Below are 54,663 nucleotides of genomic sequence, written 5' to 3'. Positions count from 1 at the left end.
GCCACGCAGGTGGCTGGCGATGGCGTCGTCGTGCTCGCACAAGGCATCGGTGGCCGCGCGCGGGAAGCGGCAAAACCATGTCTTGCCCACTGCGACGACGGAGGAGGTGTGCTGCCCTTGCCGTGCGACATCCAGGGCGAACAGTTCGCCTGGCATGTGGAAAGCGAGAACGCGCCCGCCACCCACGGTCATGGCCAGGCCCGAGAGCACGGCGTAAGCCGCAAGGTGTGGTGCATCGGGCTGCACGAGGCGGTCGCCATCGGTGAAGGGGCCCACGCGCTCGACCACATCACGCATGGCCAGCAGTTCCGCGGCACCACCGCGTGTTGCCTGACATACCTGAGCGTGCCGGCACGAGGCGTTGCAACAGGCTGCGCCACGGCGCAGGGCTGGCGGGGGCATGGCGACGTCGGGGGCGTAGTGCACGGGTAAACCTCCCGCACGCGTGGAGCGTGCAGGCCCATTTTAGGCCGCAGGAACCTGCGGGGCGGCTGCCGTCAGTGGCATGCGCCCAAATGCCGCAGGGGGTGCTGGTATTGACGGCGCCGCGCCTTTCCGCTAACTAGGCGGTTGGGGGAATACCAGAAAGGGGGCCGCAAAGGCCATGGCAAGTCGTTCGTCGCTGTCCGATTACCTTGATACCACCACCGCACAGGCACTGCCCGATGGCTGCGTGCCGGGCACGGTCGCGCCATTCGTCATGCGCTACGGCGTCGATTTCCTGGTGGCTATGCAACGCGCCGCCGCGCAGGAACGGCGCGGCGCGGAAGAGGTCGAGCCCGCCTAATGACCTGATGGCTGTGTGGCCGGGGCCTGCCCATCATCCGGGACATCGCCCGCCGGACCGCCCTTGCGGATAGCACCCACCACGAATATCGCGAGCATGGCAACGATCAACGCGATCAGTGCGTAGTAGCGCGTGCGGTTCATGGGGGCTCCGGGTTTCATAAGGCGCAGTGTCCGCGTCGGCCGGTCAAGGAAATGGAATGCGCACGTTACGCCGGCGTGCCGTCGATCAGGTCTGCTACGGCATCCACCAGGGCGTGCACAGAGAAGGGTTTGCTCAGGATGGCGCAGCCCTCCGGTAGCACCGGGCTATCGGTGAAGGCTTCCCACGCATAGCCGGTGATGAAGAGCACCGGAAGGTTGGGTTGCCGCTCGCGGGCTGCCTGGGCCAGTCTACGGCCGTCCATGCCGGGCAGGCCGACATCCGTCACGAGCACATCGGGGGTGTCGTCGGCGGCCAGCAACAGCAGTGCTTCGTTCCCCTCGGCGCAATCACTGACCGTGTAGCCCGCTTCCTCGAGCACCTCGCGGGTCAGCGACCGCAGCATGTCTTCGTCTTCCACCAGCAGCACATGCTTTCCGCCGCCCTGGCGCGATGGGTTTTCGATGTGCGAATGCTTCGCCGCGGGCGCGCCCACGTGGCGCGGCAGCCACAAGCTCACCGTGGTGCCGCGGCCGGGGGCCGAGGTGATGATCGCGCGGCCGCCCGTCTGTCGCGCAAACCCATCGACCATCGATAAGCCAAGGCCCGTACCCTGGCCGATGGCCTTGGTCGTGAAGAAGGGATCGAACGCCTTTTCGACCACGGTCGCCGACATGCCGGTGCCGGTGTCGGTGACATCCACGACGACGTAATCCGAGGGACCGCGACCCATGTCGATACCTTCGGCGTTGCGTGTCGCGATCGTCAGGGTGCCCCCGTGCGGCATGGCATCGCGGCCGTTGATGGCCAGGTTGAGAATGGCGCTTTCGAGCTGGCTCGCATCCGAGAGCGTGCGCCACAGGCTATCGGCCATGGTGACTTGCAGGTGCACCTGTTCGCCCAGCAGCGGCCGCAGAAGCAGGTCCAGTCCGTGGACGATGGCGTTGGCGTCGACATCCGATAGCGATAGGGCCTGCTGGCGCGAGTAGGCCAGCAAACGGTGGGTGAGGCCGGCCGCGCGTTGGACGGCGCCTCGTGCCGCATCGAGTAGCCGGCGCGAGCCTTCCACGCGGCCCTGCTCCATGCGTTCGGTAACCACTTCGATCGCGCCGCCTATGCCGCCCAGGATGTTGTTGAAGTCATGGGCGATACCGCCGGTCAGCCGGCCCAGGGCTTCGAGCTTCTGGGCGTGGCGCATCTGGTCATCCATGGCGCGGCGCCGCTGCGTATCGCGGCCCATGCCGTAGATCACGTCGCCATCGGGCACACCGGTCCAGGCGAACCAGCGGAATTGACCATCCTTGCTGCGGATGCGCAGTTCCAGGTCCTCCACTACTTCGCCTTCGATCATCTGGCTGACGGCATCGCGCGCGCGGTCAAGGTCGTCGGGGTGGATCAGCTCTTCGAATCCCACGCCCATCAGGTCGTCCGGTGCATAGCCCAGTTCGGTTCGCCACGCCGGGTTCACGTCGCGATAGTGGCCATCGCGGGTCATCACGACATAAAGGTCACGGGCGATGGCCCAGACCTGGTCGCGTTCGCGGGTTCGCTGGTCAATCTCGACCTCGAGCGAGGCGTTGAGTTCGCGCAAGGTTTGCGTGGTGCGTACGGCGCGCGTTGTCTCGTTGGTGATCGCGTACATGCCGAATACCTTGCCGTGCTCGTCGCGCATGGGTGCGAACGAGAACGTCCACCAGGTTTCTTCCTCGAACCCGTGCCGGGTCATCCGCAGCGGCAAGTCCAGGTGCATGCTGCCTTCGCCGGCCAGCGCGAGTTCAACGTGGCGCCCCAGTTCATCCCATACGTCGTGCCACAGGTCGTGGAATGACTTGCCGATGGCGCCTTGCAGGCGTCGCCCCAGCATGGGGCGGTAGGGGTCGTTGAAGAAGAACTGCTGCCCGGGCGCCACGGAAAGAAACATCGGCCGTGGCGTATCGAACATGGTGGCAAGCATGGCCTTCAGTGCCACCGGCCATGCTTCGACGGGACCCAGGGGCGTCGTTGACCAGTCGAACGCGCGTATCTCCGCGGCCGTGGGCGATTCCGCCGGCAGGAACGCGAAGAGATCGGGCGAGCGGTGGGTCATGAGGGGCTCATGGGTTGAAATCTGTGACCTTGCCCGACACCTGGATGCCCCGTTGCCATACGGCCTGGATGTGTGTGCTGGCTTCAATATCCTTGCTGGGGTCGCCGTCGAGTACAACGAAATCGGCTCGCTTGCCGTTCGCGATGACGCCGCGATCATCCAGTCCAAGCAGGGCGGCGGCACGCTGCGTCGCCACGTTGATCGCCTGCACCGGGGTAAGGCCGGCGTCCACCATCAAGGCCAGCTCGCGGTGTTCCGCAAAGCCCGGGATGCGCAGGGGGGTGGCGCCGGAATCCGTACCGAAGCCCACCCTGATGCCGGCATCGTAGAGGCGTTTGAAGTTTTGCTCGTTCGTTTTCAGGGCCGCTTCGTTCACGGGCGTGGAACCATCGTTCTGCACCTTGTCGCGCCACGCGCCGTCGGCGAACTGGGTGGCAAGTGCCGGCTGCACGGCATGGGCGAAGAAGGGCTGATCCATCCACGCCGGGTGCCGGGCGTAGATGTAGGCGGCCTCATTGAGGTCGAGCGTGGCGACGTACCAGGTGCCGTGCTGCTTCATGGTATCGATGAAGCCCTGGTCGACGGGTTTGTCGCGAACCCCGTGGGCCAGGATGTCCACGCCGTCGTCGACAAGCTTGCGCGCGTCATCCAGGTAGTAGACGTGGGCAGCCACGCGCAGGTGCTTCGCATGGGCCTCTTCGATCACCGCCCGCCATATCTCGGGCTTCATCTTCACCGGCAGCGAGCCGTTGAAATCGTCGAGCCAGATCTTTACCAGGTCGGTACCGCGCGCGGCGGCGGCATCCACTGCGGCGCGCGCCTCGTCGGGCGTGGTCGGGCGATCGAGCTGGCTGGTTCCCGCCTGCATCATCTTCGCGGGCGGCGCGCCGCCAGGTACGCCAATGCCGTGGTCGGCGCCGAACAGGTCGGCGGCATCGGCCTTGCCCGCGTGCAAATCGGCGCGTAGCGGGTAGAACACATCGGGGTTATTCAGCCCCAGGCTGGTTACCGTGGTGACGCCGTAGGCGCGCCACTGGCGGAGCTGGCGAAGTGCGTTTTCACGCGAGTAGAGCGTGGGCTGGCCGCCCTTCGTTCCATCCACGAGTCCGATGTGCGAGTGATCGGAGATGAGGCCTGGGATGATGGTCTTACCGGTGTAATCCACGACCTTCGTGCCGTCGGGCATCTTCACCCGGAGGCCCGGCCCCACGATCGAGAAGTGATCCCCATCCACGACCAGGGTCACATCGTCCCTGGCCGGCGCGCCGGTCCCATCGATAACACGTGCCCCGCGAATAACCGTGGCGGCGTGGGCGCCTGTGGCGGTAAACAAGGCGGTGGCGAGGAGCAGGGGGCGGGGCAGGGTCATCGATGGATCCTTCAATAAACGTCTGGTTGCCCGTCACGGATAATGCACCACCTGCGAAGGGCATGTCGTTGCGAATGCGTTAGTGGCGCCATTGTCACGCCTGCTGCACACCCTTCGCCGGACGCTCGTCACACCCACACGCTTCAAAGGTGAGCACGATGGACGAGCAGAAGACCCCGGTTGCGGAAAAGCAGAAAGGCGGCATCGGCTACGTGCTGCTGTGGATCCTGGGTGTGCCCATCCCGGTCCTCATCCTTATCTTCCTGGTTCGCGGTTGCACCTGAGCACGCTAAGCTGGCGGCTTCCCCTCTGGAAGCCGCCACGTGTCCCAGCAAGTCCTCCCGCGTAGCCCCGGTATCGACCTGCTGCGCGGCTTCAGCATCCTGCTGGTCGTGGTTCACCACCTTGGCCTGAGGCTGCCCCTGCACAAGACCGATGCGGCGCTGGTGCTGCCGATCCCCTTGCTCAAGGGCCTCATCTATAACGGCTACGAAGCCGTCTTCCTGTTCTTTGTGGTCTCCGGCTTCCTGATCACCCGGCATGTCCTTGAGCGCGATGGCGCGCTCGCCACGGTGGACTGGCGGGGTTTTTATGCCCGCCGGGTGGCGCGAATCGCACCGTGCCTGCTGGCGCTGATCGTCGTGCTGCTCGCCTGCCACGGGCTTGGCGTGCCCAACTACGTGTTCGACAAACCGGGGCAGACGCCGCTGGGCGCCACACTCTCGGCGCTTACCTTCACCCTGAATGTGTATGAGGGGAGCCATGGCTGGCTGCCGGGTGGGTGGGATGTCCTCTGGTCGCTCTCGGTGGAGGAGGTGTTCTACCTGGCCTTCCCGCTGGTGTGCCTCACCCTGGGCCGTACGCGCTGGCTGGTGCCGACGCTAGCCGCACTCGTGCTGTCCGTGCCGTTTACCCGCGCCGCCATCGTCGATAACGAGATCTGGAGCGAAAAAGCCTATCTGCCTGGCATGGGAGCAATCGCGGCGGGCGTCCTGGCCGCGCTCGTCCGCTTTCGTATGGGTGTGCCGGGCGCGGGGCCACGCCGTGCCATGGCCGCCGTCGGCGCGGTGAGCCTGGGCTCGATCATGTTTTCCGGCGGCTGGGTTTGGCACGCGGTCCACGAGGGCTATCTGCTCTTGCTCATCGGTGCCGGTGTGCTGCTCGTGCTGGCATCGCCGGAGGGTGGCGCCGCGGTACGTGGAACGGGCTGGCTACGCGCCATGGGCCGCTCCAGCTACGAGGTGTACCTCACCCATATGTTCGTCGTGTACTCGCTGGTGGGCGTTGCACGGCTTACCGGTACGGACGGGGCGTGGGGCTGGCTGTGGTACGCACCGGCGGTGCTGATCGCCTGGGCGCTGGGCCACGGGGTGGCACGGTACCTGTCCGAGCCGGCCAACCGTTGGCTACGCCGCCGCCTGCTCAGGCCTGCTTCCGTGGTGGCGCGGGCGTGACCTGCGTGGCGGCGTCGAAGCTTTCGGCATGCTCGGCAGGCCGGATCTTCGCCCCGCGCGCCACAGCCAGGCCGTGGGTGAGCTCCGCGCCCAGCAAGACAATGATCGAGGCGTAGTACACCCAGGTAAGCAGCACGACGATCGCGCCGGCCGGGCCATACGCGCCGCCAACGCTCGCCCGATCGATGTACAGGCTGATGACGAATTTGCCGCCCACGAAAAGCAGGGCAGTAAGGATGCCTCCGCGTGCGGCATCGCGCCAGGCGATCTGTGCATCGGGGAGGATCCGGTACATCGCGCCAAAGGCGATGACGAAGACACCAAACGAGATGACCGCTTCAACGACCTGCCATGCCACCGTATCGCCGGGGATGACCGCCTGGATCAGGCTGCTGACCACGAACGAAATGATGAGCAGGAATGCGATGCCGATGAGCAGGCCGAAGGCGCGTGCCCGCGTGCTCAGCCAGCCGACGACGGCTTCGCCGGGCTTGGCGCGGATCTTCCACACCCGGTTGATCGTGGACTGCAGTTGGGCGAACACCGCCGATGCGCTGAACACGGTGACGCACAGGCCGATGATGCCAACGATGTTCCCCAGGCGCGGCCGCTGTTGGGCGTTATCGATCACCAGCTTGACCGCGGTGGCGCCTTGTTGCCCGATCACATTGGTCAGGCCCTCGACCAGTTGCGCCTGCCATTGGGCGTTGAGCGCAGAGAGCACCCAAAGCAGGAGGACGAGCAATGGCGCGAAGGACAGTGCCGAGTAAAACGAAAGTGCCGCCGCGCGGGTCATCAGCTCGTCATCGCTGAAGCCGTCGGCCGCCGTGCGGATGGATTTGCTGGTGAGGTCGTACCAGTGGCGCACGCTCATCGGGACAAGCTCATCGGGAAAGGGGCGGGGGCCTCACAGCCCCCGCCGGGTCCGGTTAGTGGTGACGATCGCGGTCGCGTGCATGGTCGGCGGCCTTGCCGACTTCCTTCTGCACCTTGCCCGCGTTCTTCTCGATATTGCCGGCCGCTTGCTTTGCGTGGTCGCCCGTAACCTTGCCAACGGCTTCCTTCATGGCGCCCTTTACCTCGTGCTTCATACCCTCGGTGCGGTTCTTGTCCATGATGATTCCTCGGTTGCTCTGCGCGGTTCGCAGCGTGAACGGTGTACCCGTTCACGCCATTACAGGCGCGTGAAGCGCGCGTGCGGCGGCGTTCACCGGGTGGGCGTGAGACGGTACGATGGGGCATGTTCTTTCCGTTGCCCAAGACGGCCACCGCGCCGTTCTGCCCCTCTGAAGTCGCTGGCTCCATCGTCGTATCGCCCGATCTCCCATGGTGGAAGAAAGCGCTGCGCTTTGCCGGTCCGGGCCTGCTTGTCTCCGTGGGCTATATGGACCCGGGGAATTGGGCCACCGATATCGAAGCGGGTTCGCGATTTGGTTATCGCCTGTTATTCGTGGTGCTGCTCTCAAGCCTGGCGGCCATGCTCCTGCAATGCCTTGCCGCACGGCTTGGCATCGCTACCCGCAAGGACCTGGCCCAACTTTCCAGCCAGCGTTACCCCAAGGCGCTTGGTCGCGCCCAGTGGGTGCTGGCCGAGCTTTCCATTATTTCCTGCGATCTGGCGGAGGTGCTGGGCAGCGCGCTCGCGTTCAAGTTGTTGTTCGGCGTGTCGCTACCGGTGGGCGTGGCCTTGACGGCGCTCGATACGTTTATCGTGCTTGGCTTGCAGGGCCAGGGGTTCCGCCGCGTCGAGTCGATCATCCTGGGGTTGGTTGGCACCATCGGCATCTGCTTCGTGGTTCAGCTGTTCCTGGTCGGGCCGGATTGGCACGCGGTCGCCGCCGGCTTCGTGCCATCACTCCACGCATTGGATAGCCGTGAGCCGCTTTACCTGGCGATCGGCATCCTCGGCGCGACGATCATGCCGCACAACCTGTACCTGCATTCGTCGATCGTGCAGACCCGTGCGGTGTCGGGCGAGGCGGGTAAATGGGCGGCGATCAGGCTGACGCGTGTGGATACGATCGGCTCGCTAAGCCTGGCGCTGCTGATCAACGCGGCCATACTCATCGTGGCTGCCGGGGCGTTTCACGCCACCGGGCGGCGGGATGTCGCGGACATTGGCGATGCCTACCAGCTACTCGCACCGATCGCCGGCACGACGGTGGCTTCCATCGCATTCGCCGTCGGCCTGTTCGCATCGGGCCAGAGTTCCACGTTCACCGGCACCATCGCCGGGCAGGTGATCATGGATGGTTTCCTGCAAATGAAACTGCCGTGTTGGCAACGGCGGCTGATCACCCGCGGGCTTGCCATCATTCCCGCGTTCATCGGTGTGGTGGTGATGGGCGACCGTGCGATCGGCGCGCTGCTGGTGGCCAGCCAGGTGGTGTTGAGTATCCAGCTGCCGTTCGCCATGTATCCGCTGATCCGGTTCACGGATAACCGGGAGCTGATGGGGGCGTTTGCCAACACCCGGCTTGTCTCGGTATCTGCCTGGGCGCTTTTCGTGGTCATCTCGGCGGCCAACATCTGGCTCGTGGCCCAGTTCTTTGGCCTGGCGTGACCTGGGCCCGGAAACGCAGAAGGCCCACCAATGGTGGGCCTTCTTGATAGCGACGCGGTTCTCGTAGGAGCGGGCAGGGCCGCGGCCTTGGGAAGCGCGGACTGGGATGTGCCGCCAAAGGCGGTCGCGCCCAGATGCGCCCCTACGGCGAGCGCGGCTTACGCTTCGTTGCTGAGGCGGCTGGCGACTTCGCCGAGCCAGTCGTAGCCATCCATCTCGCCACCGAACAGGTCGAGGCCATTGGAGGCATCGCTGGCGTGGAAGCCGGCGGAGTATTCGAAGGTGGTGATGCCGTAATCGTTGCGAAGTTCGTTCATGGTCGTCTCCCAGTCTCTTGTATGACCGGTTGTTTCAAGTCAGCCCACGCCGCCGGTCTCTGGCGTGGAGCGGACCTTACGCTGGCCCGGGGTGACCCGGTAGATGGCCAAAAAGCGCTGGTCCGTTTCGTGTGGTGAACAATCGGTTCGTTAGGCTTTCGTCATGCGGTTTTTGCACCGAATTACTGAACCAACGAGTTTTCTCTTTGACCTTAGTAAGGGTCCCCTTAGCGGATTCAAGGGTTCCAATCATTAAAATCTTCGACAGCGGGCGTAAGGAAATAGTTCAATCATTTTTCCAATCGGCCCGATGGACGGTGCCTATGGGATGCCTTGCCGCGGCCTTTCGTTCGCAGGAACGAACGTATCCGTTAACTAGAGTTTAACTCATTCGCCTGGCAGCTGCCACGGGGGCGTTTGCAACCGTTCACATAAGAAGTCCGCGAGCTGGCGCACCTTGGGCGAAAGGTGCCGGCTGCGGGGGTAAACCAGCCACACGGCGCCGTTCTCGTCGCGCCAGGCATCAAGCAGCGAAACCAGCCTGCCTTCGGCCAGGGGCGCCTCGACATAGAAGTCGGGCAGCTGGGCGATGCCCAGGCCGTGCAGGCTGGCATCCAGCAGGGCCTGGCCCGAGCTGGCCCGGTAGCGGCCGCGGACGGGGCGCTGCCGGGGTTGGCCATCTTCCAGGAAAATCCAGTGGCTGGCCGAGCCGAGGAGGAGCTGGTGATCGACCAGGTCGTCGGGCGTGCGGGGAGCGCTGCGGGCCGCAAGGTAAGCAGGCGACGCCACGACGAACAGGCGCCGCTCGCCCAGCCGGCGGGCCACCAGGTTGGAGTCGGCGAGCAGGCCGGTGCGGATGGTGAGGTCGTACCCCTCTTCAATCAGGTCGACATTCCGGTTCGAGAAATCCATGTCCACGCCGAGCTGGGGGTGCATGGCCAGGAATTCATTGACCAGCGGAGCCACGTAGCGCTCCCCGTACGTGGTGGCCAGGCTGATCCGCAGGCTTCCGCGCAGGCCCTCCTGGTAGTCGACGATGGCCTGTTCGGCGGCGTCGAACCCTTCCAGCAAGTGGCGGGCGTGTTCGTAATAGAGCCGGCCGGCATCCGTCAGGCGCAATTTGCGGGTCGTCCGGTGCAGCAGTTGCGTGCCCAGGCGTTGCTCAAGCGCGCTCACCGCGCGGCTGACAAAGGCCGTGGAGAGGCCCAGGTGGCGGGCGGCGGCCGAGAAGCTGCCCAGGCGGACCACCTCGACAAAGGCGTCCATTCCGTCCCATGCGCGCATCGATTATTGCTCCCGGTAAAAGATGCTTGTCGGTACGAACGACTAATCGACGACGGCAAGGCTGGCTAGAATCCATGATCCACCCGGCCCGTGCCGGTTTCACATGCCATTGTAAGAGGAATGACCGACCATGAAGTCGCGCGCCGCTGTTGCCTGGGAAGCAGGAAAGCCCCTCTCCATTGAGGAGATCGACGTCCAGGGCCCCAAGGCCGGCGAGGTGCTGGTACGCATCGTGGCCACGGGCGTATGCCATACCGATGCCTTCACCTTGTCGGGCGCCGACCCGGAAGGTGCCTTCCCGGTCATCCTGGGGCATGAGGGCGGTGGCATTGTCGAGGAAGTGGGTGAGGGCGTGTCCACCCTGAAGCCGGGTGACCATGTCATCCCGCTGTACACGCCTGAATGTGGTGAGTGTTCGTTCTGCCGCTCGGGCAAGACCAATCTTTGCCAGAAGATCCGCGTTACCCAGGGCAAGGGCGTTATGCCTGATGGCACCTCGCGATTCTCCATGGGCGGCAAGTCGCTTCTCCACTACATGGGTACCAGCACCTTCAGCGAATACACGGTGCTACCGGAAATTTCGCTGGCGAAGATCAACAAGGACGCGCCGCTGGATAAGGTTTGCCTGCTGGGTTGCGGTGTGACCACCGGCATTGGCGCTGTTCTTAATACGGCGAAGGTGGAGCCGGGCGCGACCGTGGCTGTGTTCGGCATGGGCGGCATTGGCCTTTCGGTGGTGCAGGGCGCGGTCATGGCCAAGGCCAGCCGGATCATCTGCGTCGATACCAACCCGTCCAAGTTCGAGATGGCGAAGATGCTGGGCGCCACGGATTTCGTGAACCCGCGCGATTACCCGGATACGCCCATCCAGCAGGTCATCGTCGACCTGACCGATGGCGGTGTCGATTATTCCTTCGAATGCATCGGTAACGTCGATGTGATGCGCTCGGCCCTGGAGTGTTGCCACAAGGGCTGGGGCGAGTCGATCATCATTGGCGTGGCTGGCGCGGGCCAGGAGATCCGCACGCGTCCGTTCCAGCTCGTTACCGGCCGTGTGTGGCGTGGCTCCGCCTTTGGCGGTGTGAAGGGCCGTACGGAATTGCCGGGTTATGTCGAGCGCTACATGGGTGGTGAGATCAAGATCGATCCCATGATCACGTATACGATGGGGCTGGATGACATCAATCGCGCCTTCGACCTGATGCACGAAGGCAAGGCCATCCGCTCCGTCATTCTTTACTGAGTGCCCCGATGAACGAGACGATCGACCTTATCCGCCGCTACTACGACGCGTTCAACCGCGGCGACTGGAACGGCATGCTCGATGTGCTGGATGAGCACGTGGCCCACGATGTGAACCAGGGTGGCCGTGAAACCGGCCGCGCCCGGTTCGCTGCGTTTCTCGAACGGATGAACGTCAGCTACTCCGAGCAGCTGAAGAACATCGTGGTGATGGCAAACGAGAAGGGTGACCGTGCCGCCGCGGAATACGTGGTGCACGGCGAATACAAAGCCACCGACGACGGCCTGCCGCTGGCCCAGGGCCAGAGCTACGTCTTGCCGGGCGGTGCGTTCTTCGACGTGGTCGGCGGCAAGATCACCCGGGTCAGCAACTACTACAACCTGGAAGACTGGCTGGCCCAGGTGCGTCGCGTCGACGTGGATTGACCTTGAAGCCGGGGTGGTGGGGCCGCAGGTCATGCCCTGACCCCACCACCAAGGCAAGGCATGGCCTGGACGAACCCGTACTTCGACGCTGCCAGGGAACACCACACACCTGACGGCTTTCGTAACCTCGAGCCGGAAACTCGCGAGCCGGGCGGCCTGAAGCGCTGGCGCCGCGAACGCAAGGAACAGCAGCTACCCCGCCCGCCGGATGAAGGCTATGCCGCGTTCACCCGCCGCTGGTGGCAGCCGGCCGATTTCACAGGTGCTGGCGATGCGGCCTGGTGGCTTGGCCACGCCACAGTGCTGGTGCGCAGGAAAGGTCTCACGGTCATCACGGATCCCGTGCTCGGCAAGCGTGCCTCCCCGCTGTCGTTCGCTGGCCCGTTGCGGCGGACCCCCGCGCCCGTGGAAGTCGCCGCGTTGCCGCAGATCGACGTCGTGGCGATCTCACACAACCACTACGACCACCTGGACCGCGAGAGCGTGCATGCCATTGCCCGGCGCTTTCCCAAGGCGGTGTTCCTCGTGCCGCTGGGGCTGAAGCGCTGGTTCGATCGCGAACGCATTGGCAACGTGCGTGAACTCGACTGGTGGGCGTCCACGGATATCGCGGGCACCGTGTTTACGTTCGTCCCGGCCCGCCACTGGAGCGCGCGCACGCTTTGGGATCGCAACCGCTCGCTATGGGGTGGTTGGGTCATGGCCCAGGATGGCTACCGGTTCTGGTTTGCCGGCGATACGGGCTATTCGGAGAAGCTGGCCGATATCGGGCGCCGTGCAGGGCCCATCGACCTGGCAGCGATTCCCATTGGCGCGTACGCGCCACGCTGGTTCATGCATGGCCAGCACGTGGACCCGGCCCAGGCGGTACGGTTGCATAAGGAGATCGGCGTCCGCCGCTCCATCGCCATCCATTGGGGTGTATTCGAGCTGGCGGATGACCAGCTGGACGAGCCGCCGCGGCTACTTACCGAGGCGCTTGCCGCGGAGGGCATGACGGGAGACGATTTCATGCTTTTAAACATTGGGGGGCGGATTGCGCTCTAATGTGCACCCCTTGATCCCGAAGTGCCCAGCCATGCCCTCGCAAACCTTCCAGCTAGAAGGCGAATACGTCGAACTCAACCAGTTGCTGAAGCTCGCCGGCATCGCCGCGAGCGGTGGCGAAGGCAAGCACCTGGTAGCCGATGGCCTCGTTACCGTCGATGGCGTGGTGGAGCTGCGCAAGACCTGCAAGATTCGCGCGGGCCAGGTCGTGGAAATCGACGACGAAACCATTCGCGTCATTTGATGACGCCCCCGCTGTTGTAGGAGCGTGCTTGCACGCGATAAGCCAACAGAGCGGTTTATCTGCCGACCCAAATAGAAAAAGCCGGCGTCTCGCGACGCCGGCTTTTTTCGTTCATGCGCTGGCTATTACATGCCGCCGGCGGTCGACGACTTGGCCGGTTCCGCGGTGGTGCTCTTCTTGTGCTTCTTGTGGGTCGACTTCATGGAGCCATTCTCGCTACCTGCCGCACTGCTGGCCGCGCCGTCCTTCTTCATGGAATCAGAGCTCGAGTGCATGGCCGAGCCGGCGGTGGAGGCGGGCGTCGGGTCGGTCTTCGAAGCGGCATCCTGCGCGAAGGCGGCGCCGCTCACGAGGGTACAGCCGGCGAGCATGGCGAGGATCAGTTTCGTGTTGCGCATGACGAATCTCTCCTGGAACTGTGGTGAGCGCCTTGGATTCAAAAGCGGCTGCGCCGGGCGCGGCGGCGTGGCTCGCTACAGACCGGAATGTGTGCGGTCGGTGCAGACGCTATCGCTTTTTGGATGAACAAAGTGGGTCTCGCTCTGCAGTTCCTAGGCATCCGTTCAGGTGGAAATTACAAACCGTTAAGCGATGGCGAAAAACGTTTTGCAGTGCACTACGAATGTCTTACTGGAAATCGCGGGAAACCGAGCCAAACGAAGGAAGCAGGTCGCTGAAATCCAGCAGCCTGTAAGCCACGAGGTGGTGCACGCCATCGATGGATTGCCACTGCCCATCCACGGCAAGCAGCACGGCATCCAGCAGCGCCTGGCGGCAGGCTTCCGCCACCTTCGGCCGCACGATCACATTCACCTGGCCGGTTTCATCTTCCAGCGTCACGAAAGTGATGCCACTGGCGGTTTGCGGGCGTTGGCGAACGGTAACCAGGCCCGCGTGACGTAGCCATGCACCATTTCGGATAGCGAGAAGATCGCGTGCACGGCGGACACGACGTGATAGCAAGTTCTTGCGAACCAGCGAGAGCGGATGGCCGCTAAGTGAGAGGCCGTGCGTGGCGTAATCGGCGAAAACGTTTTCGGCTAGCGAGGGTGGCCGCAGTGTGGTGCGTTCCTCGGCCACGGCATGGAGTAGTGGCAACGTGCGTTCAATACCCGCACTTTCCCAGCGTGCGCGATGGCGGTGGCCGCTGAGGGTGCGCAGGGCGCCGGCATCCGCCAGGCGCTCGCGCTCGAAGCGGTTGAGTTGTGCACGGCTGGCCAGGTCGGCAAGGTCGCGCAGCGGTGCCTGCGCGCGCGCTGCGACGATGCGTTCGCCCAGATCGGCCGACAGGCCGCCGATCATTCGTAAGCCCAGTCGAAGTACGAACGTACCCGTTTGCTTTGAAACCGGTTCCAGCGTGCAATCCCAGTCGCTGGCGGTGACATCCGGCGGGCGTACTTCGACGCCATGGCGGCGTGCATCAGCCACCAGTTGGGCTGGCGCGTAGAAACCCATGGGCTGGCTGTTGAGCAGCGCGCAGGTGAATACCTCGGGGTGGTGGCATTTCAGGTACGACGAGGCATAAGCGATAAGTGCGAAACCCGCCGCATGGGATTCGGGAAAGCCATAGCTGCCGAACCCCTGGATCTGGTCGATGATCTGCTGGGTGAATTCAGGCGAATAGTTGTTCTTCGCCATGTTACGGCGGATCTTCGGTTCGAATTTCTGCAGGCCGCCGCGGCGTTTCCACGCGGCCATGGAGCGGCGCAGTTCATCGGATTCGCCTGGTGAGAAATCAGCGACCACCTGCAGTACGTGCATCACCTGTTCCTGGAAGATCGGTACGCCGAGCGTGCGTTCCAGGACGGGGCGTACCTTATGTTCGTAGACGATCTCTTCGGGTGGAAGCTTTCGCCGTTGCAGGTAGGGGTGCACCATGCCGCCCTGGATCGGGCCGGGGCGGACAATGGCCACCTGGATCACCAGGTCGTAATAACGGGCCGGCTTCAGGCGTGGCAGCATCGACATCTGCGCGCGTGATTCGATCTGGAATACGCCGACGGTATCGGCCTGCTGGATCATGGCGTAAGTCTTTGGATCCTCCATGGGGATATCGGCCAGGCGCGGGTAATCGGTGGCCTTGTGCGTGCGCAGAAGGTCCATGGCCTTGCGCATGCAGGTGAGCATGCCCAGGGCCAGGCAATCCACCTTCAGCAGCTTCATGGTTTCCAGGTCATCCTTGTCCCACTGGATGATGGTGCGATCCTCCATGGCCGCGTTCTCCACGGGCACCAGGTGGTGCAATGGCGTATCGGAGATAACGAAGCCACCCACATGCTGGGAAAGGTGGCGTGGCATGCCGTTGAGTTCCTCCACCAGTACGACAAGCTGGCGAATGGTGCGGCTGGTGATATCGAAGCCACGCTCGGCCAGGCGTACCGTAATGGGCACCTCTCCATGGGCATGCGAATACGCCCGGCTTAGCTGGTCCAGTTGATCTTCCGAAAGGCCAAGCGCCCGGCCGATATCGCGCGCCGCGCTCTTGCGCCGGTAGCTGATCACGGTGGCAGCCAGCGCGGCGCGCTCACGCCCATATTTGTTGAATACGTACTGCAGCACTTCCTCGCGCCGTTCGTGTTCGAAATCCACGTCGATATCGGGCGGCTCATCGCGTTCGATGGAAATGAAGCGCTCGAACAATGTGCTGATCTGCGCGGGATTGACCTCGGTAATACCCAGGCAGAAGCACACCACTGAATTGGCTGCGGAACCGCGGCCCTGGCAAAGGATCTGGCGTGAGCGGGCAAAGCGCACGATATCGTGCACGGTGAGGAAGAAGGCCTCGTATTTCATCGTGGCGACGAGGACGAGTTCCTTTTCGATCCGCTCGCGCAGCGTATCGTCGATACCGCCAGGCCAGCGCGTGGCGGCCCCTTCCCAGGTGAGCTGGCGCAGGTAGGCCGTGGCATCCATGCCATCGGGTACCAGCTCGCGCGGGTAAACGTAGTTGATGCCGCGGATATCGAAACCGGTGCAGCGCGCCGCCACCACCTGGGTTTCGTCGAGCAGGTCGCGGGGATAGATGCGTGCCAGGGTTTCGCGCCTGCGCAGGTGGCGTTCGCCATTGGCAAACAACGCGGCGCCCGCATCGGCCAGGGGGCGGTTCACGCGGATGGCGGTCATCACATCCTGCAAGGCCCGACGGCGGCGCAGGTGCATGTGCACGTCGCCCGTGGCGACGCATGGCAAGGCGTGGCGTGCGCCCAGTTCGCGTAACGCGGCCAGTTCGGCATCATCATGCTGGCCACGGTGCAGTTCCACGGCCAGCCATGCACGCCCGCTGAAATGCGTGGCCACCCAGGCGGCACGCTCATCGTGGGTCGCGACGGTCGTGGCCTTCCAGGGACCGGGAGCCCACAACAGGCATAAGCCTTCGCCCAAGGCCTCCAGGTCGCTACGGTGCAGTTCGTAGCTGCCCTTGGGTGCGCGGCGCCGGGCCAGGGTTACTAACCGGCACAGCTCGGTGTAGCCGGCCTGGCTTTCCACCAGCAACACCAGCACGGTGCCATCGGCGAGCCGGAACTCGCTGCCGGTGATCAGTGGCAGTTCCACTTCCAGCGAGGCCTCCAACGCACGCACGATTCCCGAAAGCGAACATTCATCGGTGATGGCGAGGGCGGCATAGTCAAGATCCTTCGCGCGTTCGAACAGCTCGCGCGCGCTCGATGCCCCGCGCTGGAAGCTGAAATCGCTTAGTGCGTGCAATTCGGCGTAGACGGGGGGAGCGATATCGGCGTCGTTCGCCGGTGAGTCAGGCAAACCAGCCATGCAGCATCCACCCATCCAGCATGCCCGGCGGCAGGTAAGCCCAGGCTTGCTGGCCATGCACGGTTTTGACGATGTAGTAATCGCGACGTGCATCACCACCATCCCACCAGCCGCTTTCGATGCGCTCCGGGCCGGCCAGTACGGCGACCGGATCGGGGCGCATGGGCAGCGGGCGCGGCAACAGCCACAACGGGCGGCGCCCGCGCGGCAGTGAGACCGTGGCGGTGGGGGCGCCATAGCGCGAGGCGCGTTCGGGGCGGTGGTCGTTCACGACGGTGAGCTGGCGCAGGGCCGCATCGCCCAGGCGTGCGCGCAGGCGCTCATCCAGCGTCGGCCAGTCAAGGCCATCACCCCGGATAGGTTCGAATAGATCGCGTACCGGTGGGCGGAAGACGGGCAGCTCGTCGGCATGCAGTTCGATGGAGCGAGCCGGGGCAGGGAGCGTGGTGCGCTCAAGCCGCGTGCGCGCCAGTTCAAACAGTCGCTCGGCATCGCGCTGCGGCGCCGCCATGGCGACCCCTATGCGCGTGCTTTCGCCCCGTGCATGTTCCAGGGTCAGCGTAAAACGTTGCACGCCGCCATCGCGCGCCGCCAGCAGGTTGGCCAGTGCGCGGGTGAGCCGGCGCAGTGGAAACAACAGCGGCTGGCTGCCATCCAGTTCGGTATCGAACTCGATCTTCTGCTGGAAACTGGCGGGTGGCTGCCATGCGGGCAAGGCATCGGAAGCCTGGCCGCGGATACGATCGAGCCAGTTCACGCCGGCACGGCCGATGCGCCGGGTGAGCTCGGGGCGGGGCAGCCGGAAAACATCATCCAGCCGGCGAAAGCCCATGGCATGCAACGCGGTGACAGCGGTAGTTGGCAAGCCGCTTTGCGTAAGGGGTAGGGCACCCAGCATGCGGATAACGCCCTCGCGCGCAGGAATCACCATGCCATCGGCCGTGGCGGCGAACACCCAGGATGCGGAGGCGAACGGCGTAGCGGCCAGTGTGTGCGGATGGCCTTGCGCATGCAGGCCGGCAGTGACGCGTTCGACCAGTACAGGCCAGCCATCGAACAGGCGCAGGCTAGCCCCGACCTCCATGAGGATGGCGTTGGGTGGTACCAGGCTGACATGGCCGCTGAACTGGTAGCACCAGGCAGCCAGCTCGCTAAGCAGGCGCTTCTCGGCATCGCGGTCGCGCGGGCGTACTTCCAGCGCAGGGCATAACGCGCGAGCGGCAGCCACGCTTTGCCCGCGGCGTATGCCATGGGCGCGGGCTTCGTCATTGGCGGTGGCGATCAGCCGCTGGCGGGCGTGGTTATCGAGCAGGGCGGAGGGGCCTGCCTCCGGTGCCGCGGCGAAGGCGGCGGAGAACGCCAGGCCGGGAAAACGGAGGCAGGCCCAAAGCATGGTTGCGGCAACGAGGCAAAAAAGAGGTGCCCGGCATGGCGGCGGATGAGGGACGACGCCATGCCGGACAAACCTCAGGCCCGCATACGCAACAGCGGAGCGGTAGTGGTCAGCAGGCCACGCGACTTGAGGACATCCACATAGGTGGCCTCATCGCTATTGCTGACCTTGATACGGAGCGCCGCCGGGCTGTTTTGCGCGGCGTGCTCGGCGGAACGGAAAACCATGGCGCAGGCATCGCCGCTTTCGGCGGCCAGTTGCAGGCGGCGCAAGCTGCGGTAATCGATATCCGGCAGCCAGCCGACCACGGCGCCGCAGCAGCCGGAGCGCAGGCACTGCTCCATGCTCCAGGCGGCCTCGGTGGAGCCGGCATGGATCTCATGCAGGAAGCGCAGATCGACACCGGCCGCGGCCAGCGCGGGAGCATAAGGCTGGTAAGGCGGTGCCACGAAGATGACGCGGCGGTGCTCCTGGGTGAGCGCGGCAAGCGCGGGCATCACCAGGTCAAGCTCGCCCAGGCCATCGTGTTCGAACAGGATTTCGCTGACGGCGCCTTGCGGCCAGCCGCCACCCGGCAGGCGGGTGTCCAGTGACGTCCAGCCCGTGGAAAGCGCGCGCACGCGCGGCTGGCGATCGGCGGAGCGGCGCCAGATACCGGGATGATCCAGGACCTGGGCCAGGTTGTGCGAAGCGGAAGCAATGGCAGCATTCATGGCTCAGGTCCTGCGGATGATGCCGACATAGCGGCCTTCGATGGCGAAGGCGTGGCGGCGGGGGTCGACTTCGATGGGCTTGAAGTCGGGGTTTTCGGGAAGCAGCAGCAGGCGGTCGCGCTCATGCTTCAGGCGCTTCACCGTGACTTCGTCGTCCAGCCGCGCCACCACGATCTGGCCATCGTTGGCCGTGGCGGTGCGGTGGACGGCGAGCAGATCGCCATCGAGGATGCCGACATCGCGCATGCTCATGCCCACTACGCGCAGCAGGTAATCGGCCCGGGGGTGGAACATGGCCGGGTCGATCTCCAGTTGCGATTCGATGTTTTCCTCCGCCAGGATGGGCGAGCCGGCGGCGACGCGGCCGATGAGCGGCAGCTCATTGAGCATGGCGGCGCGGATGGCGGCGGCATTGCCTGACGGGAGGCGCAGGCCACGATGCTGTGGCGAGCGCTCCAGCACACCCTTGCGCACCAGCGACTCCACACAAGCCTGCGCGGAGCTGTGGCTGGGAAAGCCCAGTGCATCAGCGATCTCGCGCAGCGTGGGGGGCAGGCCCTCGGCCTGCAGGTACTCCCGCAGGAAATCCAGGGTCTTCTGCTGTCGCTCGGTGAGGTTCGGCGTCGTCATGTGTACATTTGTACAGAAGCCGGCGGCGGGGTGCAAGTGGCTCGTGGGGTTGCGGCGTTTCTCAGGTGAAAAAACCTTACAAAGCCGCTGAGTTCAAAAGAATTTTCCTACAGGAATGAGAGGGCAAGGGCCAGTCGACCCCACGTGTCGGGGCAGTAATCCTATGGTTACCTTTCACTTAGGAAGTTCCCTGCCCATGAGCTTTGCCGTACACGATGCCTTGCCGCCCTCTGGTCACGCGGGCGAATTTGCGTCAGCAGGAGCACCTGGTGAACATGCCTCTCTCAACGCACGCACCACGAGGCTGGAAACAGGCATGGAATACATTCGCGAAGACATACGCAATCTTCGTCTCGAACTGCGCGACACCCGTATCGAGTTGCGCACCGATATTCGCGACCTCCGCACCGAGCTGCGAACCGACTTTCGCCTCCTGTTTGGTTCGATGATCACTTTCGGGCTTGGAATCACCGGCATGATGGCCAAGGGCTTCCACTGGATCTGAATCGACTTCGTTAATCACTTGCACGTTTGTGCACGATTGCATACATTGATGCGCATTCTTCTTCCCATGGCATGCGCATGAACCCCACCCGGGCCACCCGGCTTATCTTTCTTCTTTCCGGTATCGGCATGGCCAGCTGGGCGCCGATGGTGCCGTATGCCAAGGCCAACCTCGGCCTCGATGACGGCACGCTTGGCCTGGTGCTGCTGTGTATGGGGTGTGGTGCGGCGGCTGCCATGCCGCTCGCGGGGTTCCTGACCCACCGCTTCGGCAATCGCGATGTCATCGGTGTAAGTGGCCTGCTGGTGTGCCTCGCGCTGCCGCTGCTTACCATCGCATCCAGCACATGGGCCCTGGGTGCCGCGCTCCTGTTCTTCGGTGCGGCGCTGGGCGTGGTCGATGTCTCCATGAACGCCCATGCGGTGGACGTGGAAAAGATGCGCGGCAAGCCAATGATGTCGGGGTTCCATGGGCTCTTCAGTGTCGGTGGCCTGGTTGGCTCAGCGGGTATGGCTGCCTTGCTGAAGGCCGGTGCGCCGCTCACCGGCAGCGCTATCGCGGTGTCGCTTGCCCTGCTCATCATCGTGCTCACCCAATGGAAGCACTTCCTTGTGCGCCATGAGGAAGAACACGCCGGATCCCGGGCGCCGTTCCGCATGCCGGGTGGCGCGATCTTCCTGCTGGGCTTCCTTTGCATGGTGGTGTTCCTGGCCGAGGGTTCCATGCTCGACTGGAGCGCCGTTTTCCTGCGCTTCTCACGTGGCTTCGATGCCTCGTCGGCCGGTCTTGGCTACGCGGCGTTCTCGATCGCCATGGCCCTGTGCCGCCTGCTGGGTGACCGCATTACTGCGCATATCGGCCCGGTGGCCATCGTGCGCGGGGGCAGCCTCATCGCCGCCGCAGGGTTCCTCGCCGCCACGCTTATTCCGTGGGGGCCGGCCGCGCTCCTCGGCTTCGTGCTGGTCGGCATTGGCGCGTCCAACATCGTGCCGGTCCTGTTTAGTGCCGCCGGGCGCCTGGGCGGCGCATCGCCTGGCGTCGGCATCGCCATTGTCACCGCGCTCGGTTATGCCGGCATGCTGGCCGGCCCTGCAGGCATCGGTTTCGTTGCCCACCTGAGCACGCTTTCCATTGCGCTGACCGGCGTCGCTGGCCTGCTCATCATCGTTTCCCTATGCGCGTCCATCGCGCGCCGCTGATCGGAGTTTTCCATGTATTCCAAGCGTGATGTCGTGATCTTCGATTTCGGTGGCGTGCTCGTCGACTGGAACCCGCGGTATCTCTACCGAAAGCTGTTTGGTGATGACGAGGTGGGCATGGAGCGCTTCCTTGCCGAAGTCACCACCACTGAGTGGAACCTGCGCCAGGACGCGGGACGTCCGTGGAAAGAGGCCCTCGAGGAGCTAACGGCAAAGCACCCCGAGCATGTCGATCTGATCACGGCGTTCCATGAGCGCTGGGAAGAAACGCTGAAGGGTCCGATCGACGACAGCATCGCGATCCTGCGCGACCTCAAGCAGGCGGGCCACCCGCTTTACGGGCTCACCAACTGGTCGGGCGAGACCTTTCCGATCGCGCGTGCCCGCTATGAGTTCTTCAACTGGTTTGATGGCATCGTGGTCTCGGGCGACGAGGGCGCGATCAAGCCCGATCCGACGCTTTATGAAACCCTGCTGGAGCGCTACGACATCGATCCGAAGCGGGCGGTTTTCATCGATGACAACAAGGTGAATGTCGACGCGGCCGAGGCGCTGGGAATCCATGGCATCCATTTCCATTCACCGGCGCAGTTGCGTGCTGAGCTGGTCGCGCTGGGTTTCCTGCCGAAATGAGCACGCCGGATACCACGCTGCCGCGTGAGCGTCAGCAGCTGATCCTCGAGCGCCTGCAAAGGGAAGGGAAGGTCGTGGCCGTTGAGTTGGCGCAGGCGTTTCACGTATCGGAAGACTCGATCCGCCGTGACCTGCGCGATCTGGCGGCGCAAGGTCTTTGCCGCCGCGTCTACGGCGGCGCATTGCTTGCTCCGCACATTGCGCCGCTGGGCGAGCGGCACAGCGAGCGCGCGGAATTGAAGCGCACGCTTGGCCGTGCGGCGGCGGCGCTGGTGGGGGAGGGGCAGATCCTGTTTATCGATGCAGGATCAACCAACACGGCGTTAGCCAAGGCGCTGCCTGATCACCGCGACCTTACCGTGGTGACCAATGCTCCTGACGTGGCCCTGGCGGTATTGGGCCGTCCAGGGTTCGACGTGGTGCTGCTGGGCGGTAAGCTCGATCCACACATCGGCGGCGCCATCGGTTCGCGCACGCTGCGTCAGGCGCAGGATATCCGCGCGGACTTGTGTTTCCCTGGCGTCTGCGCGATCGACCCGAAGACCGGGTTATGGACCATCGATGAGGAAGAGACGATGTTCAAGCAGGCGATCATCGAGGCCAGTGGCGAGACGGTGGCCATTGCCACGCCCGACAAGCTGGTGGCCTCGGCAACGCACCACACGGTGCCGATCACGGCGGTTACGCACCTGGTGGTCGCATCGGATACGGAGTGGGAGATCACCGGCCAGTATCGGGCGGCCGGCGTTTCGGTGCATTGGTGAATACATCAAGCGCAATCGCGCACATGTAGGAGCGCCCTTACGCGCGATGGGAGCTTGCCGAGATCCCTATCGCGCGCAAGCGCGCTCCTGCACGAGCAGACAAAAAAAGCCGCCGATAGGGCGGCCTTTTTTTGTTTTAGCCGGCCTTTTTCTTGGCCAGGCGCAGCCACGTATCCACGACGGTATCGGGGTTGAGCGACACCGATTCGATGCCCTGTTCCATCAGCCACTCGGCAAGATCCGGGTGGTCGGAGGGGCCCTGGCCGCAGATGCCAATGTACTTGCCCTTGGCGCGAGCGGTCTTGATGGCCAGTGCCAGCAACTTCTTGACCGCCGGGTCGCGCTCGTCGAACAGGTTGGCCACGATGCTGGAATCACGATCCAGGCCCAGGGTGAGCTGGGTCAGGTCGTTCGAGCCGATTGAGAAGCCATCGAAGATATCGAGGAACTCATCCGCCAGCAGCGCGTTGGACGGCACCTCGCACATCATGATGACCTTCAGGTCGTTCTCGCCCTGCACGAGGCCGTTCTTGCGCAGCACCTCGATGACCTTGCGGCCCTCGTCCAGTGTGCGGACAAACGGGATCATGACCCACACGTTGTCGAGGCCCATGGTCTCGCGGACGTACTTCACGGCCTTGCACTCGAGCGCGAACGATTCCGCGAAATCGGCCGACACATAGCGGCTTGCACCGCGGTAACCGATCATCGGGTTTTCTTCGTGCGGTTCGTAGCGCGAGCCGCCGAGAAGGCCGGCGTACTCGTTGGACTTGAAGTCGGACAGGCGCACGATCACCGGCTTCGGGTACACCGAGGCGGCGATGGTCGAGATGCCCTCACCCAGGCGATCCACGTAGAACGACACCGGATCCTTGTAGCCCGCGATGCGCGTATCGATGCGCGCCTTCGTCTCGGCATCCTGCTTTGCGTACTCAAGCAGTGCCTTCGGGTGTACGCCAATGTGGCTGGCGATGATCATTTCGAGGCGGGCCAGGCCAATACCGGCATTCGGCAGCATGCCGAAATCGAACGCCCGCTCAGGGTTGGCGACGTTCATCATGATCTTCAGCGGCGCTTCCGGCATCGCACCCAGGTCGGCGGTGATGCGGTCGAACTTCAGGATGCCTTCGTAGATCGTGCCGGTATCGCCCTCGGCGCACGATACGGTGACTTCGGCGCCGTCGGGGATGGTATCCAGCGCATTGCCGCAACCCACGACGGCTGGCACGCCCAGCTCACGCGCGATGATCGCCGCGTGGCAGGTACGCCCGCCGCGGTTGGTGACGATCGCCGCAGCGCGTTTCATCACCGGCTCCCAGTCGGGATCGGTCATGTCGGCCACCAGCACGTCGCCCGGCTGCACCTTGTTCATGTCAGCCAGGGAGCGGATGACGCGCGCCTTGCCCGAGCCGATCTTCTGGCCGATGGCGCGGCCCTCGGTGAGCACCTTGCCTTTTTCGTTGAGCTGGAAGCGCTCGAGGGTGGTGGCGTGCGAACGCGACTTCACGGTTTCCGGGCGCGCCTGCACGATGTAGAGCTTGCCGGTGTTGCCGTCTTTCGCCCATTCCACGTCCATGGGCCGGCCGTAGTGCTTCTCGATGACCAGGGCCTGTCGAGAGAGTTCTTCCACGTCGGCATCGGTGATGCAGAAGCGGTGGCGGTCGGCGGCGGGGGTCTCTTCGATGCGCACGCGCTCGCCTGGCTGGTCCGAATAGACCATGCGCTGCTGCTTGGCACCCAGGCTGCGGCGGAGCACGGCGGGTTTGCCTTCCCTCAGCGTGGGCTTGAACACGTAGAACTCATCCGGGTTCACGGCGCCCTGGACCACCATCTCGCCCAGGCCGTAGGAGCCGGTAACAAACACCACATCGCGGAAACCGGATTCGGTATCGAGGGTAAACAGCACGCCCGAGGCACCCACGTCCGAGCGGACCATGAGCTGCACGCCGGCAGACAGGAACACATCTTCGTGCTTGAAGCCCTGGTGGACGCGGTAGGCGATGGCGCGGTCGTTATAAAGCGAGGCGAAGACTTCCTTCACCTTGTGCAGCACATCGTCGATACCGACGACGTTGAGGAAGGTTTCCTGCTGGCCGGCGAACGAGGCATCCGGCAGGTCCTCGGCGGTCGCGGAGGAGCGCACGGCCACGGCGATATCGGCGGCGCCGGCATCCTTGCAGAGCTTGATGTACGCATCGCGGATGGCCTGCTCCAGATCGGCGGGCAGGGCGGTATCCACGATCCATCCGCGGATTTCCTTGCCACCGCGGGTCAGCTCATCCACGTCATCCACGTCCAGCGTGGCCAGGCGTTCCTGGATACGCTTCGCGAGACCGCTCTTTTCAAGGTAGGTCTGGAAGGCGTCGGCCGTGGTGGCAAAGCCACCCGGGACAGAAACGCCCAGTTTCGCCAGGTTGCCGATCATTTCGCCAAGGGAGGCGTTCTTGCCGCCCACCTTGCCAAGGTCGGTCATGCGTAGCGCGTCGAGCCAAAGTACCAGGTCGCTCAAAGGAAGATCCTCACATCGGTTGGGCGGCGGGCCGCGCTGGTAAAAATCGGCGCATTGTCGCGGTGGTATGGTCGCCGCACAAGCGGCAATGCACAATTCCGCCCGCGATTTTGCGGGGTGGATGGTTATGACGGCGTATTGGTCTTAAGGTGGGAGTCATGGAACCAAACAGGGGAAACCGGCCGATGCGGCGCACCGTCTTCTTCATTTCCGATTCCACCGGCATTACCGCGGAGACGATCGGGAACAGCATGCTCACCCAGTTCGATGGGGTGGAGTTCGACACCCACCGGCTGCCGTTTATCGATAACCCGGCCAAGGCCGAGGCCGCCGCCCTGCGGATCAAGACCAAATACGCCCAGGATGGCCAGCGGCCCATCGTGGTGAACACCATGACCTCCCGGGCGTTGTGCGAAATCGTCGCGGGTAGTGGGGCCCTGATGCTGGATGTATTCGCTCCGTTTATCGATCCGCTGGAGCAGGAGTTGGGGGTCAAGCAGTCTTATGCCGTAAACCGCTCGCACGGCCTGGTCGATTCGGACCGGTACGAGGCGCGTATCGAAGCGACCAACTACGCCCTGGCCCATGACGATGGCCTGGATGTGGATTACAACCTGTCCGATGTCGTCCTGGTGGGTGTATCGCGGTCAGGTAAAACCCCTACCTGCCTGTACATGGCCTTGCATTACGGGGTGCGTGCCGCCAACTACCCCCTCACGGACGACGACCTCGACAAGCTTGAATTGCCGATGCGCCTGCGGCCCTACCGGAGCAGGCTGTTCGGCCTGACTATCGATCCCGTCCGCCTTGCCCAGATCCGTGAGCAGCGCCGTCCCGGCAGCCGCTACGCCACGCTGAAGCAGTGCCGGTGGGAGCTGGAGCAGGCGGATCGCCTGATGCGCCGGGAAAATATCCCGGTCCTCAACACCACGCATACGTCGATCGAGGAAATCTCGAGCAAGATCTTTGAATATCTCGGGATCGAGCGGCATATGTATTAGTACGAGAACGTTTACGGAGACCGGTGCCACCCATGACAGCCATTCTCGAGCGCCCAACCGCATTGATCCCGGGACGGTTCGAATTCCTGATGGGTCTTTACGCGGAGAACTACCACCGGCTTGCACGGCTGTTCGCGCCGCAGCGGTTGGCGGCGGGCCGCTATATCTCCGATGTGGATGATGGCCTCAACGTCAGGCTGGAGATCCAGGAAAAGCACCCGTACACGCTGGAGCTGGAGCTCACCTACGATTTCGTGGACGAGGCGACGGGCCAGCCCTCGCCGTCGGCACAGTTGCGCATGTACACCGATGCTCATGTTGCCGAGGCGCTGCACTGCCATCCGGGCCGGAAGCTGTGGCAGGTATTGGGGCCATTTCCGCCGGCCGACACCGTGCTCCAGCACCGCCTGCGCATGAATGGCTTTCTCAGCCGCTGGCTGGAATACCTGGCGGAGCAGGGGCATTCGATCGGCACGCTGGTGCGGGTGGAGGGATCCTGAATTCAAGGCAAAAAAAATCCGCCAGATGGCGGATTCTTCTTTGGAAAAGTGGCGGAGCGGACGGGACTCGAACCCGCGACCTCCGGCGTGACAGGCCAGCATTCTAACCGACTGAACTACCGCTCCACACTAGTTTTCCAACTTCCAACAACTACCAACTTCTACATCCATTACACTTGCCGGCGAACCGGAAAGTGGCGTCCCCACGGGGATTCGAACCCCGGTCGCCACCGTGAAAGGGTGATGTCCTAGGCCTCTAGACGATGGGGACGTACTAGAAGTTGGTGGAGCCAGCCGGGATCGAACCGGCGACCTCCTGCATGCCATGCAGGCGCTCTCCCAGCTGAGCTATGGCCCCCTGCTGGAAGCCGCAAAGATTACGTCGGACCCCCCTCTTCGTCAAGCGTTCGTTACACTTTTTTTGAATTTATTTTCGACGAATCGAGAATGTTGATGCGTGGCGCGGACTTGCGTGAAATGCCTTTTTACAGGGGCTGGTCACGAAATAACCAGCCACTTGTCGCTGCCATGTTCTCGCGACTTCCTGCGGGGTAACCTGTCCCCTCATACACACAGGGACAGGCATGCACGGCATCGTTTTCATCCAGGATCTGGCCACCGTCATGCTGGTGGCTGGTCTCACCACGGTGCTGTTCCAGCGCCTTCGCCAGCCGGTGGTACTCGGCTACATCATCGCGGGCCTGCTGATCGGGCCACACACCTTTCCCTTCATCTTCATCCACGACGAAGAAACGATTCGCACACTCTCCGAGCTGGGCATGATCCTGCTGCTCTTTGCGCTCGGCCTCGAGTTCAGCCTGAAGAAGCTGCGCGCCGTCGGGGGTGCGGCGCTGGTGGCGGCGTTCGCGGAAATCGTGCTGATGGTGTGGATCGGTTATGAGATCGGCCGCTTTTTTGGCTGGACCACCATGGATTCGCTGTTCCTCGGCGCCATGCTGTCGATCTCGTCCACGACCATCATCATGAAGGCGCTGGAGGACCTGAACCTCAAGCGCGAGCGATTCGCGCAACTGATGTTCGGCATCCTGATCGTGGAAGACCTGCTGGCCATCGTCCTGATGGCCCTGCTGACGGGTATCGCCAGCACGGGTGGCCTGGAGGCCGAGCAGGCGCTGGCCGCGGTGGGCCGCCTCGGTCTCTTCATGGCGGTATCACTGGTGGTCGGCCTGCTGCTGGTGCCGCGCGTCGTTGACTACATTGCGCGGGTGAGCCGCAACGATGTGCTGCTCATCGCGGTATTGGGGATCTGCTTTGGCTTTTGCCTGCTGGTCACCGAACTGGGTTACAGCGTGGCACTGGGGGCTTTCATGATCGGCGCCATCGTGGCCGAATCGGAGAGCGTGGCGCGGATCGAGCGCATCATCATGCCGGTGCGCGACATGTTCAGCGCCATCTTTTTCGTGGCGATCGGCATGCTGATCGATCCGGCGCTGCTCGCCGAGTACGCATGGCCCATCACGATCGTGACCATCGCTGTCGTAGTCGGCAAGGTCGTGACCTGTAGCTTTGGTAGCTTCGTGGCCGGAAACGACGGCCGGACCTCATTGCGTGTGGGCATGGGCCTGGCCCAGATCGGTGAGTTCTCGTTCGTCATCGCGACGCTGGGCCTCAGCCTGAAGGTGACCAGCAGCTTCCTGTACCCCGTTGCCGTAGCGGTGTCGGCAATCACCACCTTCCTCACCCCGTACCTCATCCGCCTTTCCGATCCGTTGGCGACCCGGCTCGCGCGTGTGCTTCCCGCGCGGGTGACAGGCGTGTTCGGTGCCTATACCGACTGGATGGGCAGCCTGGGGCTCCAGGGGCAGGGCGCCATCGTGATGAAGATGATTCGCCGCCTCGTATGGCACGTGATCATCAACATGGCCCTGGTCATCGCGGTTTTCATCATCGCCGCCTTTGCATACCGCCGCGGCTTCATGCACCTGGATCTGTTCAGTGATAACCCCGTGGTGAGGCGAAGCCTGGCCTGGTCGGTCGCGGCGCTGGTCTCGCTGCCCATGGTGGTGGCGGCGTATCGCAAGGCGGGTGCGCTCGGCATGCTGCTTGCCGAGCTCAGCATTCCCGATCGATTCGGAGCCCGTACCTACCGGATCCGGGCGGTACTCGGGCGGATCATTCCGGTGGTGGTCATGTTGATCCTGGGCCTGTTGGTCGCCGCGCTGGCCTCGACGATCCTGCCGCCACGCGAAGTCGCAGCCGTGCTGATACTGATTGGCATCGGCCTCACGTGGCTTCTGTGGCGCGTTCTGGTACAAGTGCACGCCCGGTTGCAGGCAGCATTACGCGACACGCTGGATAAGCCGGGGCAGGGGCATGGGGACTGAAATGGACGAATTCACGAAAGGTCCATGAACTTTTGGTATGAAACCTTGTCTCTGCCCCCGTCATTGCAAGCCGGGCGCTAACCACAGCACAATGGCGATTCTGCCTCCACACGGAGGTGCCACGGCGGCCTCGCCGATTTTCTCCAAAGAGAGGGAGTAACGAATGAAGCACTTTTTGCGTCCCACGATGATGGCCGTCGCCCTGGCGGTTTCGCTGGGTGCGGCCGCGGGCGCATCTGCCCAGGCTGCCAAGCCGGCTGCCGCCCCCGCCGGCGCAGTCGATAAGCAGAAGGCCAGCTATGTCGTGGGTTGGGACCTTGCCAGCTCGCTTCCGCCGCTCGTCGCGCGCGAAGTCGACCCGGCTACGGTCGCCAAGGCCCTCCAGGCTGCCCTGTCTGGCCAGAAGCCGACCATGACCGAAGCCGAAGCCAAGACCACGCGCGAAGCCTTCGTGGCCCAGCTGAAGGTCAAGGCCGAAGCCGAGTACAACAAGGTCGCTTCCCAGAACAAGACCGAAGGCGACGCGTTCCTGGCCAAGAACAAGAGCGCCGCTGGCGTGAAGGTCACGGCGTCGGGCCTGCAGTACCAGGTCGTCCAGGCCGGTACCGGCCAGCGTCCGGGTCCGAACGACACGGTCACCATCAACTACACCGGCACGTTCGTAAACGGCGAGAAGTTCGACTCCTCGGCCGACCACCAGCCGGCCGGCCCGGCCCAGATCCCGCTCGCTGCGGTCATCCCGGGCTTCCGCGAAGGCCTGCAGCTCATGCAGACCGGCGGCAAGTACAAGCTGTTCATCCCGTCGAACATCGCTTACGGCGCCAAGCCGGAAAACGGCTTCCCGCCGAATGCGACGATCATCTTCGACGTCGAGCTGCTGAAGACCGGCCCGACCCCGGCTGGCCAGGGCCCGGCCGCCGGCGCTGCTCCGGGCGGCAAGTAAGCCGCTACGCGGCTTACTGTAGGAGCGTGCTCGCACGCGAAAAGCCAACGAAGCGGAGTTGCCGTAACACGCTACCCCCCGCAACCAAGGCAACCGAAAAAGGGACGCTCCGGCGTCCCTTTTTCTTTCCAGCGGCCGCTCATAGGCCGGCGCAGTTTGCTCGGCCCCGTGTCGGGACTACAATCGGCGGTTACGGCAACGCTGCCGCCCGTACCAAGGACCTCCCATGAGTGACACCGATGAGCGCCTGATGGAGCTCGAGGTGCGCCTCGCTTTCATCGACGATACGGTCAATAGCCTCTCTTCCGCTGATGCGGAGATTGCGCGCCGACTGGATCTGCTTGAGCGCGCCTTGCGCGAGATGCGTTCCGATCTTTCCACCATGCGTGCGGGGCTGGGCGGTGACCCGGCCAGTGAACCCCCGCCGCCGCACTACTGACATTGCTAGAGAGCCTTACCGACCATGGCAGAGTCCCTGCGTGACCAGTTGTTGAAGAGCGGCCTCGTCAAGGAGGTTCGCGAAGAGGCGCGCAAATCCGCGCCGCCGCCTCGCCAGGGGAACAAGGGCCCGCGCCCGCAAGGCGGGCAGGGCGCAGGCCGCGCTCAGGGCGGTGGCAAGCCTGGCCAGGGTGGGGGGCGTCCCCAGGGCGGCGGCAAGCCGAACCCGGCGGGTGGCCGCCCGCAAGGTGGCCGTCCGCATGGCAACCAGGGAGGCGCCGCCAGGGCCCCGCGCAACGATGGCGAGATGGACCTGGCGAAGGCGTACGCCATGCGTGCGCAGACCGAAGCGACCGAGCGCCGCAAGGCAGAAGCTGAGGCTGCGGAACTGGCCCGCGTGCGCAAGGAAAAGAAGCGCAAGGTAGAAGAGCTTCTGAAGGGTAAGGCGCTGAACCTTGCCGAGGCCGACCTCGTCCGCCACTTCCCCTACGGCGAAAAGATTCGCCGCGTGCATGTGAGCGCTGAGCAGCTGGCGGCGATCAATGCCGGCGAGCTGGGTGTCGTGCAGCAGGGTGGCCGTTACCTCGTAGTGGCTAAGGCCGTGATCGAAACGCTGCGTGACCTGGCGCCCGAATTCATTGCGCTGATGGTTGACCCGAATGCGCCAAGTGAATCGGACGACGGCGTGCCTGACGACCTGATGTGGTAATCCGGCCGGCCTTCGCCTGACCGGTCGCGCGCAACCGCGCTCCTACAATTGCCTGGCTTCTGTAGGAGCGCGCTTGCGCGCGATGGTTCAAGCGCGCGTCACGCCGGCGGCGTCGCCAGCTCGGGGTTATCCCAGCCTTCCTTCTTCGCGAAGCGCGCGCCATGCTTCTGCTCCAGCTTGGCCAGGCGCTCGCGCACCGCAGCCACGCCTTCGCTGCGCACGTACTGGATAGGGCCGCCGCGGAACGGCGCGAAGCCGGTACCGAAAATGACGCCCGCGTCGAGCAGGTCGGCGTCGTCCACCACGCCTTCAGCAAGGCATGCCACCGCTTCGTTCACCATCGGCAGGATCATGCGGTCCTGCAGATCGGCCGGCGGTACGTAATCCGGATCGACATCCGGCTTATCCGGCTTACCTTCCTTCCAGACGTACAGGCCTTCGCCGTCCTTCTTGCCGCGCTTGTTCGCCGCAAGCTTTTCTTCGAGGCCCTGTGGCACTTCCAGGCCGAGGAATGGCGCCAGCTCCTTGCCCACGGAGGCGCATACATCCAGGCCGACGGTATCGGCCAGTTCAATGGGCCCCATCGGCATGCCGAACTTCTTCGCTTCGCGATCCAGCACCGGACCTGGCACGCCTTCGTTGTAAAGGCGCATGGCTTCCATCAGGTACGGCATGAGAATGCGGTTAACCAGGAAGCCTGGCGTACCCTTCACGGGTACGGGCAGCTTGCCAATGGCCTTGCAGAAGGCGAAGGCGCGCTTTTCGATCGTGGGATCGAGCTGGTCATGGCGCACCACTTCCACCAGTGGCATCTGTGCCACGGGGTTGAAGAAATGCAGGCCGAGGAAACGCTGGGGAGATGCGAGGCCCTGGCGCAGTTCATTCAGCGGGATCGACGACGTGTTGCTCGCCAGGATCTCGTCTGCCTGGAACTGCGGTTCGATCACGGAGTAAAGCGCGTGCTTGGCCTCGGGGTTCTCGTAGATCGCTTCGATGGCGAGGTCCGCATCGGCGACGCCCTTGCCTTCGATGTCGGCGCGCAGGCGGCCGTTGGCCGCCTCGACCTTGGCCGGTGCCTTCAGCTTCTTTTCAAACAGGGCGCGGGCGCGCTTGATCGCCGGCTCGACGAAGCGCATTTCGCGATCCTGCAGCGTGACCTCAAAACCCTTCAGTGCCGACCACGCAGCGATATCGCCACCCATGGTGCCAGCGCCCACGACATGGACGTGCTTGATGCCATGGTCCACACCGCCGCCAAGCCCCTTGAGGCGCTCCTGCAGGAAGAAGATGCGAATGAGGTTGCGCGCGGTGGGGGTGGTCGCGAGTTTTGCCACCGATTTCGCTTCGAGCTTGAGGCGCTGCTGGATGTTGCTGCCGCCGTTGGCCCATACATCGATGAGCGCGAACGGCGCCGGGTAGTGCTCCTTGCGCGCCTTCGCCGCGGTTTGCTTGCGGACCATGGGCGCCAGGATGAGGCGGGCGGGCAGCGTGTTCGTGGCCCAGGCTTTCGCGCGCAGCGCGAACGGGCGGGGCGAGGGGCGCCTGGCCAGCTGGCGGGCTTCGGCCAGAAGCTCATCCGGGCGGGCAAGCCGATCAACCAGGCCCACGGCCTTCGCACGGCGCGCATTGAAGGGCTTGCCGGTAAGCATGGCTGGCAGCGCATCGGGCGCACCGATCAGGCGCGGAAGGCGGGCGCTGCCACCCCAGCCCGGGTGGATGCCCAGCATCACTTCCGGCAGGCCGATGCGCGTGGCGTCGTCGTCCGCGGCGATGCGATAGCGGCACGCCAGGGCCAGCTCGGTGCCGCCGCCCATGCAGGCACCGTGTATGGCGGCCACTGTCGGGAAGGGCAGGCGGGCGAGGGTTTCGAAGACGCGTTGCCCGTTCTCGATATTCTCAAGAACGGTGCCCGTGTGGGCGTACTCCACGAATTCCCGTATATCCGCGCCAACGGCGAAGCCGGACGGCTTGGCGGAGTGGATCACCACGCCCTTGGGGCCTTCGATGGCCAGGCGTTCCACCAGGGTACCCAGTTCATCCAGGACCTCGCGCGCCAACGCATTCGCGCTGGCGCCATCGCGGTCCAGGGTAAGGACGACGATGCCATCGTCCCCTTTGCTGGTCTTCCAGTGCTTGAATCGGAGTCCTTCGAACATGGCGGTCGTGCGGTGGCGAATGAGCGCATCACCATACCTTCCCGTCGTGCCGAATGCGAGATACCCCGCCGTATGGAGGAGGCACGAGGACCTTGCGCGGGCTCGTGGGCGTTCCGCGGCGCGCCGCACGCATCTGGCGCCCGACACCCCGTTGGCCCGATACTGCGCGCCAGTCAAGTCGCCAGATGGCCGATGTCAGTGGATCCACTCGCAGGAACGGATGTCTTCGACCGAATCCTCTCAGCCGCCGGCCCCCTGGTCGCGCTGAAGGCGGACGAGCAGGCCATGCTTATCGACCAGTTCCGGCTCGTCGCCCGGCGCACGGGGCAGGCCGTATACCTGTGGCGCGGCGGGGAGGGCCTTACCAGCCTGCGCGATGCCCAGATGCGGGTGCCGGGGTGTACCCGGCTCGGCGATGCCCTGCGCTACATCCTGCAAAGCCTGCACTTCGGCGTGTACCTGCTGGATATGCCGCCCGGGGTTCCCAGTGCGACGGATGGTGCGCTTTTACGGCAACTTTCCAAGGCCCAGACCGGCCATGTGCGACGGGTCGTGCTGCTCGGAGCCAGTGCCAGCCTGCTGGCCACGTTCGATGACGATATCGTGCGTGTCGATGCTGACCGCGCTGCCCGTTCGGTCGCGCCGCGCCTGCGCGATGGCCGCTGGGTGGTCTGAGCCATGATGTCGATCCCTGACGCCAGTGGCGTCCTGATTTTTACGCCGCGCCGCGATATGCGCCGGTCGGTCTTCGACGCGCTGGATGCCGACGGCGGCTTTGTGCTGCTGAGCGCACGCGATGCCGTGCAACTGGAAGCCCTGCTCTCGGATGCGCCGCCGCTGCAGGTGGCGGTGGTGGGCGGCGACGGTAGCGACGATGTCCGCCTTGGCATGCGCATCCTGCGCAGCTTCGCCGCGTACCGTGATATCCCCGTGGTTTATCTGGTGCCGGATGGTCCGTTGGCCGTGGCGCCTGATGATGGCGCGGCGTGGCTGCGCGAGAGCGCCATTGCCGCGGAGCTTGCCCAGCGTGTGCGCATGGCGGTGGCTGTCGACACAACGCCGCAGCCCGTGGAGGCGCGGCCTGATTACCGTTTTGCGTTCGACGCCGGCGCCGCCTGGGTGGTGGCATCCGCAGCGGACGGCTGCATCGTCGATGCCGGTGCAGCCATGCTGCGACTGTGTACCGACGACGTGCCCATCCAGGGCCGGCTGTTGCGCGACGTCTTCAGTATGGTCGATGGCGCGGCGTGGCCGATGCCCGATGGCGATGCCATGGCCTGCGTGTTGCGTCGCGCCGATGGCGCGGAGATTCCTGGCGAGGTCGATGTCCGCCATCTGGTCGACGGCTCCGGCGGCCATCGCATTGCCGTCGCCTTCCGCGATATGCGGGCAGGTGACACGGCAGCCCGGGCACTCTCGCTGCTATCTGTGCTCGATGCGTGCCCCAGTGACGACGAGGGCCTGGGCGAGGCGGCAGCGATGCTGGCCGACGCGCTCGACCTGGATGTGGTCGGCGTCTGGGCGGCATTGCCCGAGAGCGAAGGCGGCCCGGAGGTCGTCGCGCGTATCTGGAACGGGCCGGGGCAGGTGGAGTGGGCCGATGCGGCCGACCTGCCGTTGCTCAAGCTGTGCCTGGCGGGCGAGGCGCTCGTGCGCCTTGGCGACGGCCGAACAGAAGTGCCGGCGGACCCGCTCATCGAGGCGCTAGGGCTCACCTCATTCGTGTTTCTTCCGCTGCTCGACGAACGGCGCAGCGCTATCGGTGCCATGCTCGCCGGGCGCCGGCGCGCCGCGGGCGATGGCCGTGTTTTCGAACTGGCGTTGCGCGCGGCCTCGGCCCGGTTCAGTGCGGCGCTGGAATTGCGCCGGGCACGCGACCAGGGTCGCGAACGTGGCCTCGTCGATACGCTGACCGGCCTGCCCAACCGCCTGCTCTTCCATGACCGCCTGGACACGACCATTCGCGAGGCGGAGCGCACCGGCGAGTTGTTCGCCGTGCTGCTGGTGGACCTGGATCGCTTCAAGGGGATCAACGAAACCCTTGGCCACGCGGTGGGCGACCAGGTGCTTTCGGCGGTCGCCCGCCGGCTACGCTCCAGTGTTCGCGGTTCCGACACGGTGGCGCGTTACGCGGGCGACGAATTCACCCTTGTCCTGCGCCATATCATCAAGCGCGAAGACGTACTGCGCATCGCCGAGAAAATCGTGCAGGCGATGGAAGTGCCGCTGCACCTGGATGATGGCTCGGAGCTGCAGGCCACGGTTTCGGTGGGCATCGCGTTCTTTCCGGATGATGCGGTGGAAGGCGAGCTCCTGCTGCGTCATGCCGACGAGGCCATGTACGGCGCCAAGAGCCTGGGCCGCAACAACTACCAGGTGTATGCGGCAAGCGTGGATACCGCGCAGCAACAGCAGGGCGAGCTGAAGGCGCGCCTGCGGCACGCCGAACGCAACGGCGAGCTGCGCGTCTTCTACCAGCCGCAGGTCGATGCCGGCAGCGAAGATATCGTCGGCATGGAGGCGCTCGTGCGCTGGGAACACCCCGAGCTGGGCATGATCAGCCCGGGGTTCTTCATTCCCCTGGCAGAAGCCAGTGGCCTCATCGTGCCTATCGGTGAGTGGGTGCTGCGCACGGCGTGCGCCCAGGCAAAGATCTGGGAAGACCGTTATGGGTTGGGCCTGCGCCTGGGTGTAAACCTCTCGGCGGTGCAGCTGATGCAGACAAACCTGGCTGCCGTGGTGCGGCGCGCCCTGGAAGATACAGGTCTTGAAGCGTCGCAGCTGGAACTGGAGGTCACCGAAAGCATCAGCGTGAAGACGGTGCCGCACCTGGTCGAAACCCTGGATGCCCTGCACGCGATGGGTTGCCGCATCGCCATCGATGATTTCGGCACGGGTGCCGCATCGCTGGACTACCTGCGCCGGCTCCCCGCCGACCGGATCAAAATCGATCAGAGCTTCGTACGGAACATCGGTGTCGATCCGGATGACGAAGCCATCGTCCGTGCCACGATCGACATGGCACACCGCCTGAAGCGTGGCGTGGTAGCAGAGGGCGTGGAGATCGAGCAGCACCTGCAGTTCCTGCGCGCCAATGGCTGCGACGAGCTACAGGGCTACCTGTTCTCGCGCCCGCTGCCCACTGTGACATTCGACAACATGCTGGGCGAGCGTGAGCGGCTGGTGGCCGAAGGGCAGGCGCTCACGGTGGCCTGAGGCGGCCGGCGGCAAGGCCTGCCACGGGTCACGGGTTGAGCTTCGCGGGGTTATCCGCATATTTTGCTATAGCAGCGGCGTGGCGCATTGAACTTGCGCCCGCACCGCGGGTCTCAGCTGCGCCCGGACTGGACCGAATGATGTGAGGAGACGGCCCGGATGGGCGAAAACGAACTGGATCAAGCACTTGTCGAACGTGTGCAGCAGGGGGATCGCCGCGCCTTCGACCTGCTTGTCCGAAAATACCAGCACAAGCTGGTGGCCCTGATCTCCCGCTATGTCCACGACTGGACCGAGTGCGAGGACATCGCCCAGGAAGCCTTCATTCGCGCGTGGCGCGCGTTGGGCTCCTTCCGCGGCGAAAGTGCTTTTTACACATGGCTTTACAAGATCGCCGTGAACACCGCCAAGAACCACCTGGTGGCAATGGGCCGGCGTCCGCCGACGGGCGATATCGACGCAGAAGACGCTGTTTACGTGCCCGGGGCCACCCGGATGCACGAAAGCGCGACCCCCGAGCGCGAACTCATGCGTGAGCAGGTGGAACAAACGGTGTTTTCTACTGTCCAAGCGTTGCCCGAGGAACTTCGGGTCGCGATTACCCTGCGTGAGGTGGAAGGCAAGAGCTACGAGGAAATTGCCGCCGCCATGGATTGTCCGATTGGGACCGTCCGTTCACGTATATTCAGGGCCCGCGAGGCCATCGATGAAAAATTGCGGCCGTTGTTGTCAGACCGCGAGGACCAGACCCCATGAGCGAAGCTAATCGGGAAATTCTCTCCGCCGGCATGGATGGAGAGCTGTCACGGGAGGAGATCCGCTTCCTGCTGCGACGCCTTGAGGCCGATTCGGCCCTGGCGAACGCATGGTCGCGCTACCACGTTGGCCGTGATGGCCTGCGCGGCGAGGCGCTCCCACCGGTTTCGGCGGGCTTTGCCGATCGTGTCATGGCGGCTATCGAGGCCGAAGCCGCGCCTCAGGCCGCACCTGCTGTTGCGCCCCGCCGGCGTTGGTTGCATTGGTCCGCGGGTGGCGCCATCGCCGCCAGTGTCGCCGTCGCCGCGCTCATGGTGGCGCAGCCGGCGGGTAACCACGGTGCGGCGCCGGAAGTGGCTCATAGTGCTACCCACCCGGCAGGGTTCGATGTGGCTGATGCCACGCCCGAGCCCTCCAGTGCACCGGTTGCCCCGCAGTGGCTCAGTGGCAATGTCGCCTCGCAGTTCACGCAGAAGGCGGCGTTCGATAGCTCCAGCGATGACGCAGCCACCGCCTACCTGCCGCGTTCCACGCCGTATCAGATCCAGCGCGCTCGGGCCGCTGCGGTGCAGGACGCGAGCCGGGGCCAGTACCTGTTGCTGACCCGTCCCGATGGCTCGCGCTACGTGCAGCCACAGGCAGCACCGGCGGCCCGCTAAGCGGCGCTTGCCCGGCGTGCCGCCGTCCCCCGGCCCGCCTTCCCCCATTCCGTTGTGTTAATCCCCGTGCGGCATCGCCGCCGCACGGGCGGCCATGCCTGAAAAAAAGGAGGAAACACCCATGGCACCCTGGCATGCACGCGCGCTGCTCGGTGGCGCGCTCGTCGTGGCGAGCGTTGGCGCGCAGGCACAATCGTTACCCGACTTCACCGGCATCGTGGAAAAGAACGCACCCGCGGTGGTTCACGTAGAGGCCAAAACATCTGGCAAGCCCGCCAGCAAAAGCCCTGGCAAGGGAGCGCCGGATACCCCGGATGACCAGGACGAGTTGTTGCGGCGCTTCTTCGGCATGCCTGGCATGCCCATGCAGCCGCGCGAACAGACCTCGCTGGGCTCGGGCTTCATCATTTCCGCCGATGGCTACGTCCTGACCAACGATCACGTGGTCGATGGCGCGGATGAAGTGAAGATTCGCCTGCAGGATCGCCGGACCTTCACCGCAAAGGTAGTCGGCAAGGATCCGCAGTACGACATCGCGTTGCTTAAGGTAGACGCGAGCGCGCTGCCGACCGTGACCGTGGGTGATTCGCGCAGCGTCAAGCGCGGCCAGTGGGCGCTTGCCATTGGATCACCGTTCGGCCTGGATGCCACCGTGACCCACGGCATCATCAGCGCGGTCGGGCGCAACCTCGGTAGTGGCGACCAGCCGTATACGTCCTTCATCCAGACCGATGTGCCGATTAACCGTGGCAATTCAGGCGGCCCATTGTTCAACCTGCAGGGCCAGGTGATTGGCGTGAACTCACAGATCTACTCCACCTCGGGTGGCTACCAGGGCCTGTCGTTCTCTATCCCTATCGACGTGGCCATGAACGTGGTCCAGCAGATCAAGGACAAGGGCTACGTGTCGCGCGGCATGCTCGGCGTTACGGTGCAGCCGGTGGATCAGTTCGTGAAAAACCTGAACCTGCCGGATGCCAATGGCGCACTTGTCGCCCAAGTCACGCCTGGGAGTGGCGCCGACAAGGCGGGCTTGAAGCAGGGAGACGTCATCCTTGGCTTCAATGGCACCCCCATCACCCAGTCCGTGGACCTGCCGCCCCTGGTGGGCATCACGAAGCCGGGTTCGATGGCGAAGGTGGACATCCTCCGCGACGGCAAGAAGCAGACCATCGACGTCAAGGTCGGCGAGCTGCCGCGCGACAAGAACGCGCTGGCAGCCGCCGCCGGTGGTGCGGGCGCGGGCGGTTCAGCGGCCGCCCTGGGGCTGGCGGTCGAGGATATCGATGCGCAGACCCGCGCGGAGCTGGGCCTGAAGGCGGGCGAGGGTGTGGTCATCAGCCGTGTCACCGGCCGCACCGCGGCCACCGCCGGCCTGCAGGCCGGGGATGTCATCCTCATGGTCAACCAGAAGCGGGTAGGGAGTGCCGCCGCCTTCCGGGATGCCGTGAAGGGGGTGAAGGAGGGTGATACGGCCATGCTGCTGGTTCGTCGTGACGACACCACGCGCTTCGTCGGTATCACGGTCCCGAGCGATAAATGAGGCCGGAAGGCCGGCTGCCCTCGGCGGGGGCCGGCCTTCCATGCGATAATGCGGGATTCGCACCGGCCAAGGCGGCCGGTGCGCGTCGTTCGCGCCGCGAGCGATGGTGAACGTGACCACGGCGCTCCATGGAACTCATCCGCAACTTCTCCATCATTGCCCACATCGACCACGGTAAATCGACCCTGGCCGATCGCATCATCCAGTTGTGCGGCGGCCTGTCCGAGCGCGAAATGGAAGCGCAGGTGCTCGACAACAACCCGATCGAGCGTGAGCGTGGCATCACCATCAAGGCGCAGTCGGTCTCGCTGCCGTACAAGGCGCGGGATGGCAAAACCTACCAGCTCAACTTCATCGATACCCCGGGCCACGTGGATTTCAGCTACGAGGTGAGCCGCTCGTTGTCCGCCTGCGAGGGCGCGCTGCTGGTCGTGGATGCCGCCCAGGGCGTCGAAGCCCAGTCCGTCGCCAACTGCTACACGGCGATCGAGCAGGGGCTCGAGGTCATTCCCGTCCTCAACAAGATCGATCTGCCCACGGCGGACATCGACAAGGCCAAGGCCGAGATCGAGGCCGTGATCGGCCTGGATGCGTCCGATGCCATTCCGGTCAGCGCAAAGACGGGCCAGAACGTCATCGAAGTGCTCGAGGCGATCATCCACCGCATCCCGGCCCCCAAGCCTGGCGATACGGACAAGCTCCAGGCGCTGATCATCGATTCGTGGTTCGATAACTACCTTGGCGTGGTGTCGCTGGTGCGCGTCATGCAGGGCGAGATCAAGCCGGGTGACAAGATCCTGGTCATGTCCACCGGCCGCACCCACCTGGTGGATGACGTGGGCGTGTTCACGCCCAAGCGCAAGAAGCTCGAAAAGCTCGCGGCAGGCGAGGTGGGCTGGATCAACGCATCCATCAAGGATGTGCATGGCGCCCCGGTCGGCGACACGCTCACCCTCGCTGGCAAGCCCGCCGACGCACCGCTGCCCGGCTTCCAGACCATGCAGCCGCGCGTGTTCGCAGGCCTGTTCCCCGTCTCGGCCGACGATTACCCGGCCCTGCGCGAAGCGCTCGACAAGCTGCGCCTGAACGATGCTGCCATGTTCTTCGAACCGGAAAGCTCCGAGGCCATGGGCTTTGGCTTCCGCTGCGGCTTCCTTGGCATGCTGCACATGGAAATCGTGCAGGAGCGCCTTGAGCGCGAGTACGACCTCGATCTGATCACCACCGCGCCCACCGTGGTGTACGAGGTGGCGAAGACCGACGGCACCATCATCAACATGGATAACCCGGCCAAGCTGCCCCCGCCGCAGATGATCGCCGAGATCCGTGAGCCCATCATCATCGCCAACATCCTCACCCCGAGCGAGTATGTCGGCAACGTCATCAAGCTGTGCGAAGAGAAGCGCGGCGTGCAGCGGTCCATCCAGTACCTCGCCACGCAGGTGCAGGTCACGTACGAACTGCCGCTGGCCGAGGTGGTGCTCGATTTCTTCGATCGCCTGAAGTCGGTGTCGCGCGGTTACGCGTCCATGGATTACCACCTTGATCGCTTCGATGCCGGCCCCTTCGTCCGCGTCGATATCCTGATCAATGGCGATCGCGTGGATGCGCTCAGCCTTATCGTGCACCGCTCGCATGCGGATCGCCGCGGCCGTGAGCTGGTGGAGCGCATGAAGGACCTGATCCCGCGCCAGCAGTTCGACGTGGCGATTCAGGCTGCCATCGGCGCGGCGGTCATCGCCCGTTCCACGGTGAAGGCCCTGCGCAAGAACGTGCTGGCCAAGTGCTACGGCGGCGACGTGTCGCGTAAGAAGAAGCTTCTCGAAAAGCAGAAAGAAGGCAAGAAGCGCATGAAGCAGGTTGGCTCCGTGGAAATCCCGCAGGAAGCCTTCCTGGCGGTGCTGAAGGTCGACAAGTAAGCGCCACCTGCGGGTGGCATGACGTTTTACCCATGGAAACCCGGCGCCGGATGCGCCGGAATGGACCCACCGGGTCCTTCACACGACTAACGGAGATGGCATGGCGGCATTTGATTTTTCGGCGTTCCTGCTGGGCGTGACGGTCCTGTTTGGGGTCATCTGGCTCTTCGATCGCCTGTTCCTTGCCAAGAACCGCCGCGCTCGCGCCGAAGCGGAAGGAAGCGAAATCGCCGAACCATGGCCGGTGGACTGGGCTCGCTCCCTGTTCCCGGTCATCCTGGTCGTGCTGATCCTCCGCTCGTTCGTGGCCGAGCCGTTCCGCATTCCTTCCGGCTCGATGATGCCTACGCTCGACGTCGGCGATTTCATCCTGGTCAACAAGTTCTCGTATGGCCTGCGCATGCCGGCCTTCAATAACAAGCTGGTTGATAACGGCGAGCCCCGTCGTGGCGATGTGGTGGTTTTCCGCTTCCCGGGTTACCGCTGCGCGGATGGCAATGGGCATATCGTGCGCAGTGGCGATGTCACCTGCCAGGATCCGAATGCCCCGGTCCCGAGCGAGAACTGGATCAAGCGCGTTATCGGCGTCCCGGGCGACCGTATTGAAACCCGGGGCAGCGAGCTGTTCATCAACGGCGAGCGGGTGGCCATGGATGAGCTGGGCCCCTACAAGGGCGACCCCGGCCGGCCGGAAGATCACCTGCTCATGACCTACGGTTCCAAGCTGTATACGGAGCACCTGGGCAGCGTTAACCACACGATTGCCCTGACGCCCGCCTACAACATGCCCCTGGACATCCCCAATGCCGTGGTGCCCTCGGAAGTGCCGAAGGGCTGCTACATCGTGATGGGCGATAACCGCATGAACAGCACCGATAGCCGCTGGTGGGGCTGCATGCCCGAGGAGAACCTGGTCGGCAAGGCCTTCTTCGTATGGCTGGCCTGGCGTGGCTTCGATCACGGGATTACCGGCATGTTCGACTTCTCCCGCATGGGCAAGGTTATCCATTGACCCGAACGGTGGCCCCGGTCACGCCCCGGGGCGTTGCGCCCCGGCACGGACAAGGTAATCTCCGCAGCGGGGCGCGTGTGCGCCCCGCGGGTATCCACCGCATCACACAGGGGAGCCGCCTTGCGCGGCGGGGTCACATATCATGAAATCCAGGCAGTCGGGCATTACGCTCATTGGCTTTATCATCGTCCTCGTCATCCTGGGCTTTTTTGGCTTCATGGCGATGAAGCTCGTGCCGTCGTATATCGAGTACATGGGCGTGGTGAAGGCCATGAACCAGATGGCCACCGAGGGTGGCAACGAGGATGTGGAGCAGGCACGCCGCCAGCTCGCGTTCAAGATGAGCTTCCAGTACGTGGATGATTCGACGATCAAGCCGAAGGACATCACCGTTACGCGCATGAATAACACCCCGACGCTGCGGGTCGCCTACGACAAGCGCATTCCGTTTTTGTACAACATTGATTTCCTGCTTCATTTCGATAAGCAGGTGCAACTTCGCAGCGCCGCCGGCGCTGGATATTGAGGTTTCGTGGATTTCCCGCACCGTTTTCGTGATCCCGGTCTCGCGACCCTGGCACTGACCCATCGCAGCGCCGGGAAGCCGAACAACGAGCGGATGGAATTTCTCGGTGATGCCTTGCTGGGCGTGCTGGTGGCTGAGCTCCTTTACGAAGCGCACCCCCACGCCAGCGAAGGCGAGCTATCCCGCCTGCGCTCCCAACTCGTGAACGGCCAGGCCCTGGCGGTGGTGGCGCGCGAGCTGGAACTGGGCGATCGCCTCAAGCTGGGCCCCGGTGAGCTCAAAAGCGGCGGGTTCCGCCGCGATTCCATCCTGGCCGATGCCTTCGAGGCCATGCTGGCCGCGGTTTACCTGGATGATGGCTACGATGCCTGCCGCCAGGTCGTGCGCAGGCTTTTCACGCCCCGCGTGGGAGAACTGAAGCGCTCCAGCAAGGATGCCAAGACCCGCCTGCAGGAGTGGCTGCAGGGTAAAGGCTTGCCGCTGCCCGTATACGAACTGACCGACAGCTACGGCGAAGATCATGCAAAGATCTTCGATGTAAGCTGCACTATTGAAGAGCCGGAAGCCATCCGCACCGAAGGGAGTGGAGGTAGCCGGCGCGCCGCCGAACAAGATGCCGCCGAGGCGGTACTACGCCGGCTGCTGGAAAAGAAACCATGAACGATACCGATTTCGAAGATAACGACACCCTCGTCGATGACGACTTCCGCTGCGGCTATGTCGCGCTGGCGGGGCGCCCGAACGTGGGCAAGTCGACCCTGCTCAACGCCCTCATCGGCGTGCGGCTATCCATTGTCAGCCACCGCCCGCAAACCACGCGGCACCGCATCCTCGGCATTTCCACCAAGCCGACCGGCCAGATCCTGTATGTGGATACGCCGGGCCTGCACCGTGGCGGCAAGCGCGCGATGAACCGTAGCCTCAACCGCGCCGCCCGCGCTGCCGTCACAGAGGTAGACCTCGCGGTGCAGGTGATCGAGGCTGGCCGGTGGACGGACGAAGACGCTGCCATGTATCAGGCGCTGTCCGAGCAGAAGGACATGCCCAAGCTGCTGGCGATCAACAAGGTCGACCTGCAGAAGGACAAGACCGCCATGCTGCCGTTCGTCGCCGATCTGATGCAGAAGCATCCGTTCGATGACGTGTACTACGTCAGCGCGTTGAAGTCGAAGGGTCTTGCTGGCCTGGAGAAGGGCATTCTCAAGCGTTTGCCCGAGCAGCCTGCGATCTACGGCGAAGACGAGATCACCGACCGCAGCGAGCGCTTCCTCGCCGCCGAGATGGTGCGCGAGCAGCTCATGCTGCGCCTGGATCAGGAACTGCCGTACGCCACCACGGTAGAGATCGAGGCGTTCCAGGATCGCCCTGACGGCGTTGCCGAAGTGCACGCCGTGATCTGGGTAGAACGCGATGGCCAGAAGGCGATCGTCATTGGTGCCCAGGGCGCCCAGCTGAAGGCTATCGGTACATCGGCACGCAAGGCCATGGAATCCATGTTCGAGCGCAAGGTGTTCCTGAAGCTGTGGGTGAAGGTGCGCGAAGGCTGGGCCGACGACGAAAACCTGCTCAAGCGCTTCGGCTACGAATAAGCCCGTACGGGCGCGATCCCTATGCGCGTCGAACAACAGCCCGCTTTCGTGCTGCACGCACGGCCCTATCGTGAAACGTCGCTGCTCATCGAGTGCCTCTCACGCGACCTGGGCCGTATCGGCGTGGTCGCGCGCGGGGTTCGCAACGAGCGTGCGCGGGGACAGCGCGCGCAGCTTGAACCGTTCCAGCGCATCGCGCTGGATCTGCTGCTGAAAGGTGAACTGGCCACGCTCCGCTCCGCCGAGCCCGTGGGCACGCCGCTGCGCCTGACCGGTGATGCCGGGCTCGCGGGCCTATATCTGAACGAACTGGTCGTGCGGCTTACCGGCAGGCAGGACCCCACCCCGGAGCTGTTCGATCACTACGACGTGACCCTGCGGCGCATGGCTGCGGGTGAGCCGCTGGGCTGGACCCTGCGGCGCTTCGAGCGCGATATGCTCGACGCGCTGGGCTACGCGCTGCAGCTCGACGTGGGTGCTGCCGATGGTGAACCCCTGGATGCGGGTGCCACCTATTTCTACGATCCCGAATCAGGTGCCATGCCGGGGCGCCCCGGCGATCCACGCGGCCTGCGCGGTTCGGATTTACTCGCCCTTGCCGCCGATACGGCCCCCGATCAGGCCGGGCTGGCCGCGCTGCGGCGCATGATGCGCCAGGTGATTACGTTTCATCTCGGTGGCGGCGAGTTGAAGGCGTGGCGGGTGCTGCGATAAGTGCGGCGCGACGGCTTTCGATCCTTACGGAGCCAGCGCCACGATGGTCACCTCAAGCTCCCGGCGAAACCGCTCCATCACGGCCGGGGCCATGTACCGGGAATCCACGACGTGGCCTTGCAGGGCCTTCGCCTGGGCACCCAGTCGCACCGCGCCACAAAAGCCGCATGCTGACCGCAGCCGGTGCAATCGATCAACGAGGCCGGCAGGATCGTGTGCCAGCGTATGCAGTTCGCTACGCAGGTCGAGCAGTTCGCGGCGTAGCAACTCGCGCAACGTGCGCATGATGGTGGGATCTCCCGTCGCCGCCATCCCTTCCTGGTCATCCAGGACGTCCACGCGCGGATCCACGCCCAGCACCGCCTCCAGGGCATGCTTGAGCGCGGCGATCTTGCACGGTTTCTCGATCACGCCGACAAAGCCGGCATCTGCAAGGTCGTCACGCAATGTTCCCGGGATCTCCGCGCTCGTGGCAAAGGCAGGTGCGCCGGCGGAGGCCGAGTCGATCCCGTCGCGCAGGTCGCGCAAGATATCCATGGCGCCCCCGTGGGGCATGCGGCAATCCAGCAGCAGGACATCGAACCGTGTAGAACATGCCTGCCTCAGCGCATCCTTGCCGTCCACGGCAAGTGCCACTTCGTAGCCCAGCGACACCAGGGCGCCAGCGAGGAACTGGCGGGTCGATGCGTCATCGTCCGCGACCAGTACGGTGCGCAAATGGCGGCGGTCAAGTGGGGGCGGGCGGTTTGGGTTCATGCAACGTTCCGTGTTGTTCATCTGGGTTTGGCAGAATGGAGCAGCATGCGCCGCGTATCAACCCGCCCACTCGCATTACTCCTCGCCGCCTGGATCGCGCTCTCCTGGGGTGCGGCCGCGCACGCGGGTCTTTCCGTGGGTGCCGATACCCTCGCGGTGCCAGGCCTCACGCTGGCCGATATGCAGGCCGACCTGGATCCCCAGGCCGACGGGAAGGGCATCCAGCTGCGCCTCACCGCGAAGAAAGCCGATATTCCGGCCATGGGCTGGCGCAAGCTTGGGCTTGCGTTAGAGGGCCAGCTGGATCGGGATGAGCTGGGCAGGTGGGTATTCGCCGGGCGGGTTCGCCTGCGTGGCGCCCCCGGAGGGGCCCTTACCGATGCCGCGGTCAATATCGTCGCGGACGAGGCCGCCAACACGCTGGCCGTATCGATCACCCAGGACAAGGCGGTTGCCGAAGTGGCCTTGCCGATCGACCAGGTCACGCATGCTCAGATCACCCTCAAGAATCTGCCGGCGGGCTGGCTGCAGGGGCTGCTCGCCACGGTCTGGTCGGGCCGGCTCACGGCCGGCAAGGTGAATGCGGACCTTGCCCTGGACCTGCTTGATACCGGCACCCAGGCGGCCGGCCAGTTCGCGCTGGATGGCGTCGGCTTCGATAGCCCGGGTGGCAAGCTGGCCGGCCAGAAAATCAGCGGCAGCGGGCGGTTGGGCCTCGATACCAGTCAGGAAGGCGCCACGGTCGATCTCGACGCGGGCCTGCGCGGCGGCGAATGGCTGCTGGGCCCGTTGTACGCGAACCTGCCAACCCATGCCGTGCAGGTGTCGCTGTCGGTGCGTTCCCAGAAAGGTGTGCTGGGTATTCGACGCCTGCGGCTTACCGATCCCGATGCACTGCAGCTCGAAGGCGAGCTCGGCTTTGATGCCAGGGGGGACCTCAGCCAGCTCCGGCTCGATCGCTTCAATGCGCGCTTCCCCGCGGCCTACGATCGCTACGGCAAGGGCCTGGTACGCACCTGGGGGCTGGAGGGCCTGCGCGCGAGTGGCGATGTAGCCGGGCATGTGGCGATCGGGCCGGACGGCCCCACGGCGTTTGCTTTCCAGACCGGGGGCCTCGACCTGGCCATGGCCGACGGCCGCCTGGGCGTGAATGGCCTGCGCGGTTCACTGGACTGGAGCGTGGACGAGGATCGCCCGACCACCCGGCTTGGTTGGCGTAGCCTTCAGGTCTATCGCATCCCCAACGGCGCGGCCGAGGGGAGCTGGCGCAGCAAGGGCGGCACGCTCTCGCTCGAAAAGCCCATGGCCATCCCCGTGCTCGATGGCGACCTTCGCATCTTGTCACTTGGCTGGAAGCCGGCGGCTGCCACGGGCGAACGCCTGCAAACCTCGCTGGCACTCACCCAGATCGACATGGGCGCGTTCTGTCGTGCGGTGGGCTGGCCGGAATTCGGAGGCACCCTGGGCGGCGCCGTACCGTCCTTGCGTTATGTGGATGACCGGGTGGAGCTCGGCGGCGGCCTTTCATTGAACGTGTTCGACGGCTTCGTCGATATCACGGGCATGACCCTCTCGCGTCCGTTCAGTGATGCGCCGGTGTTGGCCGGCAATATCGCCCTGCGTAATCTCGATCTGTCGAAGATGACCTCGGTGTTCGATTTCGGCAGCATTACCGGCCGTCTTCGCGGCGGCATCGATGACCTGCGCCTGGTCGCCTGGCAGCCGTCGGCGTTCAAGGCGAGCCTGATGGCGGACCAGGGCGGCCGCATCAGCCAGAAGGCCGTAAACAACCTCACCTCGGTGGGGGGCGGGGGTATTGCCGGCGGGTTGCAGGGCACCGTGCTCAAGCTGTTCAAAACGTTCGGCTACAAGCGCATCGGGCTCAGTTGCACGCTAAAGGGCGATATCTGCAACATGGGCGGGCTGGGCGCCACGAAGGATGGCTACACTATCGTTGAAGGCAGCGGCTTGCCGCACCTCACGGTCGTGGGGCACCAGCGCGAGGTGGATTGGCCCACGCTGCTCCGCCGCCTGCAGGCCGCCACCAAGGGCGATGGCCCCACGATCCAATAGATCCATGTAGGAGCGTGCTTGCACGCGAAAAGCCAACAACGCGGTGACGCCGCAACCGATAAAGGAATAGACGAATGTCTCGCAACCCGCTGATTGGCCTGATCTTCGCCGCCGCCGTCGCCTTGGTTGGCTGCGTCACCATCAACGTCTACTTCCCTGAAGCGGCGGCCCAGAAGGCCGCCGACCAGTTCATCGGCAACGTCCTCGACGACAGTGGCGTCGCCCCGGCCAGTGGCGACAAGGCGCCGGCCAAGCCTGCCGCCGGCAAGCAACCGTCCGCCTCGCTTCTGGATCTCGTCATCCCGAAGGCCATGGCCGCCGAGAGCCCCGATATCCAGGTGCGCTCGCCGGAAACCGATGCCATCCGTGCGCGGATGAAGGGCCGTTTCGGTGGCCAGCTCAAGACCCTGTTCGATTCGGGCGCCGTCGGCTTTACCGCCAATGGACTCGTCGCCGTGCGCGATGCCGGTTCGCTGCCGCTGGACCGGCGCTCGCAGGCCACTAACGTCGTGCGTGATGAGAACACCGACCGCGACCAGCTATACGCGGCGATCGCCAAGGCCAACGGCCACCCCGAGTGGGAGCCGCAGATCCGCAAGACCTTTGCCGCCGGCTGGGTCGAGCGTGCCCCGTCAGGCTGGTATTATCAGGATGCCTCCGGCGCCTGGAAGCGCAAGTAGGCCCTTTCGCCAGGATCGCACGCCGCGCTGTACTCCCGCGCGGCGCCTCCCAGCCCGGCCCGGACCGCCCCGTCCGGGCTTTTAGTTTTTTGAGCGCATGACCGACTTCGAAGCCACCATCACCGACCTCAGCCACGACGGCCGGGGCGTCGCCCGCATCGACAACAAGGCCACTTTCGTTTCCGGCGCGCTGCCGGGCGAGCGCGTGCTGCTTAAGTACCGCAAGCGTCACCGCAACTATGACGATGCCGAGGTCGTTTCAATCATCGAGGCCTCGCCCGATCGCGTTGAGCCGAAGTGCCGCCATTTCGGCCAGTGCAGTGGCTGCTCGCTGCAGCACATGGCACCGGAAGCGCAGATCGCCGCCAAGCAGCGCGTGCTGGCCGAAAACTTCGAGCGGATCGGCAAGGTCACCCCGGAGAACTGGCTGCCGCCACTCACCGATACACCGTGGAGCTACCGCCGCAAGGGCCGGTTCTCCGTGCGCTTCGTCAACAAGAAGGACCGCGTGCTGGTCGGCTTTCGCGAGGAATCCAACCCGCGCTTCGTGGCCGACATCGATGTGTGCGAGGTGATCCACCCGGCGATTGGCCCCAAGGTGGGCCTGTTGGCCACGCTGATCCAGACCCTGGATACCGCGCGGGATATCCCGCAGATCGAATTCGCCGCCGGCGACGACACGGTGGCGCTGGTGTTCCGGCACCTTTCGCCGCTTAGCGAGGGCGACCGGGCGAAGCTCACGGCCTTCGCGCAGGAGCATGGTTTCGCCATCTACCTGCAGCCTGGCAACCACAGCAGCGTGCACGCGCTGTGGCCCGAAACGCCGCGCCTCTCGTTCGCCATCCCCGCGGATAACGTCGAGCTGGAGTTCCTGCCGCTCGATTTCGTGCAGGTTAACGCCGGCATGAACCAGCGCATGCTGGCGCGCACGCTCGAGCTGCTTGACCTGAAGTCGACCGACAAGGTGCTCGATCTGTTCTGCGGCCTTGGCAATTTCACGCTGCCCATGGCCAGGCATGCCGCCGAAGTGGTGGGTGTGGAAGGTGAGCATGGCCTGGTCCAGCGCGCCGCCGAAAACGCCGCCCGCAACGGCATCGCCAATGCGTCGTTCCGCGTAGCCAACCTGTTCGAAGACCAGCGCAACGAGCCCTGGGCAAAACAGGCGTGGGACAAGATCCTGCTCGATCCGCCGCGCGCAGGGGCCGACAAGGTGCTGGAATACCTGCCACGCAAGGGCACCAACCGTATCGTCTACGTCTCCTGCCACCCGGGCTCGCTGGCCCGTGATGCGGGTATTCTCGTCGAGAAGCACGGCTTCCGGCTTGTTTCGGCCGGTGTGATGGATATGTTCCCGCACACGGCGCACGTTGAATCCATCGCGCTGTTCGAGCGCGGCTGAGCAAGGGCAGGGCATGGGCGTCGAAATCGAACGCAAGTTCCTCCTCGCGGGTGACGGCTGGCGTGCGCTGGTCGAGCGCAGCGAGCCGATCGCCCAGGGCTATCTGGTCGGCATGGGTGCTATCGAGGGCGGCCACGCCAAGTCCTCGGTTAGGGTCCGTATTTCGGGCGAACAGGCCTGGCTGAACATCAAGTCGGCCACGCTGGGCATCGAGCGGCAGGAGTACGAATACCCCGTGCCGTTCGCCGATGCGCGGCATATGCTCGATACCCTCGCTGATGGCGTGGTGGAGAAGGTTCGTCATCACGTCATGCTCGATGGCGCACACTTCGAAATCGATGAGTTCACCGGCGCCAATGCCGGGCTGGTGGTGGCCGAGATCGAGCTGGATGCCGTGGATGCCGCGTACCCGCAACCGGCGTGGCTGGGCCTCGAAGTGAGCGACCTGGTCCGCTACTACAACGTCAACCTGATCGATCGGCCGTACCGCGACTGGACACCGGCCGAACGGGAAGGGAAGGAGAACGCCTGATGCTGCTGATCGGTCTGGAAGGCAAGGAACTAAGGCCGCACGAGCATGCGCACCTCACGGCGCATGGTGTGGCCGGCGTCATTCTTTTTAGCCGCAACTTCGAGTCTCGCGAACAGGTCACGGCGCTGATCGATTCGGTGCGCGACGTGGGTGGCGAGGATCTGCTGGTGTGCGTGGACCAGGAAGGCGGCCGTGTGCAGCGCTTCCGTGAGGGATTCACCCGCCTGCCGCCGTTGCGCGCCATCGGCAAGCTTTATGACAGCCATCCTGGCGAAGCCGTGGATCGCGCCGAGGAACACGCCTGGATCATGGCCAGCGAAATGCGTGCCATTGGCGTGGATTTCAGCTTTGCGCCCGTGGCTGATATCGACCGGGGCAGCAAGGCCATCGGCGACCGCGCGTTCCATGCCGATCCGGTGATCAGCGCCGAGCTGGTGCAGGCCTACGTGCGTGGCATGCACCTGGGTGGCATGGCTGCGGTGCTCAAGCATTTCCCCGGCCATGGCTCGGTGGCCGAAGACACGCACGAATCGGTCGCGGTCGATACCCGTAGCAAGGACGAGATCCTGCGCACCGACCTGCTGCCGTTTGTGGCCGGTATCGAAGCACGCGCCGAAGCCGTCATGGCCGCGCACGTGAAATACACCTCGGTCGACGACCAGCCGGCCGGCTATTCGCATGTGTGGATCGAAGAGATCCTGCGTGGCGAGCTTGGCTTCCGCGGCTGCGTGTTCGGCGATGACATCAGCATGGCCGCCGCCGCCAGCGCCGGCGGTATCGCTGCGCGCGCGCACGCTAACCTGGATGCGGGCTGCGATCTCGTACTGGCCTGTTTCCCCGACGTCGTCCCCGAGGCGATCGCTGCGGTCAAAGGCCGCCGGCTGTCGCCGATCGAGCGCATCGCGCCCCTGCGCGGTGCCATTGGCTCGACCTGGGAAGGCCTTGTCGATAATCCCCAACGCGAGCGCTTCATTGCGCGCGTAACCGCCCTGGAGTCCTGAGCTACCCATGACCGCCGCCGCATCGCTCGAGCAAGCGCTCGCACATTCCGACATCCTGTTCACCCGCGAGCAGCTCGATACCGAAATCGCCCGCATGGGGCGCGAGATCGATACCGCGCTCGCTGGCGAGCGTCCCGTCTTCCTCACCGTCATGCACGGTGCGCTGATTTTTGCCGGCCAGCTGGCCCTGGCGATCAAGACCGACCTCGAATTCGATTACGTGCACGCCACCCGTTACCGCGGCAACACCAGCGGCAGCGACCTGCACTGGCTGCGCCGCCCGGAGGTGCCGCTGGAAGGCCGTACCGTCGTGCTGGTCGATGACATCCTGGATGAGGGCCATACGCTGAAGGCCGTGCGCGACGCTTGCGAAGCGATGGGCGCGAAGCGCGTGCTGCTTGCCGTGCTCTGCACCAAGCTGCATGGCCGCCGTGCCGAGGGCATCGATGCCGATTTCAACGGCGTGGACCTGCCGGACCGCTACGTCTTTGGCTATGGCATGGATTACTACGAGCAGGCGCGTAACCTGCCGGCCATCTACGCACTGAAGGACTAATCCGATGAGCATCGATCTCGCCGTCATCGGCGGCAGCGGCCTGTACGCTTTTGAAGGCCTTGAGAACCCCGAGCGCCACGCCGTGGAGACGCCTTTCGGGCCGGCCTCCGGCGATATCGTCGTCGGCGACTTCAAGGGCAAGCGCCTGGCTTTCCTGGCCCGGCACGGCGAAAGCCACACCGTGCCACCGCACCGGGTGAACTACCGCGCCAACCTGTGGGCCCTGCATTCGCTGGGCGCGCGCAAGGTCGTGGCGGTGAATGCCGTCGGCGGCATCCGTGACGATATGGGCCCGCGCACCCTGGTGGTGCCCGACCAGGTCATCGACTACACCCATGGCCGCTACACCAGCTTTAACGATGTGGAAGGGGCCGAGGTCCGCCACATCGATTTCAGCGAGCCGTACACCGAGAGCCTGCGCCAGGCGATCCTCGCGGCCGCCCGGGCCGAGGGCCTGGCCATCATTGATGGCGGCGTCCACGGGGTGACCCAGGGCCCGCGCCTGGAGACCCGTGCCGAGATTGCCCGCATGAAGCGGGATGGTTGCGACCTGGTCGGCATGACCGGCATGCCCGAGGCGGCCCTCGCCCGCGAGCTGGAGCTGGAGTTCGCGTGCCTTGCCCTGGTCGCCAACTTCGCGGCCGGCGCGGGCGACGAAGCCGAGATCAGCATCGAGGAAATCTTTGCCCATCTCGCCGCCGCCACCGCCAACGTGGCGCCCATCCTGGGCCGCATGCTGGCGGCCTGACCGGACCGCCGACGGGCATATGCGAAAGAGTCCCACTTGCGCGTTGGTCTAAAACATGATGATACTTCGCACGCGCCGCGGGGGCAGGCCAAGGGGATCTGGGGAACGCCTCGCCATCCGGGTGCTTCCAGTCCATGTCCAGAGGTTTCCGCAATGCGTTTCGGTACGGTCAAGTGGTTCAACGACGCCAAGGGTTTCGGTTTCATCGCGCCCGAGGACGGTGGGGAGGACGTGTTCGTCCACTTTTCTGCGATCAACTCGAAGGGCTTCCGTAGCCTTCAGGAAGGCCAGCGCGTGAAGTTCGAAGTGACGACGGGCCCGAAGGGTGCCCAGGCGTCGGGTGTCGAAATCGCTGCCTGATAGATAGCGCCAAGCCACCGAAAACCCCGCGCTCGTCGCGGGGTTTTTTTATGGGCGCCGCCTACAAGAGCGGCCACCGATCACCGGCTGTCAGGCACCGCCGCGATCGGCACGCTACACCTATGGCAACCCTCATCGAATCCCTCACAGCCCTGGCGGTGTTTGCCGTGGGCTCATCGGCCTCCGCCGTCTGGCTGGCCCAGTCCATCACCCGTACGCATGAGGCGAGCACCTGGCTGCATGCGCTCGCGGAGGTGACGGAACTGGAATCACGCCTTCGCGCGAACCCCGACGGCGTGCGCGCGGGCGACTATCACTATGCGAATCCGGCACCGATGTCGTGCGCCATCGGTTGCTCGCCGCGCGCCATCGCCCAGGACGACCTTTATCGCTTCAACACAGATATCCGGCGTGCCGTCGGACGTAGCGCCCAGGGGTTCGCCCGTTGCGTGGGCCAGCACTGTACGGTGCATGTCCGCTGGCCTTCCGGCGGTCTCGACTGGGGTGGCCTGCCGTGACGGCCCGTGGCATGACGCTCATCGAGCTGGTCGTTGCACTCGCCATCGCCGCCACGCTTTCGGTCGCGGTGGTGGCGACATCGGCGGCCGTGGCGGTCCAGGTCCGCTCCCGCCTTGCCGCCGTACGGGGTGCTGTTGGCCCTGCGGATGTTCTGACTGCCATGCTGGCCGACATCCGCGCCGACAAAGGCTGGTCCGCCTGCCTGCCGTCGCGGGGTTGCCCGGCGTACGTCGGCAGCGACCACGGCATGGCGATCGTCGCCAATCATCATGCCTGGGCCATCCACGACCGGGGGCTGCGCACCTGCTTCACCGATCGCTGTGAACTTGCTCTTGGTGGCGTATCGGCATTGCAGGTGGTGGATTGGCGGGAGGGTGACGTGCTCCGTCGCGCCGAGGCAACGGGTGCGCGTGTCCGAAGTGCGCACCGGGTCGAGATCCGCTTGTGGCTTACCGACGGCAGCATGCGCTCGCGCAGTGCGTGGTTGCCTCGGTGAGGCAGCGCGGCGCGATCCTGGTCATGGTCCTCGCGGCGCTCGCCGTGCTGGCGCTGCTGGGTGCCCAGGCAGCGCGGTTCGCGCAGATGCGCCAGCGTGAGGCTGGGGACGCCTGGTGCCGCGAACTGGCCCGCGCAAACCATGACGACAGTCGTGGTGGTCAGGTCCACATGGGCCATGCGACCATCGGGGATCGCGCGATGGTCGCGCCATCTTTCGAGGGGTTCCATGGATCGCAGACGTTTCCTCCAGGGCGCGACGCTTGCGTCAGGCGTGGCTTTCGCGGCGCGCGGCGTATCGAAGACCAGCCTGCCGACGGTGAGTAAGGGTGCCGGCATGGTGCCGCGCGTCTGCTCCACGTGGGATTTCGGCGTGCCGGCCAACCAGGCGGCGTGGAAGGTACTGTCCACCGGCGGCCGCGCGCTCGATGCGGTGGAGCAGGG

56 protein-coding genes and 3 tRNA genes (2 of these 59 only partly in view) are annotated in these 54,663 nt (G+C 64.6%); 40 read left to right on the top strand and 19 right to left on the bottom strand.

The window, feature by feature from the left end:
- Positions 1–426 carry the 5' portion of a Crp/Fnr family transcriptional regulator gene (locus ABIE56_RS11180; protein ID WP_429243885.1) on the bottom strand. The gene continues 294 nt to the left of window position 1, outside the view, so the window shows 426 of its 720 coding nt (coding positions 1–426); the start codon lies at positions 424–426; its stop codon lies beyond the left edge, outside the window.
- Between the two features lie 178 nt (positions 427–604).
- On the opposite strand from ABIE56_RS11180, the gene ABIE56_RS11175 reads away from it, so the two are divergent.
- Positions 605–787: a hypothetical protein gene (locus tag ABIE56_RS11175; protein ID WP_429243884.1), complete on the top strand. Its 183-nt coding sequence runs from the start codon at positions 605–607 to the stop codon at positions 785–787.
- Here the strand turns inward: ABIE56_RS11175 and ABIE56_RS11170 are convergent.
- The 3 genes from ABIE56_RS11170 to ABIE56_RS11160 all read right to left on the bottom strand — a co-directional run bounded on the left by ABIE56_RS11170 (position 784) and on the right by ABIE56_RS11160 (position 4,383).
- Positions 784–930 (bottom strand): hypothetical protein, encoded by a 147-nt coding sequence (locus ABIE56_RS11170; RefSeq protein WP_429243883.1) that lies wholly within the window; start codon positions 928–930, stop codon positions 784–786. The two genes, ABIE56_RS11175 and ABIE56_RS11170, sit on opposite strands and share 4 nt — an antisense overlap.
- Before the next feature lie 65 nt (positions 931–995).
- Positions 996–3,014, bottom strand: a complete 2,019-nt coding sequence (locus ABIE56_RS11165) for an ATP-binding protein (protein ID WP_429243882.1) — start codon at positions 3,012–3,014, stop codon at positions 996–998.
- Between the two features lie 7 nt (positions 3,015–3,021).
- Complete coding sequence (locus ABIE56_RS11160) at positions 3,022–4,383, bottom strand: amidohydrolase family protein (protein WP_429243881.1); 1,362 nt, start codon at positions 4,381–4,383, stop codon at positions 3,022–3,024.
- A gap of 158 nt (positions 4,384–4,541) precedes the next feature.
- Here ABIE56_RS11160 and ABIE56_RS11155 point away from each other — a divergent pair, with 158 nt between their 5' ends.
- A complete protein-coding gene (locus tag ABIE56_RS11155; RefSeq protein ID WP_331643995.1) occupies positions 4,542–4,667 on the top strand; it encodes a hypothetical protein in 126 nt (41 codons plus the stop codon).
- A 39-nt stretch (positions 4,668–4,706) separates the two neighbouring features.
- Complete coding sequence (locus tag ABIE56_RS11150) at positions 4,707–5,837, top strand: acyltransferase family protein (RefSeq protein ID WP_429243880.1); 1,131 nt, start codon at positions 4,707–4,709, stop codon at positions 5,835–5,837.
- Here the strand turns inward: ABIE56_RS11150 and ABIE56_RS11145 are convergent.
- Both ABIE56_RS11145 and ABIE56_RS11140 read right to left on the bottom strand, forming a co-directional pair.
- Positions 5,806–6,711 carry a YihY/virulence factor BrkB family protein gene (locus ABIE56_RS11145; protein ID WP_429243879.1) on the bottom strand — a complete coding sequence of 302 codons (906 nt, stop codon included), beginning with the start codon at positions 6,709–6,711 and terminating at the stop codon, positions 5,806–5,808. The two genes, ABIE56_RS11150 and ABIE56_RS11145, sit on opposite strands and share 32 nt — an antisense overlap.
- A 55-nt stretch (positions 6,712–6,766) precedes the next feature.
- Positions 6,767–6,952, bottom strand: a complete 186-nt coding sequence (locus ABIE56_RS11140; protein WP_429243878.1) for a CsbD family protein — start codon at positions 6,950–6,952, stop codon at positions 6,767–6,769.
- Positions 6,953–7,077: 125 nt separating this feature from the next.
- Between ABIE56_RS11140 and ABIE56_RS11135 the strand changes: the two genes are divergently transcribed.
- The gene (locus ABIE56_RS11135; RefSeq protein ID WP_429243877.1) at positions 7,078–8,400 is read left to right on the top strand and encodes an Nramp family divalent metal transporter; all 1,323 of its coding nucleotides are present in this window, start codon (positions 7,078–7,080) and stop codon (positions 8,398–8,400) included.
- A gap of 158 nt (positions 8,401–8,558) precedes the next feature.
- Here the strand turns inward: ABIE56_RS11135 and ABIE56_RS11130 are convergent, their stop codons facing one another.
- Both ABIE56_RS11130 and ABIE56_RS11125 read right to left on the bottom strand, forming a co-directional pair.
- On the bottom strand, positions 8,559–8,717 hold the full coding sequence (locus ABIE56_RS11130; RefSeq protein ID WP_429243876.1) for a hypothetical protein: 159 nt from the start codon (positions 8,715–8,717) through the stop codon (positions 8,559–8,561).
- Between the two features lie 387 nt (positions 8,718–9,104).
- A complete protein-coding gene (locus ABIE56_RS11125) occupies positions 9,105–10,001 on the bottom strand; it encodes a LysR family transcriptional regulator (RefSeq protein ID WP_429243875.1) in 897 nt (298 codons plus the stop codon).
- A 130-nt stretch (positions 10,002–10,131) separates the two neighbouring features.
- On the opposite strand from ABIE56_RS11125, the gene ABIE56_RS11120 reads away from it, so the two are divergent.
- From ABIE56_RS11120 to ABIE56_RS11105, 4 genes are read left to right on the top strand one after another with little or no spacing between them, the layout of a single operon-like run.
- Entirely contained in the window at positions 10,132–11,244 is a 1,113-nt protein-coding gene (locus ABIE56_RS11120) for an S-(hydroxymethyl)glutathione dehydrogenase/class III alcohol dehydrogenase (RefSeq protein WP_429243874.1), read from the top strand.
- A gap of 8 nt (positions 11,245–11,252) precedes the next feature.
- A complete protein-coding gene (locus tag ABIE56_RS11115) occupies positions 11,253–11,669 on the top strand; it encodes a ketosteroid isomerase-related protein (protein WP_429243873.1) in 417 nt (138 codons plus the stop codon).
- 60 nt (positions 11,670–11,729) lie between these two features.
- On the top strand, positions 11,730–12,716 hold the full coding sequence (locus tag ABIE56_RS11110) for an MBL fold metallo-hydrolase (RefSeq protein ID WP_429243872.1): 987 nt from the start codon (positions 11,730–11,732) through the stop codon (positions 12,714–12,716).
- A gap of 31 nt (positions 12,717–12,747) precedes the next feature.
- Complete coding sequence (locus tag ABIE56_RS11105; RefSeq protein WP_429243871.1) at positions 12,748–12,960, top strand: RNA-binding S4 domain-containing protein; 213 nt, start codon at positions 12,748–12,750, stop codon at positions 12,958–12,960.
- Between the two features lie 125 nt (positions 12,961–13,085).
- Here ABIE56_RS11105 and ABIE56_RS11100 read toward each other — a convergent pair whose 3' ends face one another.
- The 5 genes from ABIE56_RS11100 to lexA all read right to left on the bottom strand — a co-directional run bounded on the left by ABIE56_RS11100 (position 13,086) and on the right by lexA (position 19,464).
- Entirely contained in the window at positions 13,086–13,358 is a 273-nt protein-coding gene (locus ABIE56_RS11100) for a hypothetical protein (RefSeq protein ID WP_429243870.1), read from the bottom strand.
- Positions 13,359–13,587: 229 nt separating this feature from the next.
- A complete protein-coding gene (locus ABIE56_RS11095) occupies positions 13,588–16,728 on the bottom strand; it encodes an error-prone DNA polymerase (RefSeq protein WP_429243869.1) in 3,141 nt (1,046 codons plus the stop codon).
- Entirely contained in the window at positions 16,712–18,121 is a 1,410-nt protein-coding gene (locus ABIE56_RS11090; RefSeq protein WP_429243868.1) for a Y-family DNA polymerase, read from the bottom strand. Before ABIE56_RS11090 ends, ABIE56_RS11095 begins: the two co-directional genes overlap by 17 nt.
- Before the next feature lie 74 nt (positions 18,122–18,195).
- A complete protein-coding gene (gene imuA, locus ABIE56_RS11085) occupies positions 18,196–18,834 on the bottom strand; it encodes a translesion DNA synthesis-associated protein ImuA (protein ID WP_429243867.1) in 639 nt (212 codons plus the stop codon).
- Between the two features lie 3 nt (positions 18,835–18,837).
- Positions 18,838–19,464, bottom strand: a complete 627-nt coding sequence (gene lexA, locus ABIE56_RS11080) for a transcriptional repressor LexA (RefSeq protein WP_247435715.1) — start codon at positions 19,462–19,464, stop codon at positions 18,838–18,840.
- Between the two features lie 196 nt (positions 19,465–19,660).
- Here lexA and ABIE56_RS11075 point away from each other — a divergent pair, with 196 nt between their 5' ends.
- The 4 genes from ABIE56_RS11075 (at position 19,661) to ABIE56_RS11060 (ending at position 22,565) form a co-directional block, all read left to right on the top strand.
- Positions 19,661–19,969: a hypothetical protein gene (locus tag ABIE56_RS11075; RefSeq protein WP_429243866.1), complete on the top strand. Its 309-nt coding sequence runs from the start codon at positions 19,661–19,663 to the stop codon at positions 19,967–19,969.
- 77 nt (positions 19,970–20,046) lie between these two features.
- Positions 20,047–21,168, top strand: a complete 1,122-nt coding sequence (locus ABIE56_RS11070) for an MFS transporter (RefSeq protein WP_429243865.1) — start codon at positions 20,047–20,049, stop codon at positions 21,166–21,168.
- Between the two features lie 12 nt (positions 21,169–21,180).
- On the top strand, positions 21,181–21,801 hold the full coding sequence (locus ABIE56_RS11065; protein WP_429243864.1) for an HAD family hydrolase: 621 nt from the start codon (positions 21,181–21,183) through the stop codon (positions 21,799–21,801).
- Entirely contained in the window at positions 21,798–22,565 is a 768-nt protein-coding gene (locus ABIE56_RS11060) for a DeoR/GlpR family DNA-binding transcription regulator (RefSeq protein ID WP_429243863.1), read from the top strand. Before ABIE56_RS11065 ends, ABIE56_RS11060 begins: the two co-directional genes overlap by 4 nt.
- A gap of 136 nt (positions 22,566–22,701) precedes the next feature.
- On the opposite strand, the gene ppsA is transcribed toward ABIE56_RS11060, so the two are convergent.
- A complete protein-coding gene (gene ppsA, locus ABIE56_RS11055) occupies positions 22,702–25,074 on the bottom strand; it encodes a phosphoenolpyruvate synthase (RefSeq protein ID WP_429243862.1) in 2,373 nt (790 codons plus the stop codon).
- A 185-nt stretch (positions 25,075–25,259) separates the two neighbouring features.
- Here ppsA and ppsR point away from each other — a divergent pair, with 185 nt between their 5' ends.
- Together ppsR and ABIE56_RS11045 are read left to right on the top strand one after the other, a co-directional pair.
- A complete protein-coding gene (gene ppsR / locus ABIE56_RS11050; protein ID WP_429243861.1) occupies positions 25,260–26,075 on the top strand; it encodes a posphoenolpyruvate synthetase regulatory kinase/phosphorylase PpsR in 816 nt (271 codons plus the stop codon).
- Positions 26,076–26,107: 32 nt separating this feature from the next.
- Entirely contained in the window at positions 26,108–26,575 is a 468-nt protein-coding gene (locus ABIE56_RS11045; protein ID WP_429243860.1) for a DUF1249 domain-containing protein, read from the top strand.
- A gap of 49 nt (positions 26,576–26,624) precedes the next feature.
- Here the strand turns inward: ABIE56_RS11045 and ABIE56_RS11040 are convergent.
- The 3 genes from ABIE56_RS11040 to ABIE56_RS11030 all read right to left on the bottom strand — a co-directional run bounded on the left by ABIE56_RS11040 (position 26,625) and on the right by ABIE56_RS11030 (position 26,933).
- Positions 26,625–26,701: transfer RNA gene (locus tag ABIE56_RS11040), tRNA-Asp, on the bottom strand.
- Between the two features lie 69 nt (positions 26,702–26,770).
- A tRNA-Glu gene (locus ABIE56_RS11035) sits at positions 26,771–26,846 on the bottom strand.
- Positions 26,847–26,857: 11 nt separating this feature from the next.
- Positions 26,858–26,933 (bottom strand) — tRNA-Ala (locus tag ABIE56_RS11030).
- Positions 26,934–27,159: 226 nt separating this feature from the next.
- Between ABIE56_RS11030 and ABIE56_RS11025 the strand changes: the two genes are divergently transcribed.
- The 4 genes from ABIE56_RS11025 to ABIE56_RS11010 all read left to right on the top strand — a co-directional run bounded on the left by ABIE56_RS11025 (position 27,160) and on the right by ABIE56_RS11010 (position 31,010).
- Positions 27,160–28,920, top strand: a complete 1,761-nt coding sequence (locus tag ABIE56_RS11025; protein WP_429243859.1) for a cation:proton antiporter — start codon at positions 27,160–27,162, stop codon at positions 28,918–28,920.
- 163 nt (positions 28,921–29,083) lie between these two features.
- On the top strand, positions 29,084–29,863 hold the full coding sequence (locus tag ABIE56_RS11020; protein ID WP_429243858.1) for an FKBP-type peptidyl-prolyl cis-trans isomerase: 780 nt from the start codon (positions 29,084–29,086) through the stop codon (positions 29,861–29,863).
- Positions 29,864–30,089: 226 nt separating this feature from the next.
- Positions 30,090–30,302 (top strand): SlyX family protein, encoded by a 213-nt coding sequence (locus ABIE56_RS11015; RefSeq protein ID WP_429243857.1) that lies wholly within the window; start codon positions 30,090–30,092, stop codon positions 30,300–30,302.
- 24 nt (positions 30,303–30,326) lie between these two features.
- Positions 30,327–31,010 (top strand): DUF2058 family protein, encoded by a 684-nt coding sequence (locus ABIE56_RS11010; RefSeq protein ID WP_429243856.1) that lies wholly within the window; start codon positions 30,327–30,329, stop codon positions 31,008–31,010.
- A gap of 98 nt (positions 31,011–31,108) precedes the next feature.
- Here ABIE56_RS11010 and ABIE56_RS11005 read toward each other — a convergent pair whose 3' ends face one another.
- Complete coding sequence (locus tag ABIE56_RS11005; protein WP_429243855.1) at positions 31,109–33,166, bottom strand: 3-hydroxyacyl-CoA dehydrogenase NAD-binding domain-containing protein; 2,058 nt, start codon at positions 33,164–33,166, stop codon at positions 31,109–31,111.
- Between the two features lie 192 nt (positions 33,167–33,358).
- On the opposite strand from ABIE56_RS11005, the gene ABIE56_RS11000 reads away from it, so the two are divergent.
- From ABIE56_RS11000 to recO, 11 genes are all read left to right on the top strand, one after another.
- The gene (locus tag ABIE56_RS11000; RefSeq protein WP_429243854.1) at positions 33,359–33,841 is read left to right on the top strand and encodes a hypothetical protein; all 483 of its coding nucleotides are present in this window, start codon (positions 33,359–33,361) and stop codon (positions 33,839–33,841) included.
- Between the two features lie 3 nt (positions 33,842–33,844).
- Positions 33,845–36,382, top strand: coding sequence for a putative bifunctional diguanylate cyclase/phosphodiesterase (locus tag ABIE56_RS10995; RefSeq protein WP_429243853.1), 2,538 nt, complete (start codon positions 33,845–33,847; stop codon positions 36,380–36,382).
- Between the two features lie 159 nt (positions 36,383–36,541).
- Positions 36,542–37,138 (top strand): RNA polymerase sigma factor RpoE, encoded by a 597-nt coding sequence (gene rpoE / locus ABIE56_RS10990; RefSeq protein WP_429243852.1) that lies wholly within the window; start codon positions 36,542–36,544, stop codon positions 37,136–37,138.
- A complete protein-coding gene (locus tag ABIE56_RS10985; RefSeq protein ID WP_429243851.1) occupies positions 37,135–37,797 on the top strand; it encodes a sigma-E factor negative regulatory protein in 663 nt (220 codons plus the stop codon). Before rpoE ends, ABIE56_RS10985 begins: the two co-directional genes overlap by 4 nt.
- A gap of 121 nt (positions 37,798–37,918) precedes the next feature.
- Entirely contained in the window at positions 37,919–39,340 is a 1,422-nt protein-coding gene (locus ABIE56_RS10980; protein ID WP_429243850.1) for a Do family serine endopeptidase, read from the top strand.
- A 128-nt stretch (positions 39,341–39,468) separates the two neighbouring features.
- Positions 39,469–41,259: a translation elongation factor 4 gene (gene lepA, locus ABIE56_RS10975; protein ID WP_429243849.1), complete on the top strand. Its 1,791-nt coding sequence runs from the start codon at positions 39,469–39,471 to the stop codon at positions 41,257–41,259.
- 100 nt (positions 41,260–41,359) lie between these two features.
- A complete protein-coding gene (gene lepB / locus ABIE56_RS10970; RefSeq protein WP_429243848.1) occupies positions 41,360–42,271 on the top strand; it encodes a signal peptidase I in 912 nt (303 codons plus the stop codon).
- A gap of 142 nt (positions 42,272–42,413) precedes the next feature.
- The gene (locus ABIE56_RS10965) at positions 42,414–42,797 is read left to right on the top strand and encodes a DUF4845 domain-containing protein (protein ID WP_429243847.1); all 384 of its coding nucleotides are present in this window, start codon (positions 42,414–42,416) and stop codon (positions 42,795–42,797) included.
- Between the two features lie 6 nt (positions 42,798–42,803).
- Positions 42,804–43,457, top strand: a complete 654-nt coding sequence (gene rnc / locus ABIE56_RS10960) for a ribonuclease III (RefSeq protein ID WP_429243846.1) — start codon at positions 42,804–42,806, stop codon at positions 43,455–43,457.
- Positions 43,454–44,386, top strand: coding sequence for a GTPase Era (gene era, locus ABIE56_RS10955; protein WP_429243845.1), 933 nt, complete (start codon positions 43,454–43,456; stop codon positions 44,384–44,386). Before rnc ends, era begins: the two co-directional genes overlap by 4 nt.
- A gap of 21 nt (positions 44,387–44,407) precedes the next feature.
- The gene (gene recO / locus ABIE56_RS10950; protein ID WP_429243844.1) at positions 44,408–45,100 is read left to right on the top strand and encodes a DNA repair protein RecO; all 693 of its coding nucleotides are present in this window, start codon (positions 44,408–44,410) and stop codon (positions 45,098–45,100) included.
- A gap of 24 nt (positions 45,101–45,124) precedes the next feature.
- Here recO and ABIE56_RS10945 read toward each other — a convergent pair whose 3' ends face one another.
- Positions 45,125–45,856 (bottom strand): response regulator, encoded by a 732-nt coding sequence (locus ABIE56_RS10945; protein WP_429243843.1) that lies wholly within the window; start codon positions 45,854–45,856, stop codon positions 45,125–45,127.
- A 45-nt stretch (positions 45,857–45,901) separates the two neighbouring features.
- Here ABIE56_RS10945 and ABIE56_RS10940 point away from each other — a divergent pair, with 45 nt between their 5' ends.
- From ABIE56_RS10940 to ABIE56_RS10890, 11 genes are all read left to right on the top strand, one after another.
- Positions 45,902–47,929, top strand: a complete 2,028-nt coding sequence (locus tag ABIE56_RS10940) for a hypothetical protein (RefSeq protein WP_429243842.1) — start codon at positions 45,902–45,904, stop codon at positions 47,927–47,929.
- A 74-nt stretch (positions 47,930–48,003) separates the two neighbouring features.
- A complete protein-coding gene (locus ABIE56_RS10935; protein ID WP_429243841.1) occupies positions 48,004–48,609 on the top strand; it encodes a YdbL family protein in 606 nt (201 codons plus the stop codon).
- Between the two features lie 97 nt (positions 48,610–48,706).
- Complete coding sequence (rlmD, locus tag ABIE56_RS10930; RefSeq protein ID WP_429243840.1) at positions 48,707–50,008, top strand: 23S rRNA (uracil(1939)-C(5))-methyltransferase RlmD; 1,302 nt, start codon at positions 48,707–48,709, stop codon at positions 50,006–50,008.
- A 13-nt stretch (positions 50,009–50,021) separates the two neighbouring features.
- Positions 50,022–50,540, top strand: a complete 519-nt coding sequence (locus ABIE56_RS10925) for a CYTH domain-containing protein (protein WP_429243839.1) — start codon at positions 50,022–50,024, stop codon at positions 50,538–50,540.
- A complete protein-coding gene (gene nagZ, locus ABIE56_RS10920) occupies positions 50,540–51,541 on the top strand; it encodes a beta-N-acetylhexosaminidase (protein ID WP_429243838.1) in 1,002 nt (333 codons plus the stop codon). The genes ABIE56_RS10925 and nagZ overlap by 1 nt, the downstream gene beginning before the upstream one ends.
- A gap of 7 nt (positions 51,542–51,548) precedes the next feature.
- Positions 51,549–52,097 carry a hypoxanthine-guanine phosphoribosyltransferase gene (locus ABIE56_RS10915; protein WP_429243837.1) on the top strand — a complete coding sequence of 183 codons (549 nt, stop codon included), beginning with the start codon at positions 51,549–51,551 and terminating at the stop codon, positions 52,095–52,097.
- A 4-nt stretch (positions 52,098–52,101) separates the two neighbouring features.
- A complete protein-coding gene (locus ABIE56_RS10910) occupies positions 52,102–52,845 on the top strand; it encodes an S-methyl-5'-thioinosine phosphorylase (RefSeq protein WP_429243836.1) in 744 nt (247 codons plus the stop codon).
- A 153-nt stretch (positions 52,846–52,998) separates the two neighbouring features.
- Positions 52,999–53,205, top strand: a complete 207-nt coding sequence (locus ABIE56_RS10905; protein WP_036117760.1) for a cold-shock protein — start codon at positions 52,999–53,001, stop codon at positions 53,203–53,205.
- A 122-nt stretch (positions 53,206–53,327) separates the two neighbouring features.
- Positions 53,328–53,723 carry a type IV pilus modification PilV family protein gene (locus ABIE56_RS10900; RefSeq protein WP_429243835.1) on the top strand — a complete coding sequence of 132 codons (396 nt, stop codon included), beginning with the start codon at positions 53,328–53,330 and terminating at the stop codon, positions 53,721–53,723.
- A gap of 11 nt (positions 53,724–53,734) precedes the next feature.
- Positions 53,735–54,220, top strand: coding sequence for a hypothetical protein (locus ABIE56_RS10895; protein WP_429243834.1), 486 nt, complete (start codon positions 53,735–53,737; stop codon positions 54,218–54,220).
- Positions 54,221–54,448: 228 nt separating this feature from the next.
- Positions 54,449–54,663, top strand: the 5' portion of a protein-coding gene (locus tag ABIE56_RS10890; RefSeq protein ID WP_429243833.1) for a N(4)-(beta-N-acetylglucosaminyl)-L-asparaginase. The gene runs 811 nt beyond the window's last position; the window shows 215 of its 1,026 coding nt (coding positions 1–215); its start codon is at positions 54,449–54,451; its stop codon lies off the right edge, out of view.

The organism is Luteibacter sp. 621 (assembly GCF_050435445.1).
In the GTDB taxonomy this organism is placed as follows: domain Bacteria; phylum Pseudomonadota; class Gammaproteobacteria; order Xanthomonadales; family Rhodanobacteraceae; genus Luteibacter.
This window is presented reverse-complemented; position numbering and strand designations above follow the sequence as displayed.

What these genes read in the sequence shown, in the direction of transcription:
- ABIE56_RS10995 (WP_429243853.1), top strand. Translation starts at nt 33,845, where the DNA reads ATGATGTCGATCCCTGACGCCAGTGGCGTCCTGATTTTTACGCCGCGC.
- lepB (WP_429243848.1), top strand. Translation starts at nt 41,360, where the DNA reads ATGGCGGCATTTGATTTTTCGGCGTTCCTGCTGGGCGTGACGGTCCTG.
- ABIE56_RS11005 (WP_429243855.1), bottom strand. Translation starts at nt 33,166, where the DNA reads ATGTTCGAAGGACTCCGATTCAAGCACTGGAAGACCAGCAAAGGGGAC.
- ABIE56_RS11045 (WP_429243860.1), top strand. Translation starts at nt 26,108, where the DNA reads ATGACAGCCATTCTCGAGCGCCCAACCGCATTGATCCCGGGACGGTTC.
- ABIE56_RS10905 (WP_036117760.1), top strand. Translation starts at nt 52,999, where the DNA reads ATGCGTTTCGGTACGGTCAAGTGGTTCAACGACGCCAAGGGTTTCGGT.
- ABIE56_RS11075 (WP_429243866.1), top strand. Translation starts at nt 19,661, where the DNA reads ATGAGCTTTGCCGTACACGATGCCTTGCCGCCCTCTGGTCACGCGGGC.
- ABIE56_RS11020 (WP_429243858.1), top strand. Translation starts at nt 29,084, where the DNA reads ATGAAGCACTTTTTGCGTCCCACGATGATGGCCGTCGCCCTGGCGGTT.
- ABIE56_RS10910 (WP_429243836.1), top strand. Translation starts at nt 52,102, where the DNA reads ATGAGCATCGATCTCGCCGTCATCGGCGGCAGCGGCCTGTACGCTTTT.
- ABIE56_RS11165 (WP_429243882.1), bottom strand. Translation starts at nt 3,014, where the DNA reads ATGACCCACCGCTCGCCCGATCTCTTCGCGTTCCTGCCGGCGGAATCG.
- ABIE56_RS10985 (WP_429243851.1), top strand. Translation starts at nt 37,135, where the DNA reads ATGAGCGAAGCTAATCGGGAAATTCTCTCCGCCGGCATGGATGGAGAG.
- ABIE56_RS11130 (WP_429243876.1), bottom strand. Translation starts at nt 8,717, where the DNA reads ATGAACGAACTTCGCAACGATTACGGCATCACCACCTTCGAATACTCC.
- ABIE56_RS10915 (WP_429243837.1), top strand. Translation starts at nt 51,549, where the DNA reads ATGACCGCCGCCGCATCGCTCGAGCAAGCGCTCGCACATTCCGACATC.
- ABIE56_RS11105 (WP_429243871.1), top strand. Translation starts at nt 12,748, where the DNA reads ATGCCCTCGCAAACCTTCCAGCTAGAAGGCGAATACGTCGAACTCAAC.
- ABIE56_RS10945 (WP_429243843.1), bottom strand. Translation starts at nt 45,856, where the DNA reads ATGAACCCAAACCGCCCGCCCCCACTTGACCGCCGCCATTTGCGCACC.
- lexA (WP_247435715.1), bottom strand. Translation starts at nt 19,464, where the DNA reads ATGACGACGCCGAACCTCACCGAGCGACAGCAGAAGACCCTGGATTTC.
- ABIE56_RS10895 (WP_429243834.1), top strand. Translation starts at nt 53,735, where the DNA reads ATGACGCTCATCGAGCTGGTCGTTGCACTCGCCATCGCCGCCACGCTT.
- ABIE56_RS11025 (WP_429243859.1), top strand. Translation starts at nt 27,160, where the DNA reads ATGCACGGCATCGTTTTCATCCAGGATCTGGCCACCGTCATGCTGGTG.
- lepA (WP_429243849.1), top strand. Translation starts at nt 39,469, where the DNA reads ATGGAACTCATCCGCAACTTCTCCATCATTGCCCACATCGACCACGGT.
- ABIE56_RS11145 (WP_429243879.1), bottom strand. Translation starts at nt 6,711, where the DNA reads ATGAGCGTGCGCCACTGGTACGACCTCACCAGCAAATCCATCCGCACG.
- ABIE56_RS11160 (WP_429243881.1), bottom strand. Translation starts at nt 4,383, where the DNA reads ATGACCCTGCCCCGCCCCCTGCTCCTCGCCACCGCCTTGTTTACCGCC.
- imuA (WP_429243867.1), bottom strand. Translation starts at nt 18,834, where the DNA reads ATGAATGCTGCCATTGCTTCCGCTTCGCACAACCTGGCCCAGGTCCTG.
- ABIE56_RS11100 (WP_429243870.1), bottom strand. Translation starts at nt 13,358, where the DNA reads ATGCGCAACACGAAACTGATCCTCGCCATGCTCGCCGGCTGTACCCTC.
- nagZ (WP_429243838.1), top strand. Translation starts at nt 50,540, where the DNA reads ATGCTGCTGATCGGTCTGGAAGGCAAGGAACTAAGGCCGCACGAGCAT.
- era (WP_429243845.1), top strand. Translation starts at nt 43,454, where the DNA reads ATGAACGATACCGATTTCGAAGATAACGACACCCTCGTCGATGACGAC.
- ABIE56_RS10925 (WP_429243839.1), top strand. Translation starts at nt 50,022, where the DNA reads ATGGGCGTCGAAATCGAACGCAAGTTCCTCCTCGCGGGTGACGGCTGG.
- recO (WP_429243844.1), top strand. Translation starts at nt 44,408, where the DNA reads ATGCGCGTCGAACAACAGCCCGCTTTCGTGCTGCACGCACGGCCCTAT.
- ABIE56_RS11135 (WP_429243877.1), top strand. Translation starts at nt 7,078, where the DNA reads ATGTTCTTTCCGTTGCCCAAGACGGCCACCGCGCCGTTCTGCCCCTCT.
- ABIE56_RS11155 (WP_331643995.1), top strand. Translation starts at nt 4,542, where the DNA reads ATGGACGAGCAGAAGACCCCGGTTGCGGAAAAGCAGAAAGGCGGCATC.
- ABIE56_RS10935 (WP_429243841.1), top strand. Translation starts at nt 48,004, where the DNA reads ATGTCTCGCAACCCGCTGATTGGCCTGATCTTCGCCGCCGCCGTCGCC.
- ABIE56_RS10900 (WP_429243835.1), top strand. Translation starts at nt 53,328, where the DNA reads ATGGCAACCCTCATCGAATCCCTCACAGCCCTGGCGGTGTTTGCCGTG.
- ABIE56_RS11070 (WP_429243865.1), top strand. Translation starts at nt 20,047, where the DNA reads ATGAACCCCACCCGGGCCACCCGGCTTATCTTTCTTCTTTCCGGTATC.
- ABIE56_RS11065 (WP_429243864.1), top strand. Translation starts at nt 21,181, where the DNA reads ATGTATTCCAAGCGTGATGTCGTGATCTTCGATTTCGGTGGCGTGCTC.
- ABIE56_RS10940 (WP_429243842.1), top strand. Translation starts at nt 45,902, where the DNA reads ATGCGCCGCGTATCAACCCGCCCACTCGCATTACTCCTCGCCGCCTGG.
- ABIE56_RS11060 (WP_429243863.1), top strand. Translation starts at nt 21,798, where the DNA reads ATGAGCACGCCGGATACCACGCTGCCGCGTGAGCGTCAGCAGCTGATC.
- ppsR (WP_429243861.1), top strand. Translation starts at nt 25,260, where the DNA reads ATGCGGCGCACCGTCTTCTTCATTTCCGATTCCACCGGCATTACCGCG.
- ABIE56_RS11125 (WP_429243875.1), bottom strand. Translation starts at nt 10,001, where the DNA reads ATGCGCGCATGGGACGGAATGGACGCCTTTGTCGAGGTGGTCCGCCTG.
- ABIE56_RS10980 (WP_429243850.1), top strand. Translation starts at nt 37,919, where the DNA reads ATGGCACCCTGGCATGCACGCGCGCTGCTCGGTGGCGCGCTCGTCGTG.
- rpoE (WP_429243852.1), top strand. Translation starts at nt 36,542, where the DNA reads ATGGGCGAAAACGAACTGGATCAAGCACTTGTCGAACGTGTGCAGCAG.
- ABIE56_RS11015 (WP_429243857.1), top strand. Translation starts at nt 30,090, where the DNA reads ATGAGTGACACCGATGAGCGCCTGATGGAGCTCGAGGTGCGCCTCGCT.
- ABIE56_RS11090 (WP_429243868.1), bottom strand. Translation starts at nt 18,121, where the DNA reads ATGCTTTGGGCCTGCCTCCGTTTTCCCGGCCTGGCGTTCTCCGCCGCC.
- ABIE56_RS11170 (WP_429243883.1), bottom strand. Translation starts at nt 930, where the DNA reads ATGAACCGCACGCGCTACTACGCACTGATCGCGTTGATCGTTGCCATG.
- ABIE56_RS11175 (WP_429243884.1), top strand. Translation starts at nt 605, where the DNA reads ATGGCAAGTCGTTCGTCGCTGTCCGATTACCTTGATACCACCACCGCA.
- ABIE56_RS10965 (WP_429243847.1), top strand. Translation starts at nt 42,414, where the DNA reads ATGAAATCCAGGCAGTCGGGCATTACGCTCATTGGCTTTATCATCGTC.
- ABIE56_RS11095 (WP_429243869.1), bottom strand. Translation starts at nt 16,728, where the DNA reads ATGGCTGGTTTGCCTGACTCACCGGCGAACGACGCCGATATCGCTCCC.
- ABIE56_RS11000 (WP_429243854.1), top strand. Translation starts at nt 33,359, where the DNA reads ATGTCAGTGGATCCACTCGCAGGAACGGATGTCTTCGACCGAATCCTC.
- ABIE56_RS11120 (WP_429243874.1), top strand. Translation starts at nt 10,132, where the DNA reads ATGAAGTCGCGCGCCGCTGTTGCCTGGGAAGCAGGAAAGCCCCTCTCC.
- ABIE56_RS11010 (WP_429243856.1), top strand. Translation starts at nt 30,327, where the DNA reads ATGGCAGAGTCCCTGCGTGACCAGTTGTTGAAGAGCGGCCTCGTCAAG.
- ABIE56_RS11140 (WP_429243878.1), bottom strand. Translation starts at nt 6,952, where the DNA reads ATGGACAAGAACCGCACCGAGGGTATGAAGCACGAGGTAAAGGGCGCC.
- ABIE56_RS11110 (WP_429243872.1), top strand. Translation starts at nt 11,730, where the DNA reads ATGGCCTGGACGAACCCGTACTTCGACGCTGCCAGGGAACACCACACA.
- ABIE56_RS11115 (WP_429243873.1), top strand. Translation starts at nt 11,253, where the DNA reads ATGAACGAGACGATCGACCTTATCCGCCGCTACTACGACGCGTTCAAC.
- rlmD (WP_429243840.1), top strand. Translation starts at nt 48,707, where the DNA reads ATGACCGACTTCGAAGCCACCATCACCGACCTCAGCCACGACGGCCGG.